Annotated in this window: 54 protein-coding genes and 2 riboswitches; of the genes, 26 read left to right on the forward strand and 28 right to left on the reverse strand. The window is 69.9% G+C overall.

Features of this window, described 5'->3' with window-relative positions:
- Nucleotides 1-199: 199 nt before the first annotated feature.
- Nucleotides 200-299: riboswitch (glycine riboswitch) on the forward strand.
- A 17-nt stretch (nt 300-316) separates the two neighbouring features.
- Nucleotides 317-428: riboswitch (glycine riboswitch) on the forward strand.
- Nucleotides 429-476: 48 nt separating this feature from the next.
- The 3 genes from gcvT to gcvP all read left to right on the forward strand — a co-directional run bounded on the left by gcvT (nt 477) and on the right by gcvP (nt 5,019).
- On the forward strand, nt 477-1,637 hold the full coding sequence (gcvT, locus tag VES41_RS19530) for a glycine cleavage system aminomethyltransferase GcvT (protein WP_324820473.1): 1,161 nt from the start codon (nt 477-479) through the stop codon (nt 1,635-1,637).
- A gap of 72 nt (nt 1,638-1,709) precedes the next feature.
- Complete coding sequence (gene gcvH / locus VES41_RS19535) at nt 1,710-2,075, forward strand: glycine cleavage system protein GcvH (RefSeq protein ID WP_324820475.1); 366 nt, start codon at nt 1,710-1,712, stop codon at nt 2,073-2,075.
- Nucleotides 2,076-2,127: 52 nt separating this feature from the next.
- Nucleotides 2,128-5,019 (forward strand): aminomethyl-transferring glycine dehydrogenase, encoded by a 2,892-nt coding sequence (gcvP, locus tag VES41_RS19540; RefSeq protein ID WP_324820477.1) that lies wholly within the window; start codon nt 2,128-2,130, stop codon nt 5,017-5,019.
- Between the two features lie 33 nt (nt 5,020-5,052).
- Here gcvP and VES41_RS19545 read toward each other — a convergent pair whose 3' ends face one another.
- Together VES41_RS19545 and VES41_RS19550 are read right to left on the reverse strand one after the other, a co-directional pair.
- Nucleotides 5,053-6,054 (reverse strand): tripartite tricarboxylate transporter substrate binding protein, encoded by a 1,002-nt coding sequence (locus VES41_RS19545; protein WP_324820479.1) that lies wholly within the window; start codon nt 6,052-6,054, stop codon nt 5,053-5,055.
- Nucleotides 6,055-6,094: 40 nt separating this feature from the next.
- A complete protein-coding gene (locus VES41_RS19550) occupies nt 6,095-7,174 on the reverse strand; it encodes a tartrate dehydrogenase (protein WP_324820481.1) in 1,080 nt (359 codons plus the stop codon).
- A gap of 139 nt (nt 7,175-7,313) precedes the next feature.
- On the opposite strand from VES41_RS19550, the gene VES41_RS19555 reads away from it, so the two are divergent.
- The gene (locus VES41_RS19555) at nt 7,314-8,249 is read left to right on the forward strand and encodes a LysR substrate-binding domain-containing protein (protein WP_324820484.1); all 936 of its coding nucleotides are present in this window, start codon (nt 7,314-7,316) and stop codon (nt 8,247-8,249) included.
- Between the two features lie 24 nt (nt 8,250-8,273).
- On the opposite strand, the gene VES41_RS19560 is transcribed toward VES41_RS19555, so the two are convergent.
- Both VES41_RS19560 and VES41_RS19565 read right to left on the reverse strand, forming a co-directional pair.
- Nucleotides 8,274-8,594, reverse strand: a complete 321-nt coding sequence (locus tag VES41_RS19560) for a hypothetical protein (protein WP_324820486.1) — start codon at nt 8,592-8,594, stop codon at nt 8,274-8,276.
- A gap of 62 nt (nt 8,595-8,656) precedes the next feature.
- The gene (locus VES41_RS19565; RefSeq protein WP_324820488.1) at nt 8,657-9,643 is read right to left on the reverse strand and encodes an alpha/beta hydrolase; all 987 of its coding nucleotides are present in this window, start codon (nt 9,641-9,643) and stop codon (nt 8,657-8,659) included.
- 61 nt (nt 9,644-9,704) lie between these two features.
- Here VES41_RS19565 and VES41_RS19570 point away from each other — a divergent pair, with 61 nt between their 5' ends.
- From VES41_RS19570 to VES41_RS19610, 9 genes are all read left to right on the forward strand, one after another.
- Nucleotides 9,705-10,493: a FadR/GntR family transcriptional regulator gene (locus tag VES41_RS19570; protein ID WP_324820490.1), complete on the forward strand. Its 789-nt coding sequence runs from the start codon at nt 9,705-9,707 to the stop codon at nt 10,491-10,493.
- A 141-nt stretch (nt 10,494-10,634) separates the two neighbouring features.
- Nucleotides 10,635-11,057, forward strand: coding sequence for a hypothetical protein (locus VES41_RS19575; protein WP_324820492.1), 423 nt, complete (start codon nt 10,635-10,637; stop codon nt 11,055-11,057).
- Complete coding sequence (locus VES41_RS19580) at nt 11,054-12,088, forward strand: tripartite tricarboxylate transporter substrate binding protein (protein WP_324820494.1); 1,035 nt, start codon at nt 11,054-11,056, stop codon at nt 12,086-12,088. The genes VES41_RS19575 and VES41_RS19580 overlap by 4 nt, the downstream gene beginning before the upstream one ends.
- Nucleotides 12,089-12,101: 13 nt before the next feature.
- Complete coding sequence (locus VES41_RS19585; protein WP_324820496.1) at nt 12,102-13,568, forward strand: sulfatase-like hydrolase/transferase; 1,467 nt, start codon at nt 12,102-12,104, stop codon at nt 13,566-13,568.
- Between the two features lie 6 nt (nt 13,569-13,574).
- Nucleotides 13,575-14,459, forward strand: coding sequence for an L-threonate dehydrogenase (gene ltnD / locus VES41_RS19590; protein WP_324820498.1), 885 nt, complete (start codon nt 13,575-13,577; stop codon nt 14,457-14,459).
- A gap of 81 nt (nt 14,460-14,540) precedes the next feature.
- Nucleotides 14,541-15,584, forward strand: coding sequence for a D-erythronate dehydrogenase (denD, locus tag VES41_RS19595; protein WP_324820500.1), 1,044 nt, complete (start codon nt 14,541-14,543; stop codon nt 15,582-15,584).
- A gap of 20 nt (nt 15,585-15,604) precedes the next feature.
- Nucleotides 15,605-16,915, forward strand: a complete 1,311-nt coding sequence (gene otnK, locus VES41_RS19600) for a 3-oxo-tetronate kinase (RefSeq protein WP_324820502.1) — start codon at nt 15,605-15,607, stop codon at nt 16,913-16,915.
- A 94-nt stretch (nt 16,916-17,009) separates the two neighbouring features.
- Nucleotides 17,010-17,192 carry a hypothetical protein gene (locus tag VES41_RS19605; protein ID WP_324820504.1) on the forward strand — a complete coding sequence of 61 codons (183 nt, stop codon included), beginning with the start codon at nt 17,010-17,012 and terminating at the stop codon, nt 17,190-17,192.
- Between the two features lie 66 nt (nt 17,193-17,258).
- The gene (locus VES41_RS19610; protein WP_324820601.1) at nt 17,259-18,284 is read left to right on the forward strand and encodes a LysR family transcriptional regulator; all 1,026 of its coding nucleotides are present in this window, start codon (nt 17,259-17,261) and stop codon (nt 18,282-18,284) included.
- Nucleotides 18,285-18,329: 45 nt separating this feature from the next.
- Here VES41_RS19610 and VES41_RS19615 read toward each other — a convergent pair whose 3' ends face one another.
- Nucleotides 18,330-18,680: a hypothetical protein gene (locus tag VES41_RS19615; RefSeq protein WP_324820506.1), complete on the reverse strand. Its 351-nt coding sequence runs from the start codon at nt 18,678-18,680 to the stop codon at nt 18,330-18,332.
- A 237-nt stretch (nt 18,681-18,917) separates the two neighbouring features.
- Between VES41_RS19615 and VES41_RS19620 the strand changes: the two genes are divergently transcribed.
- The 3 genes from VES41_RS19620 to VES41_RS19630 are packed head-to-tail and all read left to right on the forward strand — an operon-like array spanning nt 18,918 to nt 22,795.
- Nucleotides 18,918-20,522, forward strand: a complete 1,605-nt coding sequence (locus VES41_RS19620) for an AMP-binding protein (RefSeq protein ID WP_324820603.1) — start codon at nt 18,918-18,920, stop codon at nt 20,520-20,522.
- A 1-nt stretch (nt 20,523) separates the two neighbouring features.
- On the forward strand, nt 20,524-21,747 hold the full coding sequence (locus VES41_RS19625) for an acyl-CoA dehydrogenase family protein (RefSeq protein ID WP_324820508.1): 1,224 nt from the start codon (nt 20,524-20,526) through the stop codon (nt 21,745-21,747).
- 46 nt (nt 21,748-21,793) lie between these two features.
- Entirely contained in the window at nt 21,794-22,795 is a 1,002-nt protein-coding gene (locus tag VES41_RS19630) for a tripartite tricarboxylate transporter substrate binding protein (protein WP_324820511.1), read from the forward strand.
- 11 nt (nt 22,796-22,806) lie between these two features.
- Here VES41_RS19630 and VES41_RS19635 read toward each other — a convergent pair whose 3' ends face one another.
- The 3 genes from VES41_RS19635 to VES41_RS19645 all read right to left on the reverse strand — a co-directional run bounded on the left by VES41_RS19635 (nt 22,807) and on the right by VES41_RS19645 (nt 25,923).
- On the reverse strand, nt 22,807-24,147 hold the full coding sequence (locus tag VES41_RS19635; RefSeq protein WP_324820513.1) for an RNA polymerase sigma factor: 1,341 nt from the start codon (nt 24,145-24,147) through the stop codon (nt 22,807-22,809).
- A gap of 4 nt (nt 24,148-24,151) precedes the next feature.
- Entirely contained in the window at nt 24,152-24,577 is a 426-nt protein-coding gene (locus VES41_RS19640) for a YciI family protein (protein ID WP_324820515.1), read from the reverse strand.
- A 155-nt stretch (nt 24,578-24,732) separates the two neighbouring features.
- Nucleotides 24,733-25,923 carry a PQQ-dependent sugar dehydrogenase gene (locus tag VES41_RS19645; RefSeq protein ID WP_324820517.1) on the reverse strand — a complete coding sequence of 397 codons (1,191 nt, stop codon included), beginning with the start codon at nt 25,921-25,923 and terminating at the stop codon, nt 24,733-24,735.
- A gap of 209 nt (nt 25,924-26,132) precedes the next feature.
- Here VES41_RS19645 and VES41_RS19650 point away from each other — a divergent pair, with 209 nt between their 5' ends.
- Together VES41_RS19650 and VES41_RS19655 are read left to right on the forward strand one after the other, a co-directional pair.
- A complete protein-coding gene (locus tag VES41_RS19650; RefSeq protein WP_324820519.1) occupies nt 26,133-27,059 on the forward strand; it encodes a dienelactone hydrolase family protein in 927 nt (308 codons plus the stop codon).
- A gap of 2 nt (nt 27,060-27,061) precedes the next feature.
- Nucleotides 27,062-27,958, forward strand: a complete 897-nt coding sequence (locus VES41_RS19655; RefSeq protein WP_324820521.1) for a YihY/virulence factor BrkB family protein — start codon at nt 27,062-27,064, stop codon at nt 27,956-27,958.
- Nucleotides 27,959-27,967: 9 nt separating this feature from the next.
- On the opposite strand, the gene VES41_RS19660 is transcribed toward VES41_RS19655, so the two are convergent.
- From VES41_RS19660 to mnmH, 6 genes are all read right to left on the reverse strand, one after another.
- Nucleotides 27,968-30,142, reverse strand: coding sequence for a hypothetical protein (locus VES41_RS19660; RefSeq protein WP_324820523.1), 2,175 nt, complete (start codon nt 30,140-30,142; stop codon nt 27,968-27,970).
- 103 nt (nt 30,143-30,245) lie between these two features.
- Nucleotides 30,246-30,944: a DUF2894 domain-containing protein gene (locus VES41_RS19665; RefSeq protein ID WP_324820525.1), complete on the reverse strand. Its 699-nt coding sequence runs from the start codon at nt 30,942-30,944 to the stop codon at nt 30,246-30,248.
- Nucleotides 30,937-31,596 carry an OmpA family protein gene (locus VES41_RS19670; protein ID WP_414719190.1) on the reverse strand — a complete coding sequence of 220 codons (660 nt, stop codon included), beginning with the start codon at nt 31,594-31,596 and terminating at the stop codon, nt 30,937-30,939. Before VES41_RS19670 ends, VES41_RS19665 begins: the two co-directional genes overlap by 8 nt.
- The gene (locus VES41_RS19675; RefSeq protein WP_324820527.1) at nt 31,596-33,923 is read right to left on the reverse strand and encodes a DUF802 domain-containing protein; all 2,328 of its coding nucleotides are present in this window, start codon (nt 33,921-33,923) and stop codon (nt 31,596-31,598) included. The genes VES41_RS19670 and VES41_RS19675 overlap by 1 nt, the downstream gene beginning before the upstream one ends.
- The gene (locus VES41_RS19680) at nt 33,920-34,744 is read right to left on the reverse strand and encodes a DUF3348 family protein (RefSeq protein WP_324820528.1); all 825 of its coding nucleotides are present in this window, start codon (nt 34,742-34,744) and stop codon (nt 33,920-33,922) included. Before VES41_RS19680 ends, VES41_RS19675 begins: the two co-directional genes overlap by 4 nt.
- An 82-nt stretch (nt 34,745-34,826) precedes the next feature.
- A complete protein-coding gene (mnmH, locus tag VES41_RS19685) occupies nt 34,827-35,879 on the reverse strand; it encodes a tRNA 2-selenouridine(34) synthase MnmH (RefSeq protein ID WP_324820530.1) in 1,053 nt (350 codons plus the stop codon).
- 81 nt (nt 35,880-35,960) lie between these two features.
- On the opposite strand from mnmH, the gene selD reads away from it, so the two are divergent.
- On the forward strand, nt 35,961-37,016 hold the full coding sequence (gene selD, locus VES41_RS19690; protein WP_324820532.1) for a selenide, water dikinase SelD: 1,056 nt from the start codon (nt 35,961-35,963) through the stop codon (nt 37,014-37,016).
- Nucleotides 37,017-37,048: 32 nt separating this feature from the next.
- Here selD and VES41_RS19695 read toward each other — a convergent pair whose 3' ends face one another.
- From VES41_RS19695 to VES41_RS19705, 3 genes are all read right to left on the reverse strand, one after another.
- Nucleotides 37,049-37,993, reverse strand: a complete 945-nt coding sequence (locus VES41_RS19695) for a DUF3014 domain-containing protein (protein WP_324820534.1) — start codon at nt 37,991-37,993, stop codon at nt 37,049-37,051.
- 119 nt (nt 37,994-38,112) lie between these two features.
- Nucleotides 38,113-39,165, reverse strand: a complete 1,053-nt coding sequence (locus VES41_RS19700) for a nitronate monooxygenase (RefSeq protein ID WP_324820536.1) — start codon at nt 39,163-39,165, stop codon at nt 38,113-38,115.
- An 8-nt stretch (nt 39,166-39,173) separates the two neighbouring features.
- Nucleotides 39,174-39,854, reverse strand: coding sequence for a DsbA family oxidoreductase (locus tag VES41_RS19705; RefSeq protein WP_324820538.1), 681 nt, complete (start codon nt 39,852-39,854; stop codon nt 39,174-39,176).
- A 131-nt stretch (nt 39,855-39,985) separates the two neighbouring features.
- Here VES41_RS19705 and VES41_RS19710 point away from each other — a divergent pair, with 131 nt between their 5' ends.
- The 3 genes from VES41_RS19710 to VES41_RS19720 all read left to right on the forward strand — a co-directional run bounded on the left by VES41_RS19710 (nt 39,986) and on the right by VES41_RS19720 (nt 42,981).
- Nucleotides 39,986-40,633, forward strand: coding sequence for a TetR/AcrR family transcriptional regulator (locus VES41_RS19710; RefSeq protein ID WP_324820540.1), 648 nt, complete (start codon nt 39,986-39,988; stop codon nt 40,631-40,633).
- A gap of 169 nt (nt 40,634-40,802) precedes the next feature.
- On the forward strand, nt 40,803-41,873 hold the full coding sequence (locus VES41_RS19715) for an NAD(P)-dependent oxidoreductase (protein ID WP_324820542.1): 1,071 nt from the start codon (nt 40,803-40,805) through the stop codon (nt 41,871-41,873).
- A 40-nt stretch (nt 41,874-41,913) separates the two neighbouring features.
- On the forward strand, nt 41,914-42,981 hold the full coding sequence (locus tag VES41_RS19720) for a dihydrodipicolinate synthase family protein (RefSeq protein WP_324820544.1): 1,068 nt from the start codon (nt 41,914-41,916) through the stop codon (nt 42,979-42,981).
- A 36-nt stretch (nt 42,982-43,017) separates the two neighbouring features.
- Here the strand turns inward: VES41_RS19720 and VES41_RS19725 are convergent, their stop codons facing one another.
- Genes VES41_RS19725 through VES41_RS19745 form a run of 5 tightly spaced genes read right to left on the reverse strand, consistent with a single transcriptional unit; the run spans nt 43,018 to nt 47,031 of the window.
- The gene (locus VES41_RS19725) at nt 43,018-43,782 is read right to left on the reverse strand and encodes an alpha/beta fold hydrolase (protein ID WP_324820546.1); all 765 of its coding nucleotides are present in this window, start codon (nt 43,780-43,782) and stop codon (nt 43,018-43,020) included.
- Nucleotides 43,779-44,978 carry an MFS transporter gene (locus VES41_RS19730; protein WP_324820548.1) on the reverse strand — a complete coding sequence of 400 codons (1,200 nt, stop codon included), beginning with the start codon at nt 44,976-44,978 and terminating at the stop codon, nt 43,779-43,781. Before VES41_RS19730 ends, VES41_RS19725 begins: the two co-directional genes overlap by 4 nt.
- Nucleotides 44,975-45,400 (reverse strand): carboxymuconolactone decarboxylase family protein, encoded by a 426-nt coding sequence (locus tag VES41_RS19735; RefSeq protein WP_324820550.1) that lies wholly within the window; start codon nt 45,398-45,400, stop codon nt 44,975-44,977. Before VES41_RS19735 ends, VES41_RS19730 begins: the two co-directional genes overlap by 4 nt.
- The gene (gene pcaB, locus VES41_RS19740; protein ID WP_324820553.1) at nt 45,397-46,626 is read right to left on the reverse strand and encodes a 3-carboxy-cis,cis-muconate cycloisomerase; all 1,230 of its coding nucleotides are present in this window, start codon (nt 46,624-46,626) and stop codon (nt 45,397-45,399) included. Before pcaB ends, VES41_RS19735 begins: the two co-directional genes overlap by 4 nt.
- A 3-nt stretch (nt 46,627-46,629) precedes the next feature.
- A complete protein-coding gene (locus VES41_RS19745; protein ID WP_324820556.1) occupies nt 46,630-47,031 on the reverse strand; it encodes an OsmC family protein in 402 nt (133 codons plus the stop codon).
- Between the two features lie 147 nt (nt 47,032-47,178).
- On the opposite strand from VES41_RS19745, the gene VES41_RS19750 reads away from it, so the two are divergent.
- The 4 genes from VES41_RS19750 to VES41_RS19765 all read left to right on the forward strand — a co-directional run bounded on the left by VES41_RS19750 (nt 47,179) and on the right by VES41_RS19765 (nt 49,739).
- Nucleotides 47,179-47,682: a nucleoside deaminase gene (locus VES41_RS19750; RefSeq protein ID WP_324820558.1), complete on the forward strand. Its 504-nt coding sequence runs from the start codon at nt 47,179-47,181 to the stop codon at nt 47,680-47,682.
- Complete coding sequence (locus VES41_RS19755) at nt 47,682-48,518, forward strand: urease accessory protein UreD (RefSeq protein ID WP_324820560.1); 837 nt, start codon at nt 47,682-47,684, stop codon at nt 48,516-48,518. Before VES41_RS19750 ends, VES41_RS19755 begins: the two co-directional genes overlap by 1 nt.
- A gap of 126 nt (nt 48,519-48,644) precedes the next feature.
- Nucleotides 48,645-49,154: a hypothetical protein gene (locus tag VES41_RS19760; RefSeq protein WP_324820561.1), complete on the forward strand. Its 510-nt coding sequence runs from the start codon at nt 48,645-48,647 to the stop codon at nt 49,152-49,154.
- An 84-nt stretch (nt 49,155-49,238) separates the two neighbouring features.
- Nucleotides 49,239-49,739 carry a cyclic nucleotide-binding domain-containing protein gene (locus VES41_RS19765; protein ID WP_324820563.1) on the forward strand — a complete coding sequence of 167 codons (501 nt, stop codon included), beginning with the start codon at nt 49,239-49,241 and terminating at the stop codon, nt 49,737-49,739.
- A 50-nt stretch (nt 49,740-49,789) separates the two neighbouring features.
- On the opposite strand, the gene VES41_RS19770 is transcribed toward VES41_RS19765, so the two are convergent.
- From VES41_RS19770 to urtA, 6 genes are all read right to left on the reverse strand, one after another.
- Nucleotides 49,790-50,044: an RNA-binding protein gene (locus tag VES41_RS19770; protein ID WP_324820565.1), complete on the reverse strand. Its 255-nt coding sequence runs from the start codon at nt 50,042-50,044 to the stop codon at nt 49,790-49,792.
- Between the two features lie 56 nt (nt 50,045-50,100).
- Nucleotides 50,101-50,793, reverse strand: a complete 693-nt coding sequence (urtE, locus tag VES41_RS19775) for an urea ABC transporter ATP-binding subunit UrtE (RefSeq protein WP_324820567.1) — start codon at nt 50,791-50,793, stop codon at nt 50,101-50,103.
- A gap of 16 nt (nt 50,794-50,809) precedes the next feature.
- Nucleotides 50,810-51,685: an urea ABC transporter ATP-binding protein UrtD gene (gene urtD, locus VES41_RS19780; RefSeq protein WP_324820569.1), complete on the reverse strand. Its 876-nt coding sequence runs from the start codon at nt 51,683-51,685 to the stop codon at nt 50,810-50,812.
- Nucleotides 51,682-52,932, reverse strand: coding sequence for an urea ABC transporter permease subunit UrtC (urtC, locus tag VES41_RS19785; RefSeq protein ID WP_324820571.1), 1,251 nt, complete (start codon nt 52,930-52,932; stop codon nt 51,682-51,684). The genes urtD and urtC overlap by 4 nt, the downstream gene beginning before the upstream one ends.
- Nucleotides 52,933-52,945: 13 nt before the next feature.
- Nucleotides 52,946-54,529 (reverse strand): urea ABC transporter permease subunit UrtB, encoded by a 1,584-nt coding sequence (gene urtB / locus VES41_RS19790; RefSeq protein WP_324820573.1) that lies wholly within the window; start codon nt 54,527-54,529, stop codon nt 52,946-52,948.
- Nucleotides 54,530-54,690: 161 nt separating this feature from the next.
- A complete protein-coding gene (gene urtA / locus VES41_RS19795; protein WP_324820575.1) occupies nt 54,691-55,962 on the reverse strand; it encodes an urea ABC transporter substrate-binding protein in 1,272 nt (423 codons plus the stop codon).
- Nucleotides 55,963-56,098 lie beyond the last annotated feature (136 nt).

A 56,098-nucleotide genomic window follows, 5' to 3' on the forward strand; every position in this document is an offset into this window, starting at 1 on the left:
CGCCGTGTCTGTCTGAGCGCAGTGAACGCAGTGAACGCAGCGAGTTACACGGCGCAGGCCGGCTTCGCGAGCACCGCAGGGAAGCCCCGAAGGGGCCGGCGCAGTGAAGGCCGCCGGCGGGCAGCGCAGGCCGGGCGGCCCTCCCCCAGAGCAAACAGAGCAAATCAAGCCCGCCCGCACCCGCAACCCTCGTATAAACTCGCACAGGTCAGGAGAGAGCCCCGCCGCGCCGGGGCCGCCGAAGGCGCAGGCACCCCGTAAAAGGGCCACCAAACGCTCAGGCAAAAGGACTGACGAGGCGCCCCGTTCGCGGGGCGTTTTCCCGGCTGGAGAGAGGCGGCACACGGCATTCGCCGGCGTCGCCCACCGAAGGAGCAAACCTCGATCGTGGGGCGAATCTCTCAGGTAAAGCGGACAGCAGGGGTGGCCCATGGCATGTGTCATGGATATCGACTGCCCCACAAGGAGCACGCCCCTTGACCACCGCCCCCGCCGACCTCCTCGAGACCCCGCTACACGGCCTGCACCTGGAGCTCGGCGCACGCATGGTGCCCTTTGCCGGCTACTCGATGCCCGTGCAGTATCCCGCCGGTCTCATGGCCGAACACAAGCACACCCGCACCGCCGCCGGCCTGTTCGACATCTCGCACATGGGCCAGCTGCGCCTGTCCGGCCCCGACGCCGCCGCCGCCTTCGAAACCCTGATGCCGGTCGACGTCATCGGCCTGGCCCCAGGCAAACAGCGCTACGGCCTGCTGCTCGACGACGCCGGCGGCATCCTCGACGACCTGATGTTCTTCAACGAAGGCAACGACGCCCTCTTCGTCGTCGTCAACGGCGCCTGCAAGGCCGCCGACATCGCGCACATCCAGGCCCGCATCGGCGGGCGATGCCGTGTCCAACCCATGCCGGGCCATGCCCTGCTCGCCCTGCAGGGCCCGCAGGCGGCCGCCGTGCTGGCGCGGCTGTCGCCCGGCGTCGAGCGCTTCGTCTTCATGACCGGCGGCGCCATCAGGATCGGCGACATTCCCGCCTTCGCCACCCGCAGCGGCTACACCGGCGAGGACGGCTTCGAGATCTCCGTCGCCGCCGACCAGGCCGACGCCCTCGCCCGGCTGCTGCTGGCACAGCACGAAGTGCAGCCCATCGGCCTGGGCGCGCGCAACTCGCTGCGCCTGGAAGCCGGGCTGTGCCTCTACGGCAACGACATCGACACCACCACCACCCCGGTCGAGGCGTCGCTGACGTGGGCCATCCAGAAGGTGCGCCGCAGCGGCGGCGCGCGCGCCGGCGGCTTTCCGGGCGCAGACAAGATCCTGGCGCAGTTGGCCGTCGCCGCCGACCTGGCCGGCCACGTCGACCAGCAGATCCTCACGCGCCGCCGCGTCGGCCTGGTCGCGCTCGAGCGCGTGCCGGTGCGCGAAGGCTGCGCGCTCCAGTCCTTCGAAGGCCACGCGATCGGCACCGTCACCAGCGGCCTGCTCGGCCCAACCGCCGAACGGCCCATTGCCATGGGCTACGTCGCCACCGCATTCTCCGAGCCGGGCACCCGCGTGCAGGCCATCGTGCGCGGCAAGCCGGTGCCCATGGAAGTGAGCACCATGCCCTTCGTGCCGACCCGATATTTCCGGGGCTGAGCGTCCACCAGCGGCGGTCGCCCGGTTCCGATTCAATCCCTTCTCTTCATCCCATCCAAACCGGAGCACGACATGCCCCTCAAGTACACCAAGGAACACGAATGGATCGCGACCGACGGCGACATCGCCACGGTCGGCATCACCCTGCATGCGCAGGACGCGCTCGGCGACGTGGTCTTCGTCGACCTTCCCGAGGTCGGCCAGGGCTATGCGCCTGGCGAAGTGGCCGGGGTGGTCGAATCGGTCAAGGCCGCGGCCGACGTCTACATGCCCATCGCCGGCGAAGTCACCGAGGTGAACGAGGCGCTGCGCGCCGACCCCTCGCTGGCCAACAGCGACCCGCTGGGCGCCGGCTGGTTCTTCAAGATCCGCATGACCGATCCGAGCCAGCTCGATCCGCTCATGGACGAGACCAGCTACACGCAATTCACGGCTTGAACCCACCCCAGGCTACCTGCCTGGCAGGTCCTCCAACCCCTTAGCCTTTCATATGCCCACGCCGTCGCTTCTTGCTCTTGAGAACCACGAGGAATTCATTGGCCGCCACATCGGCATCGGTGCCGATGACGAAGCAAAGATGCTGCAGGCGGTTGGCTCGGCCACGCGGGCCGCGCTGATCGACGGCATCGTGCCACCCGCCATCCGCCGCGCCGCGCCGATGCAATTGCCCAAGCCGGCCACCGAGGCCGAGGCGCTGGCCGAGCTCAAGGCGATGGCCGGCCGCAACAAGGTGCTCAGGAGCTTCATCGGCCAGGGCTACTACGGCACCCACACGCCCGGCGTGATCCTGCGCAACATCCTCGAGAACCCGGCCTGGTACACCGCCTACACGCCCTACCAGGCCGAGATCTCGCAGGGCCGCATGGAAGCGCTGGTCAATTTCCAGACCATGGTCTGCGACCTGACCGGCATGGCGATCGCCAACGCCTCCATGCTCGACGAGGCCACCGCCGCCGCCGAGGCCATGACGCTGGCGCGCAGGTCGGTCAAGGCAAAGGGCAGCGTGCTGGTCGTCTCGGGCGACACGCATCCGCAGACCCTCGAAGTGCTGCGCACGCGTGCGGCGCCGCTGGGCCTGACGCTCGAAGTCGCCATGAACGCCGAAGCCTGGGACCAGGCGCTTGCCCGCGACGACTACTTCGCCGCGCTCGCGCAGTACCCGGCGTCGAGCGGATGGCTGCACGACTGGAGCCGCGACGCCGCCACGGCGCACGGCAAGAGCGCCGCCTTCATCGTCTGCGCCGACCTGCTGGCGCTCACGCTGATCAAGCCGCCCGGCGAGATGGGCGCGGACATCGTCGTGGGCAGCACGCAGCGCTTCGGCATGCCCATGGGCGCGGGTGGACCGCACGCCGCCTTCATGGCCTGCCGCGACGAATTCAAGCGCAGCCTGCCGGGCCGGCTGGTGGGCGTGAGCGTCGACGCGCACGGCGCGCCCGCCTACCGGCTGGCGCTGCAGACGCGCGAGCAGCACATCCGCCGCGAGAAGGCCACCAGCAACATCTGCACGGCGCAGGTGCTGCCGGCGGTGATCGCCAGCATGTACGCCGTCTACCACGGGCCCGACGGCCTCAGGCGCATTGCCGCCCGGGTCGCCCTGCTCACGTCGATCCTCAGGGCCGGGCTGGCCAAGCTCGGCTTCGCCCAGCACCACGATTCGGCCTTCGACACGCTCGGCCTGAAGACCGGCGAAGCCACCGACGCCATTGCCGCCCGCGCCGTCGCGCACGGCGCCAACCTGCGCAAGGCCTGGGGCGAGTATCTGTGCATCTCCCTCGACGAGACCAGCACCCGCGCCGACGTCGAACTGCTCTGGCGCATCTTCGCCGGCGAAGGCAAGGCCGTGCCCGACTTCGACGCCCTTGCCGCGGATGCGCCGCCGCTCATTCCCGACGCGCTGCGCCGCACCACCGCCTATCTTTCGCACCCGGTGTTCAACACCCACAAGAGCGAGACCGCAATGCTGCGCTACATCCGCAGCCTGTCCGACAAGGACCTCGCGCTGGACCGCAGCATGATCCCGCTGGGCAGCTGCACCATGAAGCTCAACGCCACCAGCGAGATGATCCCCATCACCTGGCCGGAATTCGCCAACGTGCACCCGTTAGCGCCCGCCGACCAGCTGCAGGGCTACGCCATGCTCGACCAGCAACTGCGCGAGTGGCTCTGCCAGGCCACCGGCTACAAGGGCATCAGCCTGCAGCCCAACGCAGGCTCGCAGGGCGAATACGCCGGGCTGCTGGCCATCATGGCCTGGCACGAGGCGCAGGGCCAGGGCCACCGCAAGGTCTGCCTGATCCCCTCCTCCGCGCACGGCACCAACCCGGCCAGCGCACAGATGGCCGGCATGAAGGTCGTGGTGACCGCCTGCGACGCACAGGGCAACGTCGACATCGACGACCTGCGCCGCGCCTGCGATGCGCACAAGGACGACCTGGCCTGCGTGATGATCACCTACCCGAGCACGCACGGCGTGTTCGAGACCCGCGTCAAGGAGCTGTGCGAGATCGTGCACGCCCACGGTGGCCGCGTGTATGTCGACGGCGCCAACATGAACGCCCTGGTGGGCGTTGCCGCCCCGGGCGAGTTCGGCGGCGACGTGAGCCACCTGAACCTGCACAAGACCTTCTGCATTCCGCACGGCGGCGGCGGACCGGGCGTCGGGCCGGTGTGCGTGGTCGAGGACCTGGTGCCGTACCTGCCCGGCCATGCCACGGCGGGCGGCCAGCCGCACGTCGGCGCCATCTCCGCTGCCCCCCTGGGCAACGCGGCGGTGCTGCCGATCAGCTGGATGTACTGCCGCATGATGGGCGCCACCGGTCTGAAGGCCGCAACCGAGGTCGCGATCCTGAGCGCCAACTACATCAGCGCGCGCCTGGCCGAGCACTACCCCACCCTGTACGCGAGCCCCAACGGCCACGTGGCCCACGAGTGCATCCTGGACCTGCGCCCCATCAAGGACAGCAGCGGCGTCACCGCCGAAGACGTCGCCAAGCGCCTGATCGACTATGGCTTCCACGCGCCGACGCTGAGCTTCCCGGTGGCCGGCACGCTGATGGTCGAGCCCACCGAAAGCGAGCCGCTGGCCGAGCTCGATCGCTTCATAGAGGCCATGATCGCCATCCGCGGCGAGATCCGGCGCATCGAGGAAGGCGTGTGGCCCAGGGAAGACAACCCGCTCAAGAACGCGCCGCACACCGCCGCCAGCCTGATGAGCAGCGACTGGGACCGTCCGTACTCGCGCGAACTTGCGGCCTTTCCGCTGGCGGCTCTGCGCCAGGGCAAATACTGGTCACCCGTGGGCCGGGTGGACAACGTCTACGGCGACCGCAACCTGTTCTGCTCGTGCGTGCCGATCGAGGACTACGCGGCGCAGGAGTGACGGCTAGGGCCGGCGTTGCGCCGGCCGCCCGCGTCACTCCACGCTGATGCTGGCCGCCTTCACCAGTTGCGCGAACTTCTCGGTCTCGTCCCTGATCTGACGCGCCATTTCCTGCTGGGAGTCGCCGATGGGCTCGGCGCCGATCTTTGCCATCTGCGCCTTGAAATCGGCCGAATGGATGATCTTCGTCATCTCCACAGCAAGGCGGACCTGAACGTCCTTCGGCGTCGCCGCCGGCGCCAGCACGCCGAACCAGGTGCCGATGTTGAAGCCCTTCAGCCCCGCCTCCTGCAGCGTTGGCACGTCCGGCAGTGCGGACGAGCGCTTGGCGGTCGTCACCGCCAGCGGACGCAGCTTGCCGGCCTGGATGTGCGGCAGCACCGGCGTCACGGTATCGAATGACATCGCAACCTGCCCGCCCAGCAGATCGACCGTGAGCGGCCCGCTGCCCTTGTACGGGACATGCAGCAGCTTCACCCCAGTCATGTTCTGGAACTGGGTGCCGATCAGGTGCTGCGCGGTACCGTTGCCGTTGGAACCGTACGCAAGGGGCTCCTTCGCGTCCCTGGCCAGGGCGATCAGGCCGGCCACATCCTTCGCCGGGGAATCCGCCTTGACCACCAGCACGTTGGGCACCATCGCGATGGTGGTGAGCGGCGCGAAGTCCTTCTGAAAGTCGTAGGGGAGCTTCTTGTAGACGCTGGTGGCAATGGTGTGGTGCACCGCGCCGACCAGCAGCGTGTAGCCGTTGGGCTGGGACTTCGCCACGTAGTCCGCACCCAGCGTGGCCCCGGCGCCGGGCTTGCTCTCGACGATCACCGCCTGTCCGAGGGCCTTGCCGAGCGGCTCGGCCAGGGCGCGCGCCAGCACGTCGGTGGTGCCTCCGGCCGGGAATGGCACGATCAGGCTGATCGTGCGCGTCGGCCAGTCCTGCGCCTGGGCGGTACCGACCCCCAGGCAGAACGTGCAGGCGGCGGCCGCCAGCAGCGTGCGGCGTCCCACTCGGGCAGCGACGCCCGGCTTGATCTCTTGCATGGCTTGTCTCCTTCTTGTGGCTGACTACTGTCCGGAATGCTCAGCGGCCGGCAGCGGCCGCCAGGCCTCGGCACACGGCTTCGGTCACCTGCGCGGTGGTGGCGTTGCCGCCGAGGTCGCGCGTGCGCAGTTCGCCGGACGCGGTCACCGCCTCGATGGCCTGCATGAGCCGCGCGGCAGCGCCGGTTTCTCCAAGATGCTCGAGCAGCATCACGCAGGACCAGAAAGTCCCGATCGGATTGGCCAGGCCCTGGCCCATGATGTCGAAGGCCGAGCCATGGATCGGCTCGAACATGCTCGGAAAACGGCGCTCGGGGTCGATGTTGGCGGTGGGCGCGATGCCCAGGCTGCCCGCCAGCGCGGCCGCCAGGTCGCTCAGGATGTCGGCATGCAGATTGGTCGCGACAACGGTGTCCAGGCTGGCAGGACGCATCACCATCCGCGCTGTCATTGCGTCGACGAGCTCCTTGTCCCAACGTACATCGGGGAACTCCCGGGAAACCTCCAGGGCGATCTCGTCCCACATCACCATGGCATGGCGCTGGGCGTTGCTCTTGGTGACTACGGTGAGCTGCTTGCGCGGGCGGCTCTGCGCCAACCTGAAGGCGAAGCGGATGATGCGCTCGACCCCGGCCCGCGTGAGGATGGAAACATCCGTCGCCACCTCGATCGGCAGGCCCTGGTGCACGCGCCCGCCCACGCCGGCGTACTCGCCTTCGGAGTTCTCGCGCACGATCACCCAGTCGAGGTCGTCGGGACCGCAGCGCTTGAGCGGCGCATCGATGCCGGGCAGGATGCGCGTGGGCCGCACGTTGGCGTACTGGTCCAGGCCCTGGCAGATCTTCAGGCGCAGGCCCCAAAGCGTGATGTGATCCGGGATGTGCGGGTCGCCGGCCGAGCCGAACAGGATTGCGTCCTTGTCGCGCAGCGCGTCCAGGCCATCGGCCGGCATCATCACGCCGTGCCGGCGATAGTAGTCACCACCCCAGTCGAAGTTCTCGAACTCGAAGCCGAAGCCGGCGTCGGGGCCGGCCAGGGCCTGCAGCACCTCCTGGCCTGCCGGCGTGACCTCCTTGCCGATGCCGTCTCCAGGAATGACGGCGATGTGAAATTTCTTCATGGATGGCGGCTCCCTGACGAAGCGATGTGGTCGATGCGCCGACTCTAGGAACATTCGCGCCGCACAGGCATCACCAAAGAAAAGCCATCGTTAACCTGAAGCTAATAATGAAGGCCCGTCCTCGCAACACAATCGCCCCATGGCCAAGCGCATCCAGCCTGCCGACCTGGCGTTCTTCGCGACGTTGTCGACCGCCGGCAGCCTGAGCGCCGCCGGGCGCGAACTGGGGGTGTCCACGCCCGCGGTCAGCAAGCACCTGGCATTGATGGAGTCGCGCCTGGGCGTGTCGCTGGTCAATCGCTCCACGCGCAGGATGAGCCTGACCCCCGAGGGCGAGGTGTACCTGGAGCATGCCCGTCGCATCCTCGCTGGCATCGAGGACCTGGAGCAGACGCTGGGCGCCGCCCAGGCCTCGCCCTCCGGCCTGCTGCGGGTCAATGCGACGCTGGGTTTCGGGCGCAGCCACGTGGCGCCGCTGATCTCGCGCTTCGCCAAGCGGCATCCGGACGTCGAGGTGCAGTTGCAGCTGTCGGTCAATCCGCCGGCCCTGACCGACGATTCGTTCGACGTATGCATTCGATTCGGCCCACCGCCGGACGCACGCGTGATTGCGCGCCGCATTGCACGGAATCGGCGCCTGCTGTGTGCTTCTCCGGCGTATCTGCAAAAGCTGGGCACACCCAAGGTCCCGAGTGACTTGACGCGCCACAGGTGCATCACGATCCGCCAGGGCGACGAGGCCTATGGGCTGTGGCGGCTCACCATGAGCAAGGGCCGGCATCCGGGCACCCAGGCCATCAAGGTTCGCGGCGGACTGTCGACGAACGACGGCGAGATCGCCGTCAACTGGGCGTTGGACGGCCACGGCATTCTGATGCGGGCCGAGTGGGACATTGCGCGCTACCTGCACAGCGGTCGGCTGGTGCAGGTGCTGCCTCAGTACGACACGCCGGACGCCGACATCTATGCGGTCTATCCGCGGCATCACCACACGGTGGCGCGGGTGCGCGCCTTCGTCGATTTCGTGGCCGCGGCGTTCACACAGTGGGAGCTCAGCGGGCGCTCGACGCGCTGACGGCACCAAGGGACCGACCAGCAGTCAGTGCCCGTGCCCATCGTGTCCGCCGTGGCCGTCGCCGCAGAACTCGCGCAACTTGCGCTCCTTGCGCGGGTCGTTCCATGCCTTGTCGTTGGCATCGAACACGATCGGACGCAGGTAGTCCGTCGGATCGATCAGCCAGCGAACGTCGGGCCACTCGGCGCGCGGCATGCCCATCAGTTCCAACTGCTTGCCCTTGCCTTCCTTGAGGGCTCCGGCGGTGTTGTGCCAGGCGAAGGTGAAGTGGCTGCCGTCGCGCAGGATGAAGTCGTAGAACAGGCTGTCTGCGCCGCCCGGGTTGCCCCCGGTGCGCAGGTCCACCTGGCCGGTCAGCGGCGACGACCCCGCCCCCCCGGCTGGAAACGTCCCGCCGGCGCGAAAGCTCAGGTCGAACGCCGGTCGTCCCCTCTGCTGCGCCCCGTCGATGACCGTGCGCCGGCGAAGTCGCCGCGCAGCACACGCCCGATCCAGTCGCGCAGATCCGCGCCGAAGGCATTGAACGGGGTGTCGAACTGGGCTGCCAGGCTCGTGTGGTTGTGGTCCAGGTACTGGGCAACCCGCGGCATCGGCGCGCCGTCGGTTCTGGCCAGGCATGCGAGCCGATTCACCAGTTCGAGCGATTGGTACTCGAGCATCGGGTTCTCGTACTGCGCGAAGCCCACGAACGTGGGCGGCGCGTCGGCCCGTGTGCGGTGGATGGGCGCCCGCGTGGCGTACAACGAAATGTCGGTCCCGTAGTACGCGGCGACACCCGGGGCATTGGGGTTGCCCGGATGCTGGTCGGCATCGACGCGCGGACTGGCCAGCACCAGGCCGACGATCGGCAGGCCGTCCGGTGGACGTACCCGCGCGTCCCATGCGGCGGTTGCCGCGTGCGCGCAACCGGCCGAATGGGCCATCAATACCATACGCCGCGCGTCGCCGCCAAAACGTGCGGCGTTCCGGGCGACCCACAGCACCGCATCACGCACGTCCTCGGCGCCGGCCGGCCAGACTGCCTCGGGCGCGAGCCGGTACTCCACGTTCACGGCCAGGAACCCATGCCGCGCAAATTCGCGCGACACGTTGCCATAGACCTGCGGCGTCAGGCACTTTTCGCCGCGTACGAAAGCACCGCCGTGCACGAACATGAGCACCGGCGCGCCGTCGCCACCTTCAGTGAGCAACCCGGGCGATGGTGCCGCGCCCGTTGGTTCGTAGACATCCAGGCGTTGGCGCGGGTGTGGGCCGTACGACTGGTCGGCGTGCAGGCGCCATGCCGGCGGCGCAGCCGCGTCGATCAGGGGCGCCCAGGCCGCGAGCATCGCCTGGCTGGCAGCCCGGATGTCGTGATGCCAGAGCGGGCCTAGCCGGCGCATGTCGGCCAGCAATTCAGGTGGAAGCGGATGTGCCATATGCAGTAAAGTTGTACGACAAGTTTCTCGACACCGTATGACCATGCACTTCAGCGCGCTTGCACCCGGGGCCCGGCTGGCGGACCGCGTCGCCGACGCGCTTGCCGGCGAGATCCGCAATGGCCGGGTGGTGGCCGGCGCCAAGCTGCCTCCGGAGGCAGCTTTGTCGGCGCAGTTCTCGGTCAGCCGCACGGTGGTGCGCGAGGCGATCTCGCGGCTCAAGTCGATCGGCCTGGTCGATTCGCGCCAGGGCAGCGGCGTGTACGTGCGCGAGGCGGGCATTCCATCGCTGAGCTTCGACGCCAGCTATGCCGGCTCGCGCGAGGCCGTGATCCAGATGGTGGAGGTGCGCCGCGCGCTCGAGTCCGAGGTTGCCGGATTGGCTGCCGAGCGCCGCACGGCGGCGGACGTGCGCCAGTTGCGGCGCGCACTCACCGCGCTCGACCGGGCCGTGCGTGCCGGCGGCGACGGCGTGATGGAGGACGTCGCCTTTCATCGCGCCATCGGGGATGCCGCCCACAACCCTTTCCTGCAGAGCACGCTGCAGTACCTCAGCCGCCTGCTCCAGGGCGCCACCCGAGTGACGCGCGCCAACGAAGCGCGACGCCAGGACTTCGCGCGCCAGGTGCGCGAGGAACACGACCGCATCGTCGAGGCGATCGCGGCCGGCGACGCGCAGGCTGCACGCAGCATGGCGGCAGCGCACATGAACAACGCCATCCGCCGCATCGAGGAAGCCGACCCGGCCTTCTGGCAGCAGGAAGGCACCGTGCTGGCCCGTGCGCTGATCAGCGGGCTGTCGACCACGCCGCCGGCCGCCGGCTGAGCAGCATAGCGGCCCGTCCGGCGCACGGGGCGTGGGCCGCAACGGCAGCGCCCGGCAGCGGACCTTCGGTGGGTATTCCCTTATGTCTTCGAGCATCTCAACTTGTATGATAACCCTACGACTTCAGCATCGGAAGGCCAAGTGGAACCTCTCTATCTCGACCACTTCACGCTGCGCGTCCCCTCCGGGGAACTGGGCAGGCTGCACGACTTCTATGCCCGGGTGCTCACGCTGGCCGAGGGACCACGGCCGGACTTTTCCTTCCCGGGCCACTGGTTCTATATCGGCGAGCGCCCCGTCATTCACCTGGCCGGCAACGCGCCGCCGGACGAGCCGGCGCCACCGGCGGGCCTGCCAACCGGCCGCTTCAACCATGTCTCGCTGCGCTGGCGCGGCCTCGCAGCCACTCGCGCCCATCTTTCGGCCTGCGCGGTGCCTTGGACGGAGGCCACCGTACCGGGCGCGCCTCTGCACCAGCTGTTCCTGCACGATCCCACCGGATTGATGATCGAGCTGACCTTCGACGCGGCCGAACTCGCGCAGGCCGGTGCACCGGGCCGGTGAACTTCCGCGGCGCGCCGAATGCGCGTCTCCCCACCCATTGGAGGACCCACATGAAAACCTCGAAACTCGCTTCACGCTGGATGGCCTGCCTCGCGTCCGTTGGCCTGCTGCTGGGCACCGCGCATGCTGACGGGTACCCGTCCAAAGTCGTCACGGTCGTGGTCGGCAGCGAGCCCGGCGGCGCCCCGGACCTGATCGCGCGTGTCCTCGCGGCGCCGCTGGGCAAGCAGCTAGGCCAATCCGTGATCGTCGAGAACCGGCCCGGCGCCGCAGGCACCGTCGCCGCCGGATACGTCGCTCGCGCCCAACCCGACGGCTACACGCTGACCATGGGCACCGTCTCGCCACACGCCATCGCCAAGAGCGTCTATCCGCACCTGAGCTACGACCCGCTCACCAGCTTCGCGCCCGTGGCCAAGGTGGCTTCCGTCCCGCTGATCCTGGTCGTCAAGGCGGATTCGCCCGCGCGCACCCCGCAGGATTTGATCGCCCTGGCGAAAGCGCACCCCGACAAGCTGAACTACGCATCCGCGGGGCCCGGCGGCCTTCAGCACCTGACGTCCGAACTGTTCAGTTCCGCAAGCGGCATCAAGATGGCGCACATTCCCTACAAGAGTGGCTCGGCGGGCATCACCGCGGTGCTCTCCGGCGAGGTCCAGATGTTCTTCGCCGGCATGCCGCCAGCACTGGCGCAGATCAAGGCCGGCAAGCTGCGCGGCCTGGCCGTCACCACGGCGCATCGCTTCCCTGCCGTACCGGACGTGCCGACCATGAAGGAGGCCGGCCTGGCTGACTTCGAGGCCGACAACTGGCATGCGATCTTTGCCCCGGCAGGCACGCCCGCCCCGGTGATCGAGCGCCTGAACCGGGAAATCGGCGTTGCGCTCCAGGACCCCGAAGTCGCTGCGCAGCTTCTGAAGATCGGCGCGGTCGCGCAGACAGGAACACCATCGGAACTGGGCCAGCTGGTCAAGTCCGACGGCGAAAAATGGGCGCGCGTCGTCAAGGCGAATGGCATCGCGCTCAACTGATACAGGAAACCACATGGAACCGATGAACCTGCTCATCATCATGGACGACGAGCACAACAAGAAGATGCTCGGCTGCTATGGCCACCCCACGGTCAAGACACCCAATCTGGATCGGCTCGCTGCCCGCGGGACGCGCTTTACCAACGCCTACACGAACTCGCCCATCTGCGTGCCGGCGCGTTCTGCGTTCGCCACCGGAAGGTACGTCCACCAGACCGGTTACTGGGACAACGCCATCGCCTATGACGGAGAGGTCCGCTCCTGGGGGCACGTGCTGCAGGAGCACGGCCACCCGGTGGTGTCCATCGGCAAGCTGCACTACACCAACGAGGAAGCCGACACCGGGTTCGACCAGCAGATCATTCCCATGCACATCGAGGGCGGAGTCGGCGATCTGCACGGACTGCTGCGCGAACCGCTCCCGGTGCGGCATCAGTCGCGCGACATGGCAACGCGCATCGGCCCGGGCGATTCCACATACACCGGCTACGACCGCGATATTGCCGACGAAGCCTGCCAATGGCTGCAGGGCGAGGGCAACGCCAGCCGCGGGAAGCCGTGGACGCTCTTCACGTCCTTCATCTCGCCACACTCCCCGCTGGTCGCGCCGCAGGCGTACTACGACATGTACCCGCCCGAGTCGATCGTTCTGCCGAAGAAGCGGCCAGCCGGCTTCCAGCACCCCTGGTGGGACGCGCTGAACGCGTGCTACATCTTCGACGCGAGCTTCGCGGACGACCACCAGCGCCGCATCGCCATCGCCTCCTACTACGCGCTGTGCACCTACATCGACGATCAGGTCGGCCGCGTGCTCGACACGCTCGCGGCCACCGGGCTCGACAAGACCACGCGGGTGATCTTCCTCTCGGACCACGGCGACAACATGGGTGCGCGCGGCTTGTGGGGGAAGTCGAACATGTACGAGGAATCGGCAGGCATTCCGATGATTGCGGCCGGCCCGGGCATCGCCTCGGGCGCGACCTGCGACACGCCCGTGTCGCACATCGATTTCTGGCCGACGATCCTCGAAGCGGTCGGCGTGCCGCCGCAGGCGCGCGAAGCCGAATCGCACCCGGGTCGCTCGTTGTTCGAGTCGATGCGCATGGGCGAGGCCGAGGCCGCCCAGCGCGTCGTGCTGAGCGAATACCACGCCGCCGGCTCGATCAGTGCCTGCTACATGATCCGCAAGGGCGATTGGAAATACATCCACTACACCGGCTTCCGGCCGGAGTTGTTCAACCTTCGCGAAGACCCCGAGGAAGTGATGGACCGGGCGGCGGACCCCGCGTGCCAGGACGTGCTGGCGGACCTCGAGGACGAATTGCGGCAGCGTCTGGACCCCGTCGCCGCGGATGAACGGGCCAAGGCGGCGCAACGTGCGCTCATCGAGCAACACGGCGGCTACGAGGCCCTGGAGCGCCGCGGCGGCGGCAGCTACACCCCCGTTCCCGGCGAAGAGGTCCGATTGATCCAAGGCTGAACCAGCATGAACACACCGCAAGCCGGCCTGATCGGCCTGGGCGCCATGGGCGCCGGCATCGCCGCCACGCTCCGGCGTGCCGGATATCACCTGCACGTTTGCGACGCACGACCGGGCGCTGCCGCGGCATTCGCCGCAGACGGTGGCACCGCCCATGACACGCCCGCCCAGGTGGCCGCGCATTGCGACCGGATCATCAGCGTCGTCGTGAACGCGCAGCAGACCGAGCAGATCCTGTTCGGCGATGCCGGCGCGGCGGCAGCCATGAAACCCGGCAACGTGTTCGTCATGTGCTCCACCGTGGACCCCAACTGGTCCGTCGCGCTCGAAGAACGCCTGGCCGCGACCGGCATCCTGTATGTGGACGCGCCCATCTCCGGTGGCGCCGCCAAGGCGGCCGCCGGGCAGATGACGGTGATGTCCGCCGCCACGCCCGAGGCCTACGCCAAGGCCGGGCCGATGCTCGACGCCATGGCCGGCAAGGTCTACCGGCTGGGCGATCGCGCCGGTGCGGGCAGCAAGGTGAAGATCATCAACCAGCTGCTGGCCGGGGTGCACATCGCCGCCGCCGCCGAGGCGATGGCGCTCGGGCTGCGCGAAGGCGTGGACGCGGCGGCACTGTACGAGGTCATCACCCACAGCGCCGGCAACAGCTGGATGTTCGAGAACCGCATGGCGCACGTGCTGGCCGGCGACTACACACCGTTGTCGGCGGTGGACATCTTCGTCAAGGACCTGGGGCTGGTGCTCGACACCGCGCGTGCCAGCAAGTTTCCGCTGCCGCTGGCCTCCACCGCTCACCAGATGTTCATGCAGGCGTCGAGCGCGGGCTTCGCCCGCGAGGACGATTCGGCGGTGATCAAGATCTTCCCGGGCATCACCCTGCCCTGACCATCAGGGCGGCGAGGCGGCGCGGCACCAGTCGACGCGGCGCCCGCGGACGCCCGCAACAGCAAGACAGGAAAAGAAGGAATGACCTCTTCGACGGGACTCAACATTCTCGTGACCGGTGGCTGCGGATTTCTCGGGGCACGCCTGGCGCGCGCGCTCCTGGCCCAGGAAGCGGTGTCGCTGGCGGGAGCTGCGCCCCGCCCGCTGGCGCACGTGCTGCTGGTGGACCGCGCACCTCCGCCATCCGACCTGCGAGACGACGGGCGCGTCCGTTTCATCGGTGGCGACCTGCCGTCGCTGATCGCCGACGGGCAATTGCCGCTCGACGAGGTCGACCTCGTCTTCCATCTCGCCGCCGCGGTCAGCGGTGAATGCGAAGCCGATTTCGACCTGGGCATGCGCAGCAATCTCGATGCAACGCGCGGATTGCTCGACGCGTGCCGCAAATCCGGCACGGCCCCGGTGTTCGTGTTCTCCAGTTCGGTCGCCGTGTTCGGCGACTCGCCAGAGCAGCCGCTGCCACCGGTGATCGAAGACACCACGCTGGCAACACCGCAGAACAGCTACGGCATCCAGAAGTTCGTCGGCGAGCAATTGGTGGCCGACTACACGCGCAAGGGGTATGTGGCTGGACGTAGCGTGCGGCTGATGACCGTGTCGGTACGCCCGGGGTTGCCGAACGGCGCTGCATCCGGCTTCCTGAGCGGCATGCTGCGCGAGCCGCTCGCGCAGCGGCGCACCCGTTGTCCGGTTGACCCCGACACCGCCGTCGCCCTGGCCTCGCCCGGAAACACGATTGCCGGCCTGCTGCGCGCGGCCAGCGCCCCGGCCGCCGACTGGGGTGCCCGTACCGCCATCAACCTTCCGGCGCTGACCACCACCGTGCGCGAGATGGCCCAGGCACTCGAGCGATTGGCCGGCCCGCAAGCCACCGCCCTGATCGACTGGGAACCCGACCCGCAAGTGACGAAGATCATCACCAGCTGGCCCAGCCGCTTCGAAGCGCGCCGCGCTGCCGCCCTCGGCCTCGCGCCGGACGCAAGCGTCGATGCCATCCTCGCCGACTATGTGCGGGAGAATCCCGAGGCGGTCAGGATGCCGCTGCGCACGGCGATGGCCGCCTGAACGACGAGGACCCCCACACCATGACCCGATTGCTGCTGGGCTGCATCGCCGACGACTTCACGGGCGCCACGGATCTGGCCAACAACCTCGTGCGTGCGGGCATGCGCACGGTGCAGGCCATCGGCGTGCCCGACGCGCCGTTCGCCGGCGAGGCCGAATGCGTGGTCATCGCGTTGAAGTCGCGCACGATCGCCGCGTCCGATGCCGTTGCGCAGTCGCTGGCGGCGCTGCGCTGGCTGCAGGCGCAAGGTGCTCGGCAGATCTACTTCAAGTACTGCTCGACCTTCGACTCCACCCCGCGCGGCAACATCGGCCCGGTGGCCGAGGCCCTGATGGACGCGCTGGGCTGCGACTTCACGATCGCGACGCCGGCTTTTCCCGACAACGGCCGTGCGGTCTTCAAGGGCCACCTGTTCGTCGGCGACGTGCTGCTGAACGAGAGCGGCATGCAGAACCATCCGCTGACGCCCATGACCGACGCCAACCTGGTGCGCGTGCTGCAGGCGCAGTGCCGGCGCCGCGTCGGCCTGATCGACCACGCCGTGGTCGCGCGCGGGGCCGAGGCGGTGCGCGCACGCATCGCCGCGCTGCGCGCCGACGGGGTTGGCCTGGCGGTGGTGGACGCGCTGTCCAACGACGACCTGCTGCGCCTCGGGCCGGCGCTGGCCGACCTGCCACTGCTGACCGCCGGCTCGGGCGTGGCGATCGCGCTGCCGGCCAACTTCGGACTCTCGCCGTCGCCGCAGGCCGCGGCGCTGCCGGCGCCGGGCGGCCTGCAAGCGGTTCTTTCGGGCAGTTGTTCGCTGGCGACCAACCGACAGGTGCGCTACGCCATCCAGGCCGGCATGCCGGCCTTCGCGCTCGACCCGCTGCGCCTGGCACGGCAGGCCGATGCCGGCGAGGACATCGCCGAGGACGCGCTGGCCTGGGCCACGCCCGTGCTCGCGCGCGGCAATGGTCCCCTGCTGGTGTACTCGAGCGCCGACCCCGATGCGGTCAAGGCCACGCAAGGGGCACTTGGAGTGGACGCCGCCGGCGCGCTGGTCGAGCGCGCCATCGCGGCCATCGCACGCGCACTGGTGGCACGCGGGGTTCGCCAGCTGGTGGTTGCCGGCGGCGAAACGTCGGGCGCGGTCGTGCAGGCGCTGGGCATCGGGCAGCTGCGCATCGGGGCGCAGATCGATCCCGGCGTGCCCTGGTGCCACGCGCATGCGCAAGTTGTCGGCGAGGCCGGCGAGCCGATCGACGCCGACCTGCACATCGCATTGAAGTCCGGCAACTTCGGCGGCGACGACTTCTTCACTCGCGCGTTCGCCTGCGCGGCGGCCTGACTGTCGGCCGGCGCCGACGGGCATCCGGGGCATTCGACGCTACAGCCGCCCGCCACGGGCAGGCAGCATGGGTCCATACCGAAGGAGTTGCACCATGCGAACACCGACCCCCAAGGGCCACCCGCCTGACGGTCCGCCGACGGAAGAGCCCGAGATCACCCAGGAAGAGTCGATTCCCAGCGACGGGAAGGACAAGCAGGTCGAGAAGATGATGGACGAGCTCGGCCGCGAAAGGCGCGAGGAACTCGACGAACAGCGCCCGCTCAAGAACGCCTGAGCCAGCCCGCGCGTGCGTTGGCGCCGGACCTGATAAAACGCCTGCCAACCGAAGTTGGAGGCTGATTTGGACCTGCGCACGCTGCGCTACTTCATTGCCGTGCTCGAAGCCGGCAGCCTGTCGCGGGCTGCCGGTTCGCTCTATATCGCGCAGCCGGCCCTCACCGCGCAGATCAAGAAGCTCGAGGCCGAACTGGGCGCGCGGCTGTTCGACCGTTCGCACGCCGGCGTCACACCCACGCTCGCGGGCCTGCAGCTCTACGAGGATGCGCGCCGGCTGCTCAGCGACGCCGAGGCGGTCAAGGAGCGCATCCAACGCCTGCCGCAGGGTCCGGAAGGCTCGGTGACGGTGGCGCTCCCGTTCCTGCTCGCGTCGATGCTCATCGGGCCCGTGCTGGCCGCGCTGAAGAAGACGCACCCCCGCATCCGCGTGTTCGTGCTCGACGACCTCAGTCTCGGCGTGAAGAAAGCCATGCTCGACCGTCGCGCGGACGTGGGCATCCTGGTCGATGCGCCGCAGGTAGACGGGCTGCACTGCCAGCCGCTGGCGCGCGAAGCGATGTACTTCTGCGGCCAGGATTCTGATGGCGCGGTGGCGGCGCTGCTACGCAGACCCAGGCCGAAGGCGAAGCCTTCCGCCAAGGGAAAGCGGGCCTCGCCCGTTCCTTGCGAAATCGATTTCGCGGACGCCGTCGCGCAACCGCTGGTGCTGCAATCGCGCCGCTTCGCCATCCGCCGCAGCGTCGAGGATGCCGCCGGGCCGCTGGGCCTGCCCCTGAACATCGTGCACGAGCAGGACTCGACCCGGGTCATCCGATCGCTGTACATGAGCGGCGCCGGCTTCACCATCACCCCGGCATGTGCGCTCGACAGCCATCCGCCGCAGCGCCCGCACTGGGTGGTCGCCCGCATCGTCAAGCCGGAACTCTCTCGCACCTACACGCTGGCCACGCCGACCGGGCACGCCCCTGACGACGCCACGCAAGTCGTGATCGACGCCCTGCTGGCCGAAAGCCGCGACAGGATCGCGCGCGGCGAATGGGAGGCACGCTGGCTGGGACGCGAGCGCCGTCGCGGCGATGCCGAGGCCTGACGCGGCCACGCGCTGCCGCGGCCGCGCCAAGGACTTCCGCGCCGGCTAGAGCCCGAGGTTGCCCGCCTCGGCCGGCGGTGCATCCGCGGCGGTCGCCGCCGCCGGCGCCGGGTCGACCGGCGGGCGGGCGCCCTCGGCACCGCTCCACTTGCGCAGGCCGTCGCGCCCCGAGGCAGCGCGCAGCAGCAAGGCGCCGCCCAGCGCCGCGTGCACTACCGCCGTCGTGCGGTGCGGAACCATCAAGGCGCACAAGAGCAGCCCGGCACCGGCCGCCAGCGTGGCCGCATGTTCGTAGGGCTGGCTCGGTCGCGCATCGTCGCAGGCAATGATCTGCCGCACGCATTCGCGCGGATCGGCCGGCATGTGTCCGCCGGCAAAGCAATTGAATCGGCCCATCACCGGGACTCCGTTTCTGTTGGAAGGGGATCGGGCTCATGCTTGCACCGCGCACCGGCCGCAGGTGTAGGAGAACAGGCGCAATGCCAGCCGGCTGCGCCGCCGGTCCATCAATGCATGTGATCGCCCGGCATCAGCAAACGGTATTTCCCTGATACCCGGCCTTCTGGAACAGTCACCTCGACGACCTGCCCGACGCCCGCGGAACCGCAGGCCCGAACGTTCAAGGAGACACCCATCACAACCGCAACCTTCCCATCGGCCGCGTCGCGCCCGGTCGCCAACGTGGGCGCACTGGTGTCGCGCAGCGCCCGCGCCCACGCAGATCGCATCGCGATCAGGACGCCGGGCCGCAGCCTCAGCTACGCCGAACTCGAAGCGCGCTCCAACCGGCTGGCCAACGCCCTGCTGGGCCTTGGCCTAGCGCGCGGCGACCGCGTCGGCATCTACCTGCCGAACCGTCCGGAAATCGTCGAGACCGAACTGGCCTGCTACAAGGCCGGCCTGATCAAGGCGCCCTTCAACGCGCGCCTGTCGCCGGCCGAGGTCGGCGAAATCGTCGCCAACAGCGAGGCGGCGGTCATCATCACCACGGCCACCCGCGCCGAAGCGTTCCGCCCGCACCTGCGTGGCGCCATGCCGCACCTGCTGCTGGTCGACGAGCCGCAGGCGCAGCCCGGCGCGTGCGGCGCCGGCGGCTACGAGTCCGCACTGGCCCGCGCCAGCGATGCCTTCGCGGCCGTCGCCGTCCGGGCCGACGAGGTCGCCGTGCTGCACTACACGTCCGGCTCGTCGGGCGTGCTCAAGGCCGCGATGCAGACCTTCGGCAACCGCCTGGCGCAGCTGCGCAAGTTCCTGCTGCGTGCCGACAACATGCACGAGGACCACGTGCTGGGGCTGGTCGGCCCGATCACGCATGCATCCGGCATGCAACTGGTGCCGGCCCTTTGCTGCGGCGTCACCATCCGCCTGTTCGACAGCTTCGAGCCCGCCCGCTTCATTGCCGACATGCGCGCCGACCGGGTCACGCACACGTTCATGGTGCCGACCATGATCAACATGCTGCTGGCCGAGCTGGAAGGCCGCTACCGCCCGCTGCCGGACCTGCTGCGGCTGGGCTATGGCGCCGCGCCGATGGCCCCGGCGCGCATCCTGCGCGCAATGGACGTGTTCGGCCCGGTGCTCAGCCAGGGCTACGGCGCCGGCGAGACGACCTCGGGCGTGTGCGCGCTCACCGTCGCAGACCACCTGCATGCCCGCGCCGCCCGCCCGGAGCGCCTGGCCTCGTGCGGACGGCCCCTGCTGGAGTGTGACGTGCAGATCCTCGACGACGCCGGCCAGCCTGTGGCGACCGGCGAGATCGGCGAGATCGTGGTGGGCGGCGAGGACGTGTTCGCCGGCTACTGGCGCGCGCCCGAGCTCACGGCCGAAGTCCTCAAGGAAGGCCGCTACCACACCGGCGACCTGGCGCGCATGGATGAGGAAGGCTTTGTCTACATCGTCGACCGCAAGAAGGACATGGTCATCAGCGGCGGCTTCAATGTCTATCCATCGGAAGTCGAAGCCGTGCTCTACCAGCACGATGCGGTCAAGGAAGCCTGCGTGTTCGCCATCCCGGACGACAAGTGGGGCGAGGCGGTCGCCGCGCACGTGGTGCTCAAGCCCGGCAGCGCGGCCGACGCCGGGCTCATCGACGCCTTCTGCAACGCACGGCTGGCCGGCTTCAAGCGGCCGCGCCACATCGAGTTCGTGGGCCAATTGCCCAAGAACCCGAACGGCAAGGTCATGCGCAAGGCGGTTCAGGCGCCCTACTGGGCGCAGCACGAACGCAAGGTGAACTGACATGGATGCGACCACGACCCACGCCGCGCCGGTCCCCGCAGCGCTGTTCGACGGCCCCTTCGAAGGGTCCCCGCGCGCGGCGGCGATCATCGAGCGCGTGCGGCACTACCTGCATGGCGAGCTGGCCGACCTGGCACGCGAGCACGGCATCACGCACGAAGGCGGCGCGCCGCGCGAGCTGCTGCGCCAGGTGTGGCGCCGGTCGCACGCGCTGGGCTACTATGGCATGACGCTGCCCGAGAAGATGGGCGGCCTGGGCCTGTCGCTGCTCGACCACGTGCTGATCAAGGAAGCCATCTACGCGAGCGGCTCGCCCTTCGCGCCGCACGTCTTCGGCGAGCTGAGCGGCCCGCCGCGCGTCGGTGCGCTGGCGCGCCAGGCGACGCCGGAGCAGATGCGCCGTTTCATCGAGCCGGTGGCGCGCGCCGAGCTGGCCATCTGCTTCGCGCTGACCGAGGCCGAAGCCGGGTCCGACGCCGGCGCGGTGCAGACCCATGCCGTGCTCGAGGGCGACCATTACGTCCTGACCGGCCGCAAGCGGTTCATCTCCGGTTCGCCTTTCGCCGACCACGCGGTGCTCATGGCCTCCACTGCGCACGACCCGAAGGCCGAGCGCGAGGTGACAGCCTTCTTCGTCGACCTGCACGCGCCGGGCGTGCGGGTCGAAGCCGGCTACAAGACGATGGCCGGCCAGAGCAGCACGGGCGACATCGTGCTCGAGGGCGCGCGCGTTCCGGTGGCCCACCGCATCGGCGAGCCCGGCCGCGGGCTGGCATTGGCGCTCGGGCGGATCACCGTCAACCGACTGCTGCACTGCCCCGCCATGGTCGGCCTGGCCACGGTGGCGCTGCGCGACGCTCGCGACTACGCCACGGAACGGCGGCAGTTCGGCCGCGCGATCGGGCAGTTCCAGGCCATCGCACACATGCTGGCCGACGCCGCCACCGAACTGGCTGCCGCGCGCGCATTGATGCTGCACACCGCGCGCCAGATCGACGCCGGCGCCGAGGCGCGGGCCGAGGCCTCGATGGCCAAGCTGTTCTGTTCCGAAACCGCCTTCCGCGTCGCCGACCGTGCCGTCCAGGTGCATGGCGGCGAGGGCATCGTGCAGGGCCGCCGGGTCGAGTTCCTGTTTCGCATGCTGCGCATGTACCGCGTGCTGACCGGCACCAGCGAAATCCAGAAGAACACGATCGCCAAGGAATTGCTGGGCGACCTGCGCTGACGGCGCGCCGGCCCAGCCAATCAATGAAGAACAGGAGACGAATGACATGACAGACCTGAATCGACGCGAACTGCTGCGCGGGGCTTTCGCCACGGCGCTGCTGCCGGCCCTTGGCGCCGCCGCAGGCTCCGCGCGGGCCGCCGACAGCGGCCCGTATCCCACGCGCCCCATCAAGTGGGTCGTGCCCTACCTGGCCGGCACCGGCCCGGACACCACCGCGCGCATCCTGGCCGAGGCGGTCGGGCCGATCCTGGGCCAGCCCCTGATCATCGACAACAAGGCGGGCGCGGGCGGCAACATCGGCGCGCGGATCGTCGCCAAGGCAGCGCCGGACGGCTACACGCTGATCTACTCCGCCGCCCCGATGGCGGCCAACATGCACGTCTACAAGAACCCCGGCTACGACGCGCTGAAGGACTTTCGCCACATCATGCGGCTGACCAGCTCCGACATCGTGCTGATCGTCAAGGCCGACAGCGACGTGCGCAGCCTGGCCGATCTCGTGGCGAAGGCCAGGGCCCAGCCGGGCAAGCTCAGCTATGCGTCCGGCGGCGTGGGCACGCCGTCGCACCTGGGCGTCGAGATGCTGCTCAGCGCCGAGCACGTCGACGTGCTGCATGTCCCGTACAAGGGTGCGTCAGAGCTGGTCAACGCGGTCATGGGCGACCAGGTGCTTTTCGGTACGCCGATTTTCAGCGTCGCGTATCCGCTGATCCAGAGCGGGCAGCTGCGCGCGCTGGCAGTCGCCGGCCGCAAGCGCAACCCGACGTTGCCGGACGTGCCGACCCTGGCCGAGCTCGGCGTCAAGGGCGCCGAACTCACGTCCTGGGGCGGCCTGTCGGCACCGGCCGGCACGCCCGACGCGGTGGTCGCGCGCATCCGCGACGCTTTCGGGCAGGCGCTGGCCCGGCCGGAGGTGGTGGCTGCACTGCAGCAGCAAGGCGGCCAGGTCGACCTGCTGGACGCCCCGGCCTACGTGCAGGGCTTCAAGAAGGAGATGGCGTTCACCGAGCAGATGATGAAGAAGGTCGGGCTGGAGGCGATGTAGGCCCGCCGCCATCAGTGCAGCGCCGCCGGCCCCCGGTCGGCGCCGGGCGGCCGGCACTGATGCGCGCGCGCCGCCAGCACCTGCCGCTCGCGCTCGTTGCGCGTCAGCGCGGCGGCCCGCTCGAACTCGGCGGCGGCCTCGTCCAGCCGTCCCAGCCGGGCCAGCAGATCGGCGCGCACCGCCGGCAACAGGTGGTAGTGCCGCAGCGCCGGCTCGTCGGCCAGCGCTTCGACCAGCGGCAACGCCGTCGACGCTCCGAAGGCCATCGAAACGGCCACCGCACGGTTCAGTTCCACCACAGGCGAGCCCGTCACTTCGACCAGCGCGTCGTACAGGGCCACGATGCGCGGCCAATCCGTGGCCGATGCATCTGCCGCGCGCGCGTGGCAGGCGGCAATGGCGGCCTGCAGGGCATAGGGGCCCAATGCCTGGCCGCGTCCTGCCGCCAGCTTTTCGGCATTGGCCAAGGCGGCCAGCCCGCGGCCGATCAGCAGGCGGTCCCAGCGCGAGCGCACCTGCGCCAGCAGCAGCACCGGCTCGCCGCCGGGCCCCACGCGAGCGGCGTTGCGCGAAGCCTGCAGTTCCATCAGCGCAACCAGCCCGTGCACCTCCGGCTCGTACGGCATCAACCGGGCCAGCACGCGGCCGAGGCGCATCGCCTCCTCGCACAAGGCCGGCCGCATCCAGTCGCCGCCCGAAGTGGCTGCATAGCCTTCGTTGAAGACGAGGTAGATCACCTCCAGCACGGCGCCGAGCCGTTGCGGCAGTTCGCCCGCTGGCGGCACCTCGAAGGGCACGCGCGCCTCGGCGAGCGAACGCTTGGCGCGCACGATGCGCTGCGCGATCGTGGCCTCCGGCACGAGGAACGACCGCGCGATCTCGTCGGTGCCGAGACCGCCCAGCACGCGCAGCGCCAGCGCCACGCGCGCCTGGGCCGAGAGCACCGGGTGGCAGGCGGTGAAGATCAGTCGCAGCAGGTCGTCGCCGACCGTGTCGTCCAGCGCGTCGTCGACTGCCTGGGCCTGCGCTTGTGCGGCGATCGCGTGGCGCAGGTCCAGCGCGTGGCTCAGCGCACTTTCCTGCGCTGCCCGCACCTGCTGGCGCCGCAGGTGGTCCAGCGCCAGGTTCCTGGCGGTGGCCATGAGCCAGGCGGCCGGATTGTCCGGCACGCCTTCGCGCGGCCAGTGCTCGAGGGCAGCCACCAGCGCGTCCTGGGCGAGCTGTTCCGCCACGCCCAGGTCGCGCACGCGCCGCGTCAGGGCGCCGATGAGCCGGGCCGATTCGATGCGCCAGACGGCGCAGACCGTCGCCCGCACCTCGTCGTCGGCGCCGGCGCCCGCGGACGGTGGCACGGCCTCAGCGCTTCCCGGCCGCCGTGATCTTGTCCGCGATGCGGCGCTCCTGCTCGCGCAGTTCGGGCGTGAACTCGGCGCCGAAGTCCTCGGCCTCGAACACCTGGCGCAACTCGATCTCGGTGCCGCCGTCGAACGGGGCGCGCTTGAGCCACTCGATCGCCTCGTCGCGCGAACGCACCTGCCACAGCCAGAACCCGGCGATCAGTTCCTTGGTCTCGGCGAACGGGCCGTCTATGACGGTTCGCTGCTTGCCGTCGAAACGCACGCGCACCCCGCGCGAGGTCGGATGCAACCCTTCACCAGCCAGCATGACGCCGGCGTTGGCCAGTTCCTCGTTGTACTTGCCCATGGCCGCGAGCATCGCCTCGTCGGGCATCACGCCGGCTTCGCTCTCGCCACTGGCCTTGACAATCACCATGAATCGCATGTTGAAGCTCCTGAAGTTGGAAAGGAGAAGGCGCGCCAGAATGCGAACGGCGCCTTCTTCCTGACGACGCGCGAGGTTGTCCAGGATCGACACCGGACGGCGACCCCGGTTGTAACAGTTCGCGCATCGGCCGCCGGCGCCGGCGGCGGTCCGCCTCAGTGTGCGGCCTCCTGCCGCGCAACCCGCACCACGCGCGCGTTCTCGCCGTCGGTCAGCAGGTACAGGCCGCCGTCGGGCCCCTGGCGGATGTCGCGGATGCGCTCGCCCAGCTCGCCGAACAGGGGCTCGCGGCCCAGCACCTGGGGCGCGCGTGCGTCGCCGCCCAGTTCGATGCGCCACACCGCCTTGCCCGTCATCGCGCCGACGAACAGGTTGCCGTTCCACTGCGGGAACTGCCGTCCGCTGTAGAAGATCAGGTTGCTCGGTGCAATGCTCGGCGGCCCCCAGTGCACCAGCGGTGCGTCCATGCCGGCGTGCGCGGTGCCCTCGCCGATCGGTGCGCACGTGACGTACTCGCAGCCATAGGTCACCACCGGCCACCCGTAGTTGTGGCCCTTGTGGATGATGTTGATCTCGTCCCCGCCCTGCGGCCCATGCTCGGCGGTCCAGAGCAGCCCGGTGCGCGGGTCCACCAGCGCGCCTTGCGGGTTGCGATGGCCCAGGCTCCAGATCTCCGGCCGCGCGCCGGGCCGGTGCGCGAACGGGTTGTCCGCCGGCACCACGCCATCGGTGCGGATGCGCACCGTCTTGCCCTGGTAGAACGCCAGCGACTGGGCACGCATGCGGTCCTGCGGCGCGTACCGGTCGCCCACCGTCAGGAACAGGTGGCCATCGGCCGAGATGGCGAGCCGCCCGCCAAGGTTCTCTCCGTTGGCGACGTACGGCGTCTGCCGGAACAGCACCTTGAACTTCTCCAGCCGCGTCACGTCCTCGCTCAGTCGGGCACGCGCCACGGTCAGGCTGTTGCGCCCGGCCATGAGGCCGCGGCCGGCCTTGGTGAAGCTCAGGTAGATCAGCCTGTTGTGCGCGAAGTGCGGGTCGACGCGCACGTCCAGCAGGCCGCCCAGGTCGCGGAAGTCCACCTCGGGAACGCCGTGCACGGCATCGGACATGGCCAGCCCGTCGGCGCTGATCACGCGCAGGCGGCCCGGACGCTCGGTGACCAGCAGGCGACCGTCCGGCAGGAACTCCATGCCCCAGGGCCGCTCGAGGTTGGCGGCGAAGGTGCTCAGGCTCGGGCCGTCCAGCGCCTCGGCCGCCGAATCGGCCGACGAGGCCCACGCACCGGCGCCGGCCAGGCCGCAGGCAACAACCAGAACTTGGCGCAGGAGGGTCGAGTGCTTCATGGTGGCCTTCCGTTTCGAGAGGTCGACAGGGGCAGCGCGGCAGCGCTGCATCTTCGCCATCCGCCCGATCGGCACGCAGCGGCCGCGCGAGCGTCCCCAGGTTCGACATGGGATACGCGCACAATGGCCGATGCTGTGCGAAGCTTGGTGGGCGTGCGCCCCGCACGTCTTGCCGCCCGGTCCAAGCCCCGAAGAAAGGAATCCTCCTCATGCAAGCATCGCCGATGACGACCTCTTCCCCGCGCCTGACTGCCCGCGACTTCGACCAGGACCTGCTGGTGCTGTTCGACGCCTACGTCCATGGCGACATCGACCGGCGCGGCTTTCTGGCCGGCGCCCGCAAGTTCGCCAAGGCCGGGATGACGGCGGCCGGACTGCTGGCGGCACTGAGCCCCGACTTCGCCGCCGGGCAGCAGGTCAAGCCGGACGATTCGCGCCTGAAGATCGACCGGGTGAGCTACCCGTCCACCGGCGGCAGCGGCACCATGAAGGGCTACCTCGTGCGGCCTGCCGACGCGGGCACGCGCAAGCTGCCGACGGTGCTGGTCATTCACGAGAACCGCGGGTTGAACCCGCACATCGAGGACATCGCGCGCCGCCTGGCGCTGGACGGCTTCATGGCCTTCGCCCCCGACGCGCTGACGCCGCTGGGCGGCTACCCCGGCGACGAAGACAGCGCCCGCGCCGCCTTCGCCAAGCTGGACCAGGCCAAGACGCGCGAAGACTTCCTGGCCGCCGTCACCTGGCTCAAGACCCGCCCCGACACCACCGGCAAGATCGGCGTGGTAGGGTTCTGCTGGGGCGGCGGCATGGTGCATCAGCTCACCGTGCGCATACCCGACCTGGCGGCCGGCGTGCCGTTCTACGGCAACACGCCCGACCCGGCCGAGGCCGCAAAGGTCAAGACGCCGCTGCTGGTTCAGCGCGCCGAGACCGACGAGCGCATCAACGCCGCCTGGCCGGCCTACGAGGCGGCCCTGCAGGCGGCCAACGTACCGTTCACCGCGTACATGTATCCCGGCACGCAGCACGGCTTCAACAACGACACGACGCCGCGCTACGACGAGCCCGCCGCCAAGCTGGCCTGGTCGCGCACCGTGGCCTTTCTCAAGGAAAAGCTCGGGGGGCCGGCGTAGGCGTGATCGACTCGAAACGACTCGGCGACGCGGTTCGCCGCGTGGAGCGCACCGTGATGGCCACGCCCGGCCTGGGCGTCATCGTCAAGGCGATGCGCAACTACATCCTTCACCAGAGCGCAAACCAGGCCGGCAGCATGGCGTTCTCGTCGGTGCTGGCGATGTTCCCGCTGCTGATCCTGCTGTCCGCGGCCGCGGGCTTCATCGGCCAGCCTGGCGACGCGGCCGCGCTGGCCGACCGCATCATGGACTACGCCCCGCAAGTGGTGCGCGACGCGATGCAGCCGGTCATCCGGCAGGTGCTGTCGCAGCGCAACGAGGCCTTGCTGACCATCGGCGTGCTGGTCACCTTGTGGACCGCCTCGTCAGGCATGCAGGCGGTGCGCTCGGCGCTCAACCGTGCCTACGGCATCCAGCGCGGCCTGGCCTTCTGGAAGGCCCGCATCAAGGTGACGCTGTTTACCGTGGTGGTGGGCGGCGGCGTGCTGGTCGCCTTCAGCTCGGTGATCATCATGCCGTACGTGTGGCGCCTGCTGGAGGCCAACGTCGGCACGGGCGAAGAGGCGCTGTGGCTGCACAACGGCGTGCGCTACGGCGCCGCCTTCGTGGTCCTGACGATCCTCTACGCCCTGCTCTACGGCTGGCTGCCGGACATCCGCCAGCACGTGTTCACCGTCATCCCCGGCGCCATGGTGGGCGCCGCGCTGTGGGTCACGGCCGCCGCCACGCTGTCGTACACGCTGCGCAGCGCCGGCAAGCTGACGCTGGTGTACGGCAGCTACGCGGGCGTGGTCGCAACGCTGGTGTTCCTCTATGTCAGCGCCACCACGCTGATCTTCGGCGCCGAGGTCAACGCGGTGCTGCGTGAGCAGAAGGCGCCGCCGCCCGCGCAGGATTGAACCGCCAGCTCAGCTGCCCTGCTCCACCGGCGCATGCTGCAGTGCCGGCGGCAGCCGCGAATCGAGCAGGTCGCGCTGCCAGGCGACCACCGCGAGCGTCGCCACGAGCGCCAGTGCGGCCAGCGCGCCCGCCATGCTGCCGCGCCCGGCATACGGGTCGCGCAGCATGCGAATGGCGCGGCGCGGCGCGTGCCCCGTCTTCGACAGCAAGGCGCCGAAGCGCACGCTGACCTTCATGCGGCCGTTGATGGCCCAGCCGCTCGCATCCAGGATCGGCCCCAGGCTGCGCTGGCGCAGCTTGAGCCAGGCGATCAGCATGCTCGGCCCGGAGATGGCCAGGACCACGCCGGCAATGGCAATCGGGATCCACTGGCCCAGGTCGATGAACTTGCTGAACAGCGCCACCAGCACGGCGCTGATGCTCCCGAGCGCGACGCCCAGGGCCGCCACGGTGCCGACGTCGATTCGGCTGCCGGGCAACCGCGCCGTGGCCGATGCGGCCGCACCCGGCGCCGTCTTCGTGTCCGCGCTCGCGACGGTGCTGGCCAGCGAGCCGAGCACGCCCTGAGCGCGCGCCTCGCTCGCGGCGGCGCGCTTGGCGACCTGCTCCTCGATCATGCGCACGAACTTCTTGTACGGCGAGAAGAAGGCCTGGGCCACGCTGGTGGGGTTCTCGATCAGGCGCGTGATGGTCGCGTCCCAGTCGCGCCCCTGCCGGTCGTAGAAAACACCGTTGCGGTGCACGAAGAGGAAATCGATGTCGCCGGCCGTGAATGCCGCGACGATGTTCATCTTCTCGGTTCCGCGCCGGCACTCGCAGTAGGCCAGGCAGGTCTTGGCCAGCCCCGCCAGTACCGCGTGCTGCTTGACGTCATCCACCCGCACCGTCAGGTCGCAACTGCGGCTGTCGAGGTAGAGCGTGCCGGCCTGGAAAGCCGCGCCCTCGCGCAGGTAGAAGGCCTTGAACGACACGAAATTCTCCAGCAGCCGCAGTAGGTCGCGCTTGAGACGCAGCAGCTTCTCCAGGTCGTGCAGACGCGCGTTGTGCGGCCCCACCTCCTCGTCCTGCGCAATGAGCGCCATCACGGCGTCGCGCGTGCCCAGCAGCGCGTCGATGGTCTGCGCATCGACGCCGGACAGCGGCGACACCGGCTTGGCCGCCAGCCACGCGCGGCAGCATTCCACCCGCTCCTTCAACGCGTTCCATTGCTGTTCGTCGAGCTGGTCGGGCGGCTCGGCGGCCTGCCCCAGCACGGGCAGCACCGCCTTGTGCTGCAGCCGGGCCAGCGCCTCGCTCCAGGCCGGATTGACGTGCGCGCGCAGCGGCAGCGTCCGCCCCGGCGCGGCAGGCGCAAGCGGCAGGCTGGCGATGCGCGCGTCGTGCAGCGTGAGCGACTGCTGCGCCAGCGCCTCATACGTCTGCGCCGAGGCATTGAGCGCCGGCAGGGCCTGGAGGTCGTAGGCCGCGAGGCGGCATCGCGCGAAGAAGTCATCGACCTTCTCGCGCACGGCGCCGACCGCCTCCGCCGCCTGCAGCATGGCGCCGCCGTCGCAGGCCGCGCTGCCTTCGCCGGCATGCCAGCGGCGAAGCGCCTCGGCGTCGGCGAAGAAGGCCTCGGCACGCGCGCGGTCGACGCCTTCGCGGCCGCTGCTGTCCTTGACCGTCCCGTGGGTGCTGGCAATGCGCTCGATCGTGCGTCGCACCGGCCCGTCGTCGGCGGTCTCGGGCGCGACGATGCCGTCGCCGTTGAAGCGCATGGCGGCGAGCATGTCGCGCCGCCTGGCCACGTCGGCGAGCGTGATGATGCTCGCCGTTTCCTGGTTCAACAGGCGCAGCATGTGGCGGGCCTCGTCCGCCAGGGAGAACTCGTCGCCGTCGGGCTGGCGCATGTCGCCCAGCGCGATGCCGTCGCCGCCCTCGATCAGCAGGTCGGCATCGCGCAGATGGGCGCAGGCCCATTCGCAGGCGGCAATGAGCTCCGGCGGGCGGATGCGTCCGTCATGGTCGGTATCGATGAAGTCGAGCGTGCGGCTGTCGAACTCGATGCCGCGGGTCGGACAGGCCAGCGCCACCCACAGTTTCTGGTCGAGTTCGCCGATGTGCGCAATGTCGCCGCCATTGCGGATCAGGACCTGGTCCACGCCGCCGGCGCGAAAATAGGCAAAGTCGTGCGCCTGGTGCATGCCAGGTAGTTTTCACGCCAGGGCCCGGTGGCGCGTGTAGGCCTTGGGAGCATGCGGCCGAAGGAATTCGCATCCGATGGCCGCCCCTTGCACGCGCGGCGCTTCAGCCCCGCCGCGAGCGCCCTGGCTTCTTCCTGGCCGCAGGCGTGCCGCGTGATTCGGGACGAACGGATTCGCCTGCCGTCGCGGCGGGCGCGGGCTGGAACGGCTCGAGCGCCGCGAGCGCATCGACATAGGCCATGAGCTGGTGCAGGTAGCCCGGCGCGGCGTCCTGCATGAGCGTCAATGCCCGATGCACGAGCTGCTGCGAATTGAGCGGGCCGGCGTTGGCGGGCAGACGCGCCTGCGACTGCGCCAGGCGACGCCGCGCATCCAGGCGCGCCCATGTGCGGCGGAAATAGGCCAACGCCTCGGGCACCTCGCCGTCGGAGCGGCGTTGTGCGGCCTGGGCAGCCAGTTCGCCGAGCGCGCCGGGTGGGGCAACCGGCGCCCTTCTTGCGCCCTTGGGCGGCGCCGCGGCCCCGGCCCGAGGGGCTGCAGGTCCGGGCTCGCCTTCGAGTTCCGCGCGATAGCGGGCCACGACGTCGGCCAGCCGTGCCTCCAGCAGTTGGCGCGCCGGTCCGCGATGACCGGCGGTGCGGCGTGCCAACGCGTCGAGAAAATCGAACCGCCATGGATCGAGCCGGCGCCCGCCCTGCGCCCGCCATTGCGCCAGCAAGGCCAACGCATCGTCGACGCCTCGCGGCGGGTCGACCGCGTCGCGAGTCCCTGCGCCGTCGGCAGCCTCGGCCTGGTCAGCCACCGGCCTTCCGTCCTACCGGGGCCGGCGCGCGGCGCGGCGTCGGCGCGATCTCGACGCGCCGGTTGCGGGCGCGCCCGTCTTCGTCCGCATTGGACGCCACCGGCTGCTCGGCACCGAAGGCGGCCGCGAACACGGAAGACGACGGCACGCCGGCGTCGATCAGCGAACGCGTCACCGTCAGGGCACGCTGGGCCGACAGCTCCCAGTTGTCAGCGAACTGGCGGTTGCTGCCATGCACCTGCAGGTCGTCGGTGAACCCGCTGACCATCAGCACCTCCTTGCGCTCGGCCAGGTACACGGTCAGCGGGCCGGCCAGGCTCTTGAGCAACTGCCTGCCGTCGGGCTGCAGCTGCGCCGAATTGAGCGCGAACAGCACGTTGCCGCTGATGCCGATGCGTCCGTCGGCCAGCGTGACGCGGCCGGCCGCCAGCGGGCCGGCGAGCGCCTGCTCCAGCGCCTGGCGCCGCTGCACCTCGGCCTGCCGCTGGCGTGCCTCGGCGGCCAGCCGTGCGGTCAGGTCGAACTGCATGGCGATGACGCACACCAGGATGAGCACGAACGCACCCAGCAGGCCGGCCATGAGGTCGCCGAACACCGCCCACACCGGTGCGGTGGCCTCGCCGCCGGCGTCGGAATGATCGTCCAGGGTCATCATGCGTCGCCGGTGGCCAGGCTGCGCTGCTGCTGCGCCAGGTGCTGCAGGTCCTCGACGATCTGCCGCTGCGACAGCATGCTCAGGTCGATCACCTCGCGCGCCTGCGCCACGTAGTAGGCCAGTTGCTCGTCGCTGCGCGCCATCGACTGGCCGAGCGCGGTCTCGACGCGCTGCAGTTGTGCGGCCAGCTTCTCGTTGGCCTGGCCGAACTGCTGCACCGCCTGGCCGAAGGCCTCGCCGACGCTGGCCATTTCAACCGCACTGCCGCCCACCTGCGCCGCGACGCCGGCCAGCCTGTCGGACTGCGCCTGGGCATCGTCGGCAAAACGGCTGCCCACGCGCTCGAGCAGGTCGGCCGAGGTACCGACCAGCTTGTCGATGGCTTCGCGCTGGCCGGTGCTGGCATGGTTGACGGCGTCCAGCAACGTCTGCAGGGTCTCGAGCATGCGGCCGCGCTCCTCGAGCATGGCGTTGTCGCGAACCATGCTGTCGGACAGCTTGGCACGAAGCTCGGCCACCACGTCGGCAGCGGCGCGCGGCGCCTCGGAGGCGGCCTCCACCAGGCGGCCGATTTCCGCCAGCGTGTCCTGTGCCTGTGCCTGGGCCTGGCGCGTGATGTCGGTGGCGGTGCGCTCGAGCGTCTGGCAGATGGCCTGCTGCTGGGCGCTGCCCTCCTCGGTGGCGGCCTGCCATTGCGCCTGCAGCGCGCCGGCCATGTCCTGCAGTGCCTGCGACCAGGCCGCAAGGCGTGCCTCGTCGCGCTCGGCCAGGCGCGCCTGCATGGTCTCCTGCGCTTGCGCGGCGGACCGCTGCGACGCCTGCGCATGCGCGGCCAGCATGCGCGCGTGTTCGGCGAGCGCTTCGTTCCAGCGCGTGGCCACGCCGCTGGTGGCGCGCTCGGATTGCACGGCCAGCTCCTCGAGCTGGCGCTGCACGCCTGCTTCGACCTGGGCACGCATGGAGGCCGTCTCGCGCGCCATGGCGGCCATCGCGGCTTCCACCGCCGGCTGGATCGCCTCGCCCGCGGCGCGCGCGCCATCGGCGAGGGTCTGCTGCAAGGTCCGGTCGACCGACGCGGCCAAGCCGGCGTAGGCGGCTTCGGTGCGGGCCTGGAATGCTTCCTGGCTGGCGAGCAACCGCGCGTGCGTCTCGCGCTGGGCCGCGTCGAGCACCTGGTGCAGGTCGCTTTGCTGGCGGCTGGTGCCTTCATGCAGCGCGCGCTGCTGTGCGTCGATCGATTCGAGCAGGGCGCGCTGGCGCTGCTCGAGCGCCTCGTGCGTCGCACGCTGTTGCTGGTCGATGGCCTCGTGCATCGCCCGCTGCTGGCGGTCGGCGGCTTCGCTGCCGGCGCGCTGCTGCTCCGCAATGGCTTCGCGCGTGGCGTCGAGCCGCTCGATCAATGCGGGCAGCGTCTCGGCCTGGCGCCGCAGCAGTTCGGCCGACACCTCGATGGCCGGCTGCATGGCGGCGCCAGCGGCGCGCACGCCTTCGGTCAGGCTGTCGCGCAGCGTCTGGTCCACCGCGGCGGCCAGGCCGGTGTAGGCGTTGCCGGCCTGCGCCTGGAAGCGCTCCTGCCCCGCGAGCAACTGCTGGTGCGTGGCCAGGTGCTGCTCGGTCATGGCCGCAATGCCCGCCTCCAGCCGCTGCACGAGGGCCGGCAGCGCCTCGCTCTGGCGGCGCAGCAGTTCGAACGATTCGTCGCGCCGTTGCGCCCGCGAGAAGGGACGCAGGGTGTCGGCGATCTGCGCGTCCAGCGCCTGGCCGGCCAGCAGACGCTCGCGCCGGCACATGCTCGACACCAGGCCGAGCATGGCCGAGGCAGCCACGCCGGCGATGGAGGTGCCGAAGGCCAGCCCGAGGCCGCGCACCGGCTCGGCCAGCACCGCGCGGATGGCGTCCAGGTCGCTCGCATGCTCCAGCGCCAGGCCGGTGCCGCGCAACGTGACGACCATTCCCAGGAACGTGCCCAGCATGCCCAGCAAGACCAGCAGGCCGGCCAGATACGGCGTCATGGCGGGGCCGGGCAGGCCGACACGCTCGCCCTCGATGCGCAGGCGCACCGCGTGGCGCAGCGACGGGTGCAGGCCGCCCAGCCAATCCGCCAGGCTGGCCGGCGTACGCGCCGCGCCCTCGCGCAAGGCACGGGCCAGCGTATCGGTGGCGCGGTCGAAGGCCAGCAGTTCCAGCCCGCCGAGCACGTAGAACAGCAGGATGAGCAGCGTGACCCCCAGCGCGATGGGGTTGGTGCCGATGTAGCCGGCGCCGATCCAGCACACGGTGGCCAGGCCGGCCGCGAAGACCAGTCGTTGAAGCAGTCTGTTCATGTCGTCGTTGTCTCTTGCGGGGCCACGCCGTCGGCGCGGCCCTGGCGCAGGGCTTCCACGAGCCCTTGCACCGGATGAAAGCGGATCTCCAGTTCGGCCAGCAGCAACGTGTGCATGTCCTGGCTGAAGGCGGGCAGCCAGCGGCGGCCCTCCGGAGCGACGGCGGGCGCTGCCGCCGCAGTGTTCTCTTCGGCCGGCGCCTCGGCGGCGGCGGCAGCAGCTGCCCTGGCCTCGGCATCGTCGGCGCGCTGCAGTCGCTCGAAGCGCCGCCCCAGCAACCCGGGCAGCGGCCCCAGCAGGCGCTGCTCCTGGGTGCCGAGCACGTCCTCGAGCACCGCGTCGACCGCCGCCAGCCGGGCCAGTTCGGGCGAGCGTTGCGCCATGCGCGCGCGCAGCCGTTCGCGCAGGCGTCCGATGCTCTGCCCCATCGCGTATTGGCGCGACGCATAGCGCTGGCGGCAGATGGCGGCGTCGGCGGCAGCAGCCTTGGGGTCCTGCGGTGCCACGCCGATCAAGGTCATCGCGGCGACGGCGCGCGCGTCCTCGGCGATCGCCGCCGCCAGCGTGTCGCGCACCTGCCGTGCCTCGGCGGCGTCGAGCCCGCCGGGCTCGGCGGCGACAGGCGCAGGCACCTCCGGCCGCGCATCGAGCGCGGCCGAGAACCGGACGGCATCCGTCCAGCGCAGCCACTGGCTGAGCTGTTCGGCGAAATCCTGTTGCGTATCGTTGGAGTTGGTGGCGTCAGGGCCGGCCCCCGAGCCCGCCAGCCGATGCAGCAAGCGCAGGAGTGCCGAGCCGGTGACACCCGTGCGACCTGTCACTTGCACCCTGCCGGCGTTTTCAAAGAACCCGGCAGTCTATCCGATGGGTGTATCCGGACCTGTAACGCGCGGCCCGGGCAACTCAGCCCAGCGCCCGCACCCGCCGCGCCAGATCATCGATGCCCGCGTCGTCCAGCGCCGGCGCGTCGACCGGCTGGCGCCGTGCCCAGGCGGCGAAATGACGTGCCTGCGACCGCTCGTAGAGCGGGTCGTAGTGCTCGGCCATGAGTTCGGCCAGCAGCGGCTCGAACGTGCCCGCCGTGGCCCACGCCTGCCAGCGCTGCACGGTTTCCTTGCCCTGGTGCTCCTTCAGGGGCGCCAGCTGGTTGCACAGCAGCTCGCGGTCCTCGGTCAGGTAGCCGTAGTCGCGCAGCAGGTAGGCCAGCCGCACCGGCAGCGTCGCCCGCAGCTCGATCAGGCGCGGCGCGGCGCGCAGCTGCGCCACCAGCGGCAGCGGCAGCGCGAGCCGGCCGATGCGGGCGCTCTCGGCCTCGACGTACACGGGCTGCGCCAGGTCGAACCTCTCGAGCTCGGCGGCCAGGCAGGTGTCGAAGTGCTTCTGCGCCGGCTGCGGCTGCCCCGGCACGCCGCCCAGCAGCGAGCCCTTGTGGCTCGCCAGCGCCTCGAGGTCGAGCACCTGCGCGCCCTGGGCGGCCAGCGCCTGCAGCACGCGCGTCTTGGCGCTGCCGGTGGCGCCGCAGACGACGCGCAGGTCCAGCTTCGGGCACAGCGCATCCAGGCGCTCGACCACGTGCCTGCGGTAGGCCTTGTAGCCGCCGGCCAGTTGCTGCGCGTCCCAGCCGACCAGGCGCATCACCGTGACCAGCGAGCCGCTGCGCATGCCCCCGCGCCAGCAGTACACCAGCGGACGCCAGTGCGCCGGCCGGTCCGCGAACTGCTCGCGCAGGTGGCGCGCGATGTTCTGCGCCACCATGGCCGCGCCGACGCGCCGCGCCTCGAAGGCGCCGGTCTGCACGTACAGGGTGCCGACGATGCGCCGCTGCTCGTCGTCGAGCGACGGGCAGTTGATGGCGCCGGGAATGTGGTCGAGCGCGAATTCGGCGGGCGAACGCGCATCGATGATGGTGTCGAAGCCGCCCATGTCGGCCACGCGCACAGGCACGTTGTGACTCATCGGCCACCCTCCGCGCGGCGGGCAGGCACAATCATCGGCCTGCCCGGCCGCTGCCGGGCCTTCCCTGGATCCTTGACGACGATGACGGAACGAATCGCGCTCACTTCTTTCTCTCATGGCGGAGGCTGCGGCTGCAAGATCGCGCCGGGCCTGCTCGCGGAGATTCTGGCACGCGCCCCGCAGGGCATCGTGCCGCCCGAATTGCTGGTCGGCACCGAGACCGCGGACGATGCCGCCGTCTACCGGCTCAACGACACGCAGGCCCTGGTGGCCACGACGGATTTCTTCACCCCGATCGTGGACGACCCGTACGACTTCGGCCGCATTGCCGCGACCAATGCGCTGTCGGACATCTACGCCATGGGCGGCACGCCGATCATGGCGCTGGCGCTGGTCGGCATGCCGATCGCGCAGCTGCCGCCCGAGGTGATCGGCCGGGTACTCGAGGGCGGCGCCAGCGTGTGCCGCGACGCGGGCATCCCGATCGCGGGCGGCCACAGCATCGACGTGCTCGAGCCCATCTACGGCCTGGTCGGGCTGGGCCTGGTGCACCCGCAGCGGCTGCGCCGCAACTCCGATGCGCGCGACGGCGACGTGCTGGTGCTGGGCAAGCCGCTCGGCGTGGGCATCCTGTCGGCCGCACTCAAGAAGGGACTGCTCGACGACGAGGGTTATGCGCAGATGCTGCGCCACACCACGCAGCTCAACCGTGTCGGCACGCAGCTCGCGTCGCTCGATGGCGTGCACGCCATGACCGACGTGACCGGCTTCGGCCTGGCTGGCCACCTGCTGGAGATGTGCCGCGGCGCCGGCCTGGGCGCCGAGGTAAACCTGGCCAGCCTGCCGCTGATCGAGGTGGCGGCGCGCTTCGCCGCCGAAGGCATTGCCACCGGTGCGTCGGGCCGCAACTGGACGGGCTACGGCGCCGAGGTGGACTGGCCGTCCGGCGCGCCGCAGTGGCAGCACGCAATGGTCTCGGATCCGCAGACCAGCGGCGGACTGCTGGTCAGCTGTACCGCCGCGGCGGCCGACGCGGTGCTGGCTGCGTTCCGGCAAGCCGGCTTCGACCAGGCTTGCGTGGTCGGCCGCATGGCGCCGGCCGGCGCCGGCCCGCGCCTGCGCTTCACGCAGGACTGAAGAAGGCCGCGCGGCCGGCGGCCGCGGCGGCGTTACCGCTTGGCCGCCTGCGCGGCGTCCCCGGCCACGATCTGCGCGCGGAAAGCCCTGAGCCGCGACTTCAGGCGGCGCTCGTTGACGAGGCCGACGCGCACCATGATCTTCTGGCCGGCGGACATCGATTCGAGTCGCGGGTCGGCAAACTCGTAGTGCGCCCACGGCCGGGACATGGGCGTGTCGCTCTTGACCTCGACACGCGTCAGGCGCACCGGCTCGGCCGGCTCGGGGGCCGCGAGCAGGTGGTCGATGACAGCCACGAGGCGGTCGTTGAAGTAGCGGTCGCCGTAGCCCAGTTCCTCGTAAGCCTCCTGAAACAGCGGGTAGAGCCTGAAGTAGATGCTCGCGGCGGTGGCCGGGTCGACCTGCTCGGCCAGCAGCACCATCGGCGTGTAGCGCGCGGCGTTGTCCGCGGCGATCGCCTGCGCCTCGCCTTCGCCGCTGACCATGAACTGCGGCGACGTGGTCTGCACCGGCCACACGCGCGATGGTGCGTATTCGCGCGGCAGGTTGTCGACGGTGGCCACGAAGCGGCGCACGAACCCGTCCATCGCGAGCATGCTGCCGGCCTTCTTGCCGACCAGGTTGTTGACGGCCGAATTGACCTTGGAATCGGATTCGCCCAGCGGCGGCAGGTTCGGGTCGGGCGGTGTCTGGATGGGGTGCGTCGGCGGCGTGCCGGCGCGTTGCTGGCCCGGCAGCGGCATGTCGGACGGCGGCGTTGCCTCCTGCTGCGGTTCGCTCGGCTGGTCCTCCGGTGGTGCCGGCAGGCTGGAGGAAGACTGCTGCTCCTGGGCCGGCGGCGTCAAGCCGGGAATGTGCAGGTCGGGCCAGCGCCACCAGAGGAAGGCGCCGATGAGCAGCAGGAGAATGAGGATCACGTAGATCCAGGGCGAGGATTCGCGTTGCGATCGTCGCGGTCGGTTGTCGCGTTCGGGCATGGGCCGATCCTATCGTTTGCTGCGGCGGGGTGACATCGGGACGAACGCGGTCGGGTAACTCGCCGTGACAGCGGAAGGTGCGCCGGCGCGGCGCGCGCGCCTGGCCGGCCGGGGCGCGTTCAGCGCCAGCCGGCGGCCAGTTCGCGCGTGATCTGCTGCGCCGGGACAGGCTTGCAGCCGGCGGCATTCTGGCCCGACCACAAGGGGGAGAAATCGCCGCTGCCCCGGGCCTCGGCGGCAGCGCGCAGCGGCGCCACGGCGGCTGTGGCCAGCGGAAATTCGGGCGGCGCCTCGCTCATCGGACCGAGCTCGCGCATGAACCGGTTGACGATGCCGCGCGCCGGCCGGCCGGTGAACAGCCGGGTCAGGGCGGTGTGACGGGCCGCCTCGCTTGCCAGCGCAGCGCGGTGGGCCGCGCTGATGGTCGATTCGGGGCACAGCAGGTAGGCGGTGCCCGCCTGGACGCCGGCGGCGCCAAGCGCCAGTGCGGCGGCGACGCCGTTCGCGTCGGCGATCCCGCCGGCGGCGATCACCGGCTTGTCGATGACGCGCACGATCTGCGGCAGCAGCGCCAGCGTTCCCATCTGCTCGGTCAGGTCGTGCGACAGGAAATGGCCGCGGTGCCCGCCGGCCTCCAGGCCCTGCGCGATGACCGCGTCGACGCCTCGATCGGCCAGCCAGCGCGCCTCGGCCACCGTGGTCGCCGAGGCCAGCACCTTGGCGCCCCAGCCACGCACCCGATCGAGCAGCGCGGGAACAGGCAGGCCGAAATGGAAGCTCACCACCGGCGGGCGGAACTCGGCCAGCAGATCGGCCACTTGCTCGCTGAAGGGCAGCCGGCCGGCGCCGGTGCCGATGCCGGCTGGATCGATGCCGAACTCGGCGTAGTACGGCGCCAGCGCCTCGCGCCAGCGCGCCTCGTGCGACGCTTCGGGCACCGGCGGTACGTGGCAGAAGAAGTTGACGTTGAACGGCTTGTCGGTGGCCGTGCGAATGGCCTGCAGCTCGCGGCGCAGGGCATCGGGCGCGAGCATGGCGCAAGGCAGCGAGCCGAGCGCCCCGGCTGCGCTGACGGCGATCGCCATGGCGCTGCCCTGCGCACCGGCCATCGGGGCCTGGATCAGCGGAAGCTCGATGCCCAGCAGTTCGCGAAGCGTATCGGGTGCCGTCATGCCCGCCCTCATGCCTCGGCGGTGGTGCGCGGCGCCATGCCGGCAATCTGCCGCAGTGCGCGCTCGAATACTTCCACGGGCTGGCCGCCCGAGACAAGGTGCTCGCTGTTGAAGATGATGGCGGGCACCGAATGGATGCCGGCGCCCGTGTACATGCGTTCGCGCTCGCGCGTCTCGGCCGCGAACTCGTCGCCCGCCAGGATCTCGCGTGCGCGTGCAGTGTCCAGGCCGGCCTCGCCCGCCAGGCGCACCAGCAGGTCGTGGTCGGACGGGTTCAGGCCATCGCTGAAATAGGCCTTGAACAACGCTTTCTTGAGCGCGTACTGCTTCTCGAGACCCATCATCTGCGCCCAGTGCAGCAGTCGGTGCGCATCGAACGTGTTCCATACGCGCTTTCGGCGCGCCAGGTCGAAGTCGAAGCCCACGGTCGCGCCGCGCTGGCGCAGGTGCTCGCCATTGGCGCGCACCTGGTCCTCGCTGATGCCGTACTTCTCAGTCAGGTGCTCGATCGAGTCCTGGCCCTCGGCCGGCATGTCGGGATTGAGCTCGAACGGCTGGAAGTGCAGCTCGGCGCGAATGTCCGGCGCCACGCGCGCCAGCGCCTGCTCCAGCGCGCCCAGCCCGACGGCGCACCAGGGGCAGGAGACGTCGGACACGAAATCGATGCGAAGGGTGGTGGCAGTGCTCATGCGCGCATTGTCCACCCGGCGGGCGAAGAACCCAGGGGCGGCGCGGTTACTCCTTCGTCGACATCGGCGCATGCACGAAAGGGGGCGATCTACAATTTCATCAACCAGTTGGTTGAATTTGGAGAACAGCCATGAGCAGCAGGAAGGCGGCGCCGCCGGCCCCCCGGCGCGACCCGGCGGCGACGCGAGACGCGCTGATCGCCGCGGCGACCGCAGAATTCGCCCGCATGGGATTCGCCGGCGCGCGGGTCGACGAGATCGCCGCATCGGCCGGGGTCAACAAGCAGCTCGTGTACTACCACTACGGCAGCAAGGACGGGCTGTACCAGGCCGTGCTCGAGGCGGTCTACGGCGCGCTGCGCGAGAAGGAACGGGCGCTCTCGCTGGAAGACCTTCCACCGGCGCAGGCCATGGCGCAGCTTGTCGGGTTTTCGTTCGACTACCTGAGCGCGCACCCGGAGTTCATCTCGCTGCTCAGCGACGAGAACCGCCAGCTGGGCCAGCACGTGGCCAGTTCCCAGCCCGTGCGCCGGATGCACACCCCGTTCGTCGAGATGATCGATCGCACCTTGCAGCGCGGCGTGGCGGCAGGGGTGTTCCGGCCGGACTACGACGCGGTCAACCTGTACATCTCGATGGCCGGCATCTCGTACTTCTACTTCTCGAACCGGCACACCCTCTCCGTCATCTTCGGCAAGCGGCTGGATGCGAAGGTTGCGCTGGCGCAGCGCCGCCGCCATGTCGTCGAGTTCACCCTCAACGCCCTGCGGCCGGACTGACGCGCCACCCTCCTGCCGCTACTTTTCAACCAGTTGGTTGACATGTCGCCGCCGCGTTTCTATCATGCCTCCCAGCAGGCAGCGGCAGGCGCACGCGGGTGTGCGGCGCAAGGCCACCGGCGCCCATCCTGACGCTGCAGCCGTTCGAAACCCAACAGGCGAGACTGCCATGACATCCTCCGCGCGCACCCAGGCCGCCACCGTCCTGGACGACCTGCCCTTCCCCGAGCGCTTCGAGTCCGAGGCGCAGCTGGACGCCTACCTGGCCACGCCCACGCGGGCGCTGGTGCGCGACCTCGCCGGACTGGACGGCGACCTCCTGGTCCTCGGCGCCGCCGGCAAGATGGGCCCCACCCTGGCGCGGCTGGCGCGCAACGCCATGCCGGCCGGCCGACGCGTGATCGCGGTGGCCCGCTTTTCGGAGCCCGGCGTGCGCGAAGGGCTGGACGCGCAGGGCATCGAGACCATCGCCTGCGACCTCCTCGACCGCGACGCACTGGCCCGGCTGCCGCAGTGCCCCAACGTCGTGTTCATGGCCGGCCACAAGTTCGGCGCCGGCGGCAACCTGCCGCTCACCTGGGCCATGAATACGCACGTGCCCGCGCTGGTGGCCGAGACGTTCCGGCAATCGCGCATCGTCGCCTTTTCCACCGCCTGCGTGTATCCGTTCGTTCCGGTCACGAGCCAGGGCGCCAGCGAGGACGACCTGCTGGCTCCGCCCGGCGAATACGCCAACTCGTGCGTGGGCCGCGAGCGCATGTTCGAGCATTTCTCCCAACGCTACGGCACGCCCGGCCGGCTGTTCCGCCTGAGCTACGCGATCGACCTGCGCTACGGCGTGCTGGCGGACGTGGCGCTGAAGGTGCATCGCGGCGAACCGGTGGACGTCACCATGGGCCATGTGAACGTCATCTGGCAGGGCGATGCCAACGCGCAGGCGCTGCGCTGCCTGGCGGCCGCCACCGTGCCCACCTCGCCCATCAACGTCAGCGGCCCCGAGACGACCTCCATCCGCTGGCTGGCGCAGGAGTTCGGCCGCCTGTTCGGCAAGACGCCCAACATCACCGGACAGGAGGCGCCGACCGCCTGGCTGATGAACACCGGCGAAGCCGAGCGCCTGTTCGGCTATCCGCACGTGCCGCTCAAGCGCCTGGTCGGCTGGGTGGCGGACTGGATCGCGCGCGAACAGCGCCTCTACGGCAAGCCGACCAAGTTCGAAAACCGCGACGGCAAGTACTGAAAAACGCGGCCAGTCCGCAGCTGCACCCCAGGAGTCCTCCATGCCCTTGAACCGATTCGACCTGCCCCGGGAAGTGCTGAGCCTCCTGGCCGACGGCGCCGTCATTCCTGCACATCCGCTGGCGCTGGACGCCAACCGGCGCCTCGACCGCCGGCGCCAGCGCGCCCTCACCCGCTACTACGTCGACGCGGGTGCCGGCGGCCTGGCGGTGGGCGTGCACACCACGCAGTTCGCCATCCGCGAACATGGTCTGTACGAGACCGTGCTGGCCAGCGCCATGGAAGACCGGCTGGCATGGAGCGATCGACCGATGGTCATGATTGCCGGCCTGTGCGGCTCCACCGCCCAGGCCGTCGGCGAGGCGCGCACGGCCGCGGCGCTGGGCTACCACGCCGGCCTGCTCAGCCTGGCCGCGCTCGCCGCGGCGCCGGAGGACGAACTCGTCGCCCATTGCAAGGCCGTGTCGCGCGAGATCCCGATCGTCGGCTTCTATCTGCAGACCGCCGTCGGCGGGCCGGTACTGTCGAGCGACTTCTGGCGCCGCTTCGCGCAGATCCCGAATGCACTGGCGATCAAGGTGGCGCCGTTCAACCGCTACCGCACGCTGGACGTGGTGCGGGGCCTGGTCGATGCCGGCGCGGAAGAGCGTGTCTTTCTCTACACCGGCAACGACGATCACATCGTGCTGGACCTCGCGCTGCCCTTTGTCGCCATGCGCGACGGCGCGCCCGTGACGGTGCGGTTTCGCGGCGGGCTGCTGGGCCACTGGTCGGTATGGACGGCGCAGGCGGTGGCGCAACTGGCGCGCATCAAGGCCGTGCTGACCCAGGGCGGCGGCAGCCTGCCGCCCGAACTGCTGGCGCTGGACGCACGCGTGACCGACTGCAACTCCGCGTTCTTCGACGTGGCGAACAACTTTCACGGCTGCATCGCCGGCTGCCACGAGGTGCTGCGCCGGCAGGGCCTGCTCGAAGGCATCTGGTGCCTGGACCCGGCCGAAGGCCTGGGCCCCGGACAGGCAGCGCAGATCGATCGCGTCTACCGCCAGCACGCCGACCTGAGCGACGACGCCTTCGTGCGCGAGAACCTGCAGCGCTGGCTGTCCTGAGGCGCGCCTGCGGCAAGCCGCCGCAGCGCGCGCCGGCTACACCGACACCAGGAAGTCGCGCAGCGCCCGCGCGAACTCGCCGGGCCGCTCCACCGCGCTGATGTGCGCCGCGTCGACGGTGACCAGGCGCGCGCCGGATATGGCCTGCGCAATCTGCTCGGACATCGCCGGCGGCGTGGCCTCGTCCCGGGCGCCGGCGATCACCAGCGTCGGCGTGCGGATGGCGCGGTTGCTCTCGCGAAAATCGATGGCGGCCACGCCTTCGCAGGCCGCGATGTAGCTGTCGGCATCGTTGCGCAGCAGCGTCTCGCGAAGCCGTCCGGCAGCGGCCGCGCCTTCCGGGGTCGCGACGAACTCGGGCGTGAGCCAGCGCGCCACGGCGCCATCGGCCACCGCCGCCACGCCTTGTGCCCGCACGGTGGCCACGCGCGCCTGCCACGGCGCCTGGTCGGGATAGTGCGCGCTCGAGTTGGCGATGACCACGCTGGCGAGCAGCTCGGGCCGCAGCACCGCCAGGGCCTGCGCGGTCATGCCGCCCATCGACAGGCCGACGAAATGAACCGGCTGGCCACCGGCCTCCTGCGCGATCAGGTCGGCCGCGTCCTGCGCCAGCATCTGCATGGTCATGGGACCGGGCACGCGCTCGGAGCCGCCGTGGTTGCGGTGGTCGTAGCGGATCACGGTATGGCTGGCGGCAAGCAGCGGCGCCACGTCATCCCACATGTGCAGGTCGCAGCCCAGCGCGTGGCTGAGCACGACGACGGGGCCCTGCCCTTCGCGAACGGCGTTCAATCGGGTCATGTTGTTGCTTCCTTGTGGACGGGTTGAAGGGTGGGCAGCCATGCGAAGGCGATGAGCACCAGCACGGCGCCGGCGATCAGCATCGGCATCACCATCGGCCAGGCGCCGTGGCTGTAGTTTGCATCGACGAACCGGGCGGCGATCTGGCCGGTGCAGAAGGCCACCGCCATCATCGCGAAGCCGGACCAGGAGACGGCGCGGCCGGCCAGTTGCGGCAGGTCGCCCACGGCGCCGGCCTGGCCGCATGGCTGGTGGATGCCGTGCCCCATGCAGTACACGGCGTGCCCCAGCAGCAGCGGCCAGGGGCTGGCCGGCAGCAGCGCGCACCCGAGCGCCTGGATCGTCGCACCGCTGATGCTCAGCAGTGCGCCGATGCGCACCGTGCGCAGCGGACCGTGACTGCGCAGCAGCCTGCGGCACAGCGTGGTGCTGCAGATGTAGATGGCCGAGCCGCCCGCCGGAATCCAGCCGTACAGCGCTGGCGAGAAGCCCAGGTAGCCGATGTAGACCATCGGCGACAACAGCAGGAAGCAGAACAGCCCGCCGTAGGTGGCCGCCGCCAGGCTCGACCAGACGCGAAAGCTGCGGCTGGCGAACACCTCGCGCAGGCCGCCGCGCGGCGCCGGCTGCGCCGGTTCGCGCACGGCGCGCGTCTCCCCGAAGGAATGCCAGCACAGCGCCAGGAGCGCGCTGGCGTACACCGCCATCATCGCCAGCACCCAGCGCCAGCCGACCCACTGCACGATGGCCGCCCCCAGGATCGGCGCGACCAGCGCGACCACGCCCAGGCCGGTGAGCCCGCGCGCCATCACGTGCGGGCCTTCGTGCGCCGGGAACAGGTCGCGCACGGCGGCACGGGCGCACACCAGAATGGCGGCCATGGCCGCGCCCTGCAGCGCGCGCACGCCGGCAAGCACCTCGACGTTCGGCGCGAGCGCGCCGCCGAGCGCCGCGAGCACGTAGAGCGACAGGCCGCCGAGCAGCACCGGGCGCCGGCCGATGCGGTCGGCCAGCAGGCCGATCGGGATCTGCGCGATGCCGAAAGCCAGCACGAACATGGTCAGGCTGGTGCTGGCCGAGCCGAGGTCGTTGGCGATCTCCGGCAGGGCCGGCAGGTAGCTGTCGGTGGCCACCGGTTGCGCCGCCAGCAGCAGCGGCAGCAGCCAGACGAAATCGATGGTCCCCGGCCGCGTCACGGCGCCGGATCCAGCAGGCCTTTTTCCTTGAGTACGGCGGCCGCCAGGCCGAAGGCATGGTTGGCAGCGGGCACGCCAACGTAGATGGCCGACATCATGATCACTTCCTTGATGTCGTCCGGGGTCAGCCGCGATTCGGGCGGACCGTCGAGCGCGGCGCGCACGTGCATGACGAATTCCTCGAAGGCCTTCACCCCGAGGAGCATGGACAGCACCATGAAGCGGCGCGTCTTGTCCCCCAGCGCCGGGCGGCCCCAGATGTCGTTCCAGGCATGGCGGGTGATGAGTTCCTGGAACTCGCTGTTGAAGCTGTTGCGGTTGGCCAGCGAGCGGTCGACCCAGGCGTCGCCCAGCACGCGGCGGCGGTTGACCATGCCCGATTCGTAGTCGCCGGCGGGCGGGGCCTTGTTCTCGTCGCTCATTGCGCGGTGTCTTTCTTGGATGGCTTGAAGTTGTCGGATGCCTGCCGGCGCAACGCCTGCACCTGGGCCAGGGCCTGCTCGCCGGCGGCCTGGGCCAGGGCCGGGTCGAACCATTCGTTGGCGGCCTGCGCGGGCAATTCGGCGCGCAGGTGGTCGATGTTGGCACGCATCCGCGCCGCGTTCACGACCAGGCCCGGCAAGGCCCCCGCGAGCGCCCGGACACTGCCGTGCGCGCTGGCGAGCAGGCCGGGCCACTCGGCCAGTTCGGCCTGCCACGGGCCGAGCGCGCGCTCGTGCACCTGCGGCATGGCGGCCAGCAAGGCGGCGACCCGCTGCGGCGCCCGCTGCGCCGCGGCCAGCGCCACCATCGAGGCGACCGGATTGCGCTTGTGCGGCATCGCCGACGAACCGCCGCGCCCGGGCTCCGTGGGTTCGGCCAGTTCGCCGACCTCGTACTGGCCCATCAGCGCGATGTCGGCCGCGATCTTGCCCAGGCTGCCCACGAGAAGCCCCAGCTGGCAGCCCAGCGCCACCCATTCGTCGCGCTGCGTGTGCCAGGTGGCGCCGCCGTCGCGCAGGCCGAGTGCGCGCGCCAGGTTGCTGCGCACCGCATCGCCCTGCCCTTTCATCTGCGCCAGCGTGCCGACGGCGCCGCCCAGCTGAACCTGCAGCGCCTGAGCCGCGGCCGCGGCGATGCGCCCCTGTGCCCGCACCAGCGGCGCGGCCCACCCGGCGCACTTGAAACCGAAGCTGGTGACCGAGGCCGGCTGCATCAGCGTGCGCGCCAGCACCGGCGTGTGCGCATGCTGCGGCGCCAGCGCCAGCAATGCGTCGATGGCGCGTTGCAGGTCCGCCTCGATCAACGCCAGCGCCTCGCGCGTGACGAGCACGGTGGCGCTGTCGATCACGTCCTGGCTGGTGCTGCCCAGGTGGACGTAAGGCAGCGCGTCGGGCTGCTGCAACTGCACGACTTCCTTGAGCCGCTTGACCAGCGGAATGGCCACGCTGCCGGCACGCCCGCTCTCGCGCACCAGGGCTGGCACGTCGAACAGCTCGACGCGGCAGCAGGCCTCGATGCCTTGCGCGGCGACGTCGGGAATGAGGGCGGCTTGCGCCTGTGCGCGGGCCAGCGCCGCCTCGAACCGCAGCATGGCCGCCACGAAACGCGCGTCACCCAGCACGTCCAGCATGTCGGGAGTGGAGAGGAAGCCTTCGAAGATGCTCATGGTTCAGTCGGCCAGGACGGTCTCGATCTCGGTCTTCACTTCGGTCATGAGCTTGTGCACCGGGCATTTGCCGGCGACCCGCAGCAGCTCGGCGCGTTGCGCCTCGGTCAACGGGCCTTGCAGATGCAGCGTGGCCTTCATGCGATAGACGCCCTGCCGTTCCTCGCTGTTGTCGCTTTCCACCTCGACCTCGACGCCTTCGAGCGGCATCTTGCGCCGACGTGCATAGATGATCGCGGTCAGCGCCTTGCATGCGCCCAGCGCGCTGTCGTACAGGTCGTGCGCGCCCGGACCTTCGTCGCCGCCGCCATCGGCCACGGAGGCGTCGACGGTGAGATGGTGCCGGCCTGCGGTGACGGTCTGCCGGGTGCCGCCCGGCTCGTCGGTTCGCACTGAGATCTTCATGATTTTCCTTTTCGTTGCCGCGGCGGGCCGCATGCGCCCCGTCCGGATTGCGCCGCATCTTACTTTTCGGCGCCCGGCCCGGCGGCGCTGTCGGGTACGCGACGCACGGGGCCGGCGCGTGGCATGCGTCATGCATGATCCGGGTGCATGAGCCTGCCCACAGAAAATACCCTGGACGAACGCGACGGCCGCTACCTGCGCAAGGCCATCGTCTGGTCGCACGCCGGACGGCGACGCGGCAACCGCCCCTTCGGCGCCGTGATCGTCTCCAGCGACGGCGAAATACTCGCCGAAGCCTGCTGCGACTCGGCGGAGACCGGCGACTGCACCGGCCACGCCGAAGTCAACGCGATCCGCCGGCTCGCCGGGCGCGGCCTGTCGCGCGACGAACTGGCGCAAGCCACCCTCTACTCATCCTCCGAGCCCTGCGTGATGTGCGCCGGCGCGATCTTCTGGTCGGCCATCGGCCGGGTGGTGTTCGGCATCGACGCGGGTCGCCTGCGCGCCTTCCGGGGCGAGCATGCCGACCAGCGCGACGCCGAGCTGTCCTGCCGCGACGTGTTCCGCGCCTCGCCCAACCCCATCGAGTGCATCGGCCCGGCGCTGATCGACGAGGCGTCGGCCGCCCACATGGGCGCCTGGAAAGACTGATGGGCTGGCATGCCCGGCTGTCGCTCGACTACAGCCTCGACGCCGAGCGGCAGCGCACGATCGCCCGCCATCGCCACAGCGGCCCGCTGCGGGTGCTGCAGAGCCTCTACCCGGAAGGCGACGCGGTCTGCCACAACGTGCTGATCCATCCGCCGGGGGGCCTGGTCGGCGGCGACGTGCTGGACATCGACCTGCAGGCCGGCTCCGGCAGCCACGGCCTGGTGACCACGCCCGGCGCCAGCCGCTTCTACCGCAGCGAAGGCGAGCCGGCGGTGCAGCGCACGCGGCTGCGCCTGGCGCCCGGCGCCCGGCTCGAATGGCTGCCGCTGGAGGCCATCTGCTACAGCGCCTGCCGGGCGGGCAACCATCTTCGAATCGAGGCCGATCCAGGCGCCGAACTGATCGGCTGGGACGTGGTCGCGCTCGGCCTGCCGGGCGCCAGCCAGCCGTTCGCTGCGGGCAGCCTGCAGCAGCACGTCGAGGTGCCCGGCGTGTGGCTCGAGCGCGGGCGCATCGACGCGGGCGACAAGCGGCTGCTCGACGGCCCGCTCGGCCTCGGGGGCCATCGCTGCATGGCTTCGCTGTTCCTGGTGAGCGGCTCGCCGCTGCCGCGCGCGCGGCGCGAAGCGGCGCTGGACGCGGCCAGGGCGCAATGCGAGGCCAGCGCGCTGGCCGGCAGCAGTGGCGTCACCAGCACGCACGCCCAGGTCGTGGTCGTGCGCGTGCTGGCGCCGCTGGTGGAGCCGGCCATGGCGCTGCTGCGCCAGATCTGGCAGGCCTGGCGCGTCCAACTCTGGCAGATGCCGCCGACGCTGCCGCGCATCTGGTCGATGTAGCGGACCGACGCGCCTGTCGCGACGCGTCGCAAACCGTCACAACTTGAAAGACAACAGCGCCGGATCGGCTGACAGAATGAGGCGCGGGAATGCGAACTTCCGGCCTCATTCCTTCTCCGTCAGACCATGGCTCTCAACCCCGCAATGGATGCACTCAACGAGCGTATCGGCTTCGCCGAAATGCTCGTCATGCTCGTGCGCCAGCGCTGCGCCGATTCCGGCTCCAACCGTACTTCCCGCACCGGCCTGCACCTGCGCGTGCCGGTGGACGAGCGGCCGTCGGTGCGGCGCGGCCTGGACGCGCTGATCGAGCACGGCGTTCTGGGCACCAGCGGCGGCGACATCGGCCTGACCCTGCAAGGCCGCGCCTTCCTGGCCTACTGCAGGCGCCTGCGCGGCGAACCGCACGGGCCGGGCGACCTGAACGACCTCGACACGGTCCATCGCCTGGTAACCGCCATCGAGGACGACGAGCGCCTCGACTCCGACCAGACGCCCGACGAGGTGCGCACGCTGCCCGGTCGGCTGGAGGAACATCGCGAACGCAAGCGTTCCGGCTCGTTCCGCTTCTGGGTCATGCTGGCGGTCGTCCTCGCCGTGCTCTGCGTGGTGCTCCTGGCGCTGCCGCCGCGCTGAACGCCCGCAGCCGGTGCGCGCACGCAACGGCGCACAGGCCTACACTGTCGCGGCGCAACGCCCCGGCGGCATGCGCAACACCGCATGCAGCATCCCGGCATCGAGCATCTCCAGGATATGGCGCTCTTCGGCGGCGTCAGCGCCGAAGCGCTCGCGCTGCTGCTCGAAGGCGCCCGCACCCTGGAGCGCCCCGCCGGTGGCTTCTTCCTGCGCGAAGGCGACGTCAGCGGCGGCCTGTACCTGCTGCTCGACGGCGCGGTGGCGGTCCGCCGCCGCTGGGGCGATCGGGAGATCCTGCTGCGCCGCCTGCAGGCCGGCGACTGCTTCGGCGAGATGATGCCGCTGGACCTGAACCCACGCAGCGCCACCGTACAGGCCACGGCGCCGAGCACGGCGCTCGAGATCGGCGCCGAGCAGATGCTGCGCCTGTTCGAGCAGGGACCGCGGGAGTTCGCCCTGATCCAGATGAACATCGCGCGCGAACTCAGCCGCCGCCTGCGCCGCGTGTACGCACAACTGTTCGGCGTTACGAGCGATGCGGACCGCGCGCTGGTCGAGCGGATCTTGCAGCGCGAGAGCGACTGAACTGCCCGCGATCCGCGGCGAGCAAGTTCCGCGCGGCGGTCGGCGCGATTTCAGCCGTGGCTGTCCATCATGATGTCCGCACTGAGGCGGCGGTGGTGCCAGAACATGCCGTGGATGCGCTCGCGCAACAGGTGCAGCGCCTCGGGGCTGAGGTTGTCGAAGTGCAGCAGGAGCGCCGGCTGGGAGCCGTCGCCGGGCATGGGGTCGAGTCCGGAAGGTTCGGGAAACCCGTACTTGCCGAGAAACTGGCGGACCTCGTCGTCGGAGGTACCGGGTTCGATGTTGCCGAGCAGCAGGCGCGTCATGAAGTTCTCCTGACGTGCCACTCTCTCACCAAGCGGCACGGGCCGCAAGTCGGCGCTCAGATGGCGACGAGCTGGCGCACGCCCTGCGCCTCCATGTCCTTGCCGAGCCCGCGCGCGATCACCTCGCCGCGCTCCATGACGAGGTAGTCGTCGGCCAGCTCCTGCGCGAAATCGTAGTACTGCTCGCACAGCAGGATGGCCATGTCGCCCCGCTCGGCCAGCATGCGGATCACGCGCCCGATGTCCTTGATGATCGACGGCTGGATGCCCTCGGTCGGCTCGTCGAGGATCAGCAGGCGGGGACCGGGCGCCAGTGCACGCGCGATCGCCAACTGCTGCTGCTGGCCGCCCGACAGGTCGCCGCCGCGCCGGTGCAGCATCTGCCGCAGCACCGGGAACAGCTCGAAAAGGTGCGGCGGGATCGGCGTGCCGGCGCTGCGATAGGCCAGGCCCATGCGCAGGTTCTCCTCGACCGTCAGGCGCGCGAAGATCTCGCGGCCCTGCGGCACGAAGCCCATGCCGGCACGCGCGCGCTCGTAGGGCGTGCGCCGCTGCACCGGCTGGCCACCGAATTCGATGCTGCCGCTCCGAATCGGCACCAGGCCCATGATCGACTTGAGCAGCGTGGTCTTGCCCACGCCGTTGCGGCCCAGCAGCACGGTCACCTTGCCGGCCTGCGCCTGCAGGCTCACGTCGCGCAGGATGTGCGAGCCGCCGTAGTACTGGTGGATGTTCTTGACTTGCAGCATCTTTCGAGCGTTGCCTTCAGCGTCCCAGATAGACTTCGATCACGCGTTCGTCGGACTGCACCTCGTCGAGCGTGCCCTGCGCCAGCACCGAGCCGTCGCACAGCACGGTGACGATCTCCGAGATGGTCTTGATGAAGCTCATGTCGTGCTCGACCACCATCAGCGAATGCTGGCCCTTGAGCTTGAGGAAGAGTTCGGCCGTGCGCGCCGTCTCCTCGTCGGTCATGCCGGCCACCGGTTCGTCGAGCAGCAGCAGTTTCGGGTCCTGCATGAGCAGCATGCCGATCTCCAGCCACTGCTTCTGCCCGTGGCTGAGGTTGCCCGCCATGCGCGAGACGCTGGCGGCCAGGTGGATGGTCTCGATCACGTCGGCCAGCCGGTCGCTCTGCGCCGAGTCGAGCCGGAACAGCATCGACGACTTCACGCCCTTGTCGGTCTTGAGCGCCAGCTCCAGGTTCTCGAACACGGTCAACTGCTCGAATACCGTGGGCTTCTGGAACTTGCGCCCGATGCCCAGCTGGGCGATTTCGGACTCCTTGTGGCGCAGCAGGTCGATGGTGCTGCCGAAATAGACGCTGCCTTCGTCGGGCCGCGTCTTGCCGGTGATGATGTCCATCATCGTGGTCTTGCCGGCGCCGTTCGGGCCGATGATGCAGCGCAGCTCGCCCGGCGCGATGTCCAGGTTGAGCTTGTTGATCGCCTTGAAGCCGTCGAAGCTGACGCTCACGTCCTCCAGGTACAGGATGCGGCCGTGGGCGACGTCCACTTCGCCGGCCGTCACCGGACGGCTGAAGCCGGCCTTGCGGCCGCCCGATTCGGTCTGCGGCTGCAGTTCGGGATGCAGGTGGCGCGCGACGCGCGCGGCGCCGTCGTCCATCAGGTCGGGGGTCATGCGCGGGCTCCCTTCGCATCCTGTGCGAGCGGCGCCATGGCGCTGGGTTCGACGCCCTCCTCCGCCGCCACCGAGCGGCGCGCCGGCGCGGTCTGCGCGGCGGCCGCCGGGGGCTGCGCCTGTCCGTGCTCGGCGGCAGCGCCCGGCGAACGGCGCCTGAACAGCCGCCGGACCAGGCCCACCACGCCGTCGGGCAGGAACAGCGTCACGGCAATGAACAGCGCGCCCAGGAAGTAGAGCCAGAACTCGGGATAGGCCACGGTCAGCCAGCTCTTGGCGCCGTTGACGATGAAGGCGCCGACGATCGGTCCTACCAGCGTCGCGCGGCCGCCCACGGCGGTCCAGATGGCGATCTCGATCGACGCGGCGGCGCTCATCTCGCTCGGGTTGATGATGCCCACCTGCGGCACGTACAGCGCGCCGGCCACGCCGCACATGATGGCCGAGATGACCCAGATGGTGAGCTTGTACGGCAGCGGGTTGTAGCCCGAGAACATGACGCGCGACTCGGCATCTCGGATCGCCTGGAGCACCCGGCCGAACTTGCTGCGCACCAGCCAGCGCGAGAAGAGGAAGAAGCCCAGCAGCACCGCGCCGGTGGTGCCGAACAGCACCATGCGCATCTCCTGCGTGGCGATGGGGATGCCCAGGATGCGCTTGAAATCGGTGAAGCCGTTGTTGCCGCCGAAGCCGGTCTCGTTGCGGAAGAACAGCAGCATGGCGGCGAAGGTCAGCGCCTGCGTGATGATCGAGAAATACACGCCCTTGATGCGCGAGCGAAAGGCGAAGTAGCCGAAGACAAACGCGATCAGCCCTGGCACGGCCACGATCAGCACCAGCATGGCGATGAAGCTGTCGGACAGCATCCAGTGCCAGGGCAGCTCCTTCCAGTCGAGGAACACCATGAAGTCGGGCAGGTCGCTCTTGTAGTTGCCGTCGCGGCCGATCTGGCGCATGAGGTACATGCCCATCATGTAGCCGCCGAGCGCGAAGAACAGGCCATGCCCGAGCGACAGGATGCCGGTGTAGCCCCAGATCAGGTCCATCGCCAGGGCGCAGATGGCGTAGCACATGATCTTGCCCACCAGCGCCACCATGTAGTCGCTCATGTACAGCGGGCTGCCCGCCGGCACCCACAGGTTGAGCACCGGCACCAGCGCGCAGACCGCGACCAGCGCCGCGAGAAAGACGGTCCAGCCCTTGCCCGTGAGCAACGGGCCCTTGGAAGGAAGTTCGGTGCGTGTCATGAAATGTTGGAACTCAGGCCTCGGCACTACGGCCCTTGACGGCGAAGATGCCCTGCGGCCGCTTCTGGATGAACACGATGAGGAACACCAGCACGGCGATCTTGGCCAGCACCGCGCCGGCCCAGCCCTCGATGAACTTGTTGAGGATGCCCAGCCCGAGCGCGGCGTATACGGTGCCGGCCAGCTGCCCCACGCCGCCCATCACGACCACCATGAAGGAGTCGACGATGTAGCTCTGGCCCAGGTCCGGCCCGACGTTGCCGATCTGCGAGAGCGCGCACCCGGCCAGGCCGGCGATGCCGGAGCCCAGCGCGAAGGCGTAGGTGTCGATGCGGGCCGTGTTCACGCCCATGCAGGACGCGATCGGGCGGTTCTGCGTGACGCCGCGCACGAACAGGCCCAGCCGCGTGCGGCCGATCAGCCAGCCCATGGCCAGCAGCACGAGGGCCGCGAAGACGATGATGCAGATGCGGTTCCACGGCAGCGTCAGGTTGTTCATCAACTGCACCCCGCCGCTCATCCAGCCCGGGTTCTCCACGCCCACGTTCTGCGCGCCGAAGAATGTGCGCACCAGCTGCTGCAGCACCAGGCTGATGCCCCAGGTGGCCAGCAGCGTTTCCAGAGGCCGGCCGTAGAGGAACCGGATGACGCCGCGCTCGAGGATGGCGCCGACCAGCGCCGAGGCGCAGAAGGCCACCGGAATGGCCGCCACCAGGTAGAAGCCGAACCAGCTCTCGGGCAGGTAGCTGCGAAACAGCCCCTGCACGACGTAGGTGGCGTAGGCGCCGATCATCATCAGCTCGCCGTGCGCCATGTTGATCACGCCCATCAGGCCGTAGGTGATGGCCAGGCCCAGGGCGGCGAGCAGCAGCACCGAGCCCAGGCTGACGCCGCTGAACACGGCGGCCAGCCGCTCGCCCCAGACCAGCGATGCATCGATGCCGACGATGGCCGACTTGAGCGCCGCCTTGACCTCGGCATCGTCCTCGGACGACAGGCGTTCGTTGAGCAGCAGCTTGGTGCCGGGACTCTTGCTTTCCGACAGCAGCCTGACCGCCTGCAGCCGACGGCCCTTGTCCTGGCTGCTGATGAGCGAGGCGGCCCGCGCCATCTCGAGCCGGGCCTTCACGGCATCGCTCTTCTCCGCCGCCAGCGCCTTCTCGACCAGCGCCAGGCGCGACTCGTCAGGGTCCTTGAACAGAGCGTCTGCCGCCTCGGCACGCACCTGCTCGTCGGGGCTGGTCAGCCGCAGCGCGGCCTGCGCAGCGTCGAGTGCGCTGCGCATGTAGTTGTTGTTGACGACATCCTCGGCCGACTCGGGCACCGGCACCTCGGCGCCGCTGACCGGATCGAAGCCCTTGTCGTCTCGCATGACGATGGCCTTGTCCGCGGTGACCTTCACGGCGTCGTCGGCCACGGCCTGGATGAACGCGATCGTCTTCTCGTCCGCATCCAGCACCGCCTTGTTGAGCGCTTCCACGCGCGCCGCGGAGTCGCCGCTGGCGATGGCCAGCGCCTGTTCGCCAGTCAGCGCATGGGCATTCGCCATCACGCCCACCAGCGCGGCAAGCACCGCCCGCAGCATCCATCGCAACATCAATTCATCCTCGAAATACGCAAGTTGGGCAACCCCGCGGTGCCCCGGGGCAAGCGAAGCGAAGCCTCCTCGGGGGCCGCCGCGGAGCCGGCTTTGCCGGGCCGCAGGCGGAGGTCCTCGAGGGGGATTCGGCTACGCGAAGCGAGCAAGAGGCCGGCGGGTCACATCTTCGTCTTGCCGTCCGGCTCGTCCTTCTTCTTGTCGTTGCCTTCGATGTAGGGGCTCCACGGCTGGGCCTTGACCGGCGCCGGCGTCTTCCACACCACGCTGAACTGGCCGTCGGCCTTCACTTCGCCGATGAACACCGGCTTGTGCAGGTGGTGGTTCTTCTCGTCCATCTTCACGGTGAAGCCGTCCGGCGCCTTGAAGGTCTGGCCGGCCATGGCGGCGACGACCTTGTCGGTGTCGGTGCTCTTGGCCTTCTCGACGGCCTGCTTCCACATGTGCATGCCGATGTAGGTGGCTTCCATCGGGTCGTTGGTCAGCGGTTTGTCGGCCTGGCCGGGCAGCTTCTTGGCCTTGGCGTACTCGCTCCACTGCTTGATCCAGGCCGCGTTGGTCGGGTTCTTGATCGACATGAAGTAGTTCCAGGCGGCCAGGTGGCCCACCAGCGGCTTGGTGTCGACACCGCGCAGCTCTTCCTCGCCGACCGAGAAGGCGACCACCGGCACGTCCTTGGCCTTCAGGCCGGCGTTGCCCAGTTCCTTGTAGAAAGGCACGTTGGAGTCGCCGTTGATGGTGGAGATCACCGCGGTCTTGCCGCCCTGGCTGAACTTCTTGATGTCCGCGACGATGGTCTGGTAGTCGCTGTGGCCGAAGGGGGTGTACTTCTCGTCGATGTCCTTGTCGGCCACGCCCTTGCTCTTGAGGAAGGCGCGCAGGATCTTGTTGGTGGTGCGCGGATAGACGTAGTCGGTGCCCAGCAGCACGAACCGCTTGGCGCCGCCACCTTCCTTGCTCATCAGGTATTCCACCGCGGGAATGGCCTGCTGGTTGGGCGCGGCGCCGGTGTAGAACACGTTCTTCGACAGTTCCTCGCCCTCGTACTGCACCGGGTAGAACAGCAGGCCGTTCATTTCCTCGACCACCGGCAGCACCGATTTGCGCGACACGCTGGTCCAGCAGCCGAAGATCACCGCCACCTTGTCCTGGCCGAGCAGCTGCTTGGTCTTCTCGGCGAACAGCGGCCAGTTGGAAGCCGGATCGACCACGACGGGCTCGAGCTTCTTGCCCATCACGCCGCCCTTGGCGTTGATCTCCTCGATGGTCATCAGCGCCATGTCCTTGAGCGCCGTCTCCGAGATCGCCATCGTGCCCGAGAGCGAATGCAGGATGCCGACCTTGATGGTGTCGGCTGCATGGGCGGCGACGCCCATGGACGCCAGCGCGACCGCGGCGGTCAGCGCCTTGAGAGTGAAACGACGTTGCTGCATGTGTCCTTCTCCGTGGTTGTAAAAAAATGAACCGATGGGAAGGAGTCTGCGCACCAGCGCCTGCGCCGCAAATACGCCCCCTGGCGTACGAATCTGGTGCATGGCCGACTAGAGCATGCCGCTCCCGCGCTGCGGC

Source organism: Variovorax sp. (assembly GCF_035634955.1).
Taxonomy (GTDB): Bacteria; Pseudomonadota; Gammaproteobacteria; order Burkholderiales; family Burkholderiaceae_C; genus Variovorax.

Coding starts and splice junctions, on each gene's coding strand:
- VES41_RS19670 (WP_414719190.1), bottom strand. CDS start 31,596: ATGACCCTGGACGATCATTCCGACGCCGGCGGCGAGGCCACCGCACCG.
- urtE (WP_324820567.1), bottom strand. CDS start 50,793: ATGCTGCAAGTCAAGAACATCCACCAGTACTACGGCGGCTCGCACATC.
- VES41_RS19735 (WP_324820550.1), bottom strand. CDS start 45,400: ATGAGCGACGAGAACAAGGCCCCGCCCGCCGGCGACTACGAATCGGGC.
- VES41_RS19555 (WP_324820484.1), top strand. CDS start 7,314: ATGGCCAAGCGCATCCAGCCTGCCGACCTGGCGTTCTTCGCGACGTTG.
- otnK (WP_324820502.1), top strand. CDS start 15,605: ATGACCCGATTGCTGCTGGGCTGCATCGCCGACGACTTCACGGGCGCC.
- VES41_RS19640 (WP_324820515.1), bottom strand. CDS start 24,577: ATGCGATTCATGGTGATTGTCAAGGCCAGTGGCGAGAGCGAAGCCGGC.
- VES41_RS19745 (WP_324820556.1), bottom strand. CDS start 47,031: ATGAAGATCTCAGTGCGAACCGACGAGCCGGGCGGCACCCGGCAGACC.
- gcvP (WP_324820477.1), top strand. CDS start 2,128: ATGCCCACGCCGTCGCTTCTTGCTCTTGAGAACCACGAGGAATTCATT.
- VES41_RS19750 (WP_324820558.1), top strand. CDS start 47,179: ATGAGCCTGCCCACAGAAAATACCCTGGACGAACGCGACGGCCGCTAC.
- urtC (WP_324820571.1), bottom strand. CDS start 52,932: ATGACACGCACCGAACTTCCTTCCAAGGGCCCGTTGCTCACGGGCAAG.
- urtD (WP_324820569.1), bottom strand. CDS start 51,685: ATGACCCCCGACCTGATGGACGACGGCGCCGCGCGCGTCGCGCGCCAC.
- VES41_RS19720 (WP_324820544.1), top strand. CDS start 41,914: ATGCCCTTGAACCGATTCGACCTGCCCCGGGAAGTGCTGAGCCTCCTG.
- VES41_RS19630 (WP_324820511.1), top strand. CDS start 21,794: ATGACAGACCTGAATCGACGCGAACTGCTGCGCGGGGCTTTCGCCACG.
- VES41_RS19710 (WP_324820540.1), top strand. CDS start 39,986: ATGAGCAGCAGGAAGGCGGCGCCGCCGGCCCCCCGGCGCGACCCGGCG.
- VES41_RS19570 (WP_324820490.1), top strand. CDS start 9,705: ATGACCATGCACTTCAGCGCGCTTGCACCCGGGGCCCGGCTGGCGGAC.
- selD (WP_324820532.1), top strand. CDS start 35,961: ATGACGGAACGAATCGCGCTCACTTCTTTCTCTCATGGCGGAGGCTGC.
- VES41_RS19605 (WP_324820504.1), top strand. CDS start 17,010: ATGCGAACACCGACCCCCAAGGGCCACCCGCCTGACGGTCCGCCGACG.
- mnmH (WP_324820530.1), bottom strand. CDS start 35,879: ATGAGTCACAACGTGCCTGTGCGCGTGGCCGACATGGGCGGCTTCGAC.
- gcvH (WP_324820475.1), top strand. CDS start 1,710: ATGCCCCTCAAGTACACCAAGGAACACGAATGGATCGCGACCGACGGC.
- VES41_RS19770 (WP_324820565.1), bottom strand. CDS start 50,044: ATGACGCGCCTGCTGCTCGGCAACATCGAACCCGGTACCTCCGACGAC.
- VES41_RS19755 (WP_324820560.1), top strand. CDS start 47,682: ATGGGCTGGCATGCCCGGCTGTCGCTCGACTACAGCCTCGACGCCGAG.
- ltnD (WP_324820498.1), top strand. CDS start 13,575: ATGAACACACCGCAAGCCGGCCTGATCGGCCTGGGCGCCATGGGCGCC.
- VES41_RS19700 (WP_324820536.1), bottom strand. CDS start 39,165: ATGACGGCACCCGATACGCTTCGCGAACTGCTGGGCATCGAGCTTCCG.
- VES41_RS19550 (WP_324820481.1), bottom strand. CDS start 7,174: ATGAAGAAATTTCACATCGCCGTCATTCCTGGAGACGGCATCGGCAAG.
- VES41_RS19660 (WP_324820523.1), bottom strand. CDS start 30,142: ATGCACCAGGCGCACGACTTTGCCTATTTTCGCGCCGGCGGCGTGGAC.
- urtB (WP_324820573.1), bottom strand. CDS start 54,529: ATGTTGCGATGGATGCTGCGGGCGGTGCTTGCCGCGCTGGTGGGCGTG.
- VES41_RS19650 (WP_324820519.1), top strand. CDS start 26,133: ATGCAAGCATCGCCGATGACGACCTCTTCCCCGCGCCTGACTGCCCGC.
- VES41_RS19715 (WP_324820542.1), top strand. CDS start 40,803: ATGACATCCTCCGCGCGCACCCAGGCCGCCACCGTCCTGGACGACCTG.
- VES41_RS19585 (WP_324820496.1), top strand. CDS start 12,102: ATGGAACCGATGAACCTGCTCATCATCATGGACGACGAGCACAACAAG.
- denD (WP_324820500.1), top strand. CDS start 14,541: ATGACCTCTTCGACGGGACTCAACATTCTCGTGACCGGTGGCTGCGGA.
- VES41_RS19645 (WP_324820517.1), bottom strand. CDS start 25,923: ATGAAGCACTCGACCCTCCTGCGCCAAGTTCTGGTTGTTGCCTGCGGC.
- urtA (WP_324820575.1), bottom strand. CDS start 55,962: ATGCAGCAACGTCGTTTCACTCTCAAGGCGCTGACCGCCGCGGTCGCG.
- VES41_RS19760 (WP_324820561.1), top strand. CDS start 48,645: ATGGCTCTCAACCCCGCAATGGATGCACTCAACGAGCGTATCGGCTTC.
- VES41_RS19615 (WP_324820506.1), bottom strand. CDS start 18,680: ATGGGCCGATTCAATTGCTTTGCCGGCGGACACATGCCGGCCGATCCG.
- VES41_RS19725 (WP_324820546.1), bottom strand. CDS start 43,782: ATGACCCGATTGAACGCCGTTCGCGAAGGGCAGGGCCCCGTCGTCGTG.
- VES41_RS19765 (WP_324820563.1), top strand. CDS start 49,239: ATGCAGCATCCCGGCATCGAGCATCTCCAGGATATGGCGCTCTTCGGC.
- VES41_RS19545 (WP_324820479.1), bottom strand. CDS start 6,054: ATGCAAGAGATCAAGCCGGGCGTCGCTGCCCGAGTGGGACGCCGCACG.
- VES41_RS19705 (WP_324820538.1), bottom strand. CDS start 39,854: ATGAGCACTGCCACCACCCTTCGCATCGATTTCGTGTCCGACGTCTCC.
- VES41_RS19625 (WP_324820508.1), top strand. CDS start 20,524: ATGGATGCGACCACGACCCACGCCGCGCCGGTCCCCGCAGCGCTGTTC.
- pcaB (WP_324820553.1), bottom strand. CDS start 46,626: ATGAGCATCTTCGAAGGCTTCCTCTCCACTCCCGACATGCTGGACGTG.
- VES41_RS19675 (WP_324820527.1), bottom strand. CDS start 33,923: ATGAACAGACTGCTTCAACGACTGGTCTTCGCGGCCGGCCTGGCCACC.
- VES41_RS19695 (WP_324820534.1), bottom strand. CDS start 37,993: ATGCCCGAACGCGACAACCGACCGCGACGATCGCAACGCGAATCCTCG.